The 55,324-nt window shown below is 56.0% G+C and carries 60 protein-coding genes and 2 pseudogenes (1 of these 62 only partly in view); 32 read left to right on the top strand and 30 right to left on the bottom strand.

Annotated elements, in window-relative coordinates:
- Window positions 1-2,065, top strand: the 3' portion of a protein-coding gene (locus TR2A62_RS04515; RefSeq protein WP_040820206.1) for a vitamin B12-dependent ribonucleotide reductase. 1,607 nt of this gene lie to the left of the window's left edge; 2,065 of the gene's 3,672 nt are visible here — the last part of the coding sequence; its start codon lies off the left edge, out of view; the stop codon is at window positions 2,063-2,065.
- Window positions 2,066-2,333: 268 nt separating this feature from the next.
- Here the strand turns inward: TR2A62_RS04515 and eno are convergent, their stop codons facing one another.
- From eno to TR2A62_RS04500, 3 genes are all read right to left on the bottom strand, one after another.
- On the bottom strand, window positions 2,334-3,608 hold the full coding sequence (gene eno, locus TR2A62_RS04510) for a phosphopyruvate hydratase (protein ID WP_009158928.1): 1,275 nt from the start codon (window positions 3,606-3,608) through the stop codon (window positions 2,334-2,336).
- A gap of 63 nt (window positions 3,609-3,671) precedes the next feature.
- The gene (locus TR2A62_RS04505; protein WP_223296073.1) at window positions 3,672-4,535 is read right to left on the bottom strand and encodes a DMT family transporter; all 864 of its coding nucleotides are present in this window, start codon (window positions 4,533-4,535) and stop codon (window positions 3,672-3,674) included.
- A 32-nt stretch (window positions 4,536-4,567) separates the two neighbouring features.
- Window positions 4,568-4,990: a Fur family transcriptional regulator gene (locus TR2A62_RS04500; protein ID WP_040821134.1), complete on the bottom strand. Its 423-nt coding sequence runs from the start codon at window positions 4,988-4,990 to the stop codon at window positions 4,568-4,570.
- Between the two features lie 324 nt (window positions 4,991-5,314).
- Here TR2A62_RS04500 and TR2A62_RS04495 point away from each other — a divergent pair, with 324 nt between their 5' ends.
- Window positions 5,315-6,655, top strand: coding sequence for a DEAD/DEAH box helicase (locus tag TR2A62_RS04495; protein WP_009157623.1), 1,341 nt, complete (start codon window positions 5,315-5,317; stop codon window positions 6,653-6,655).
- A gap of 54 nt (window positions 6,656-6,709) precedes the next feature.
- Here the strand turns inward: TR2A62_RS04495 and TR2A62_RS04490 are convergent, their stop codons facing one another.
- The 6 genes from TR2A62_RS04490 to mazG form a co-directional block, all read right to left on the bottom strand.
- Entirely contained in the window at window positions 6,710-7,957 is a 1,248-nt protein-coding gene (locus TR2A62_RS04490; RefSeq protein ID WP_009158283.1) for a sodium:proton antiporter, read from the bottom strand.
- 117 nt (window positions 7,958-8,074) lie between these two features.
- Window positions 8,075-9,490 (bottom strand): YdiU family protein, encoded by a 1,416-nt coding sequence (locus TR2A62_RS04485; RefSeq protein ID WP_009159558.1) that lies wholly within the window; start codon window positions 9,488-9,490, stop codon window positions 8,075-8,077.
- Window positions 9,490-9,939, bottom strand: coding sequence for an N-acetyltransferase (locus TR2A62_RS04480; RefSeq protein ID WP_009160352.1), 450 nt, complete (start codon window positions 9,937-9,939; stop codon window positions 9,490-9,492). The genes TR2A62_RS04485 and TR2A62_RS04480 overlap by 1 nt, the downstream gene beginning before the upstream one ends.
- A complete protein-coding gene (locus tag TR2A62_RS04475) occupies window positions 9,936-10,868 on the bottom strand; it encodes a nucleoside hydrolase (RefSeq protein WP_009159981.1) in 933 nt (310 codons plus the stop codon). Before TR2A62_RS04475 ends, TR2A62_RS04480 begins: the two co-directional genes overlap by 4 nt.
- A 123-nt stretch (window positions 10,869-10,991) precedes the next feature.
- Complete coding sequence (locus TR2A62_RS04470; RefSeq protein ID WP_009160785.1) at window positions 10,992-11,996, bottom strand: Fe(3+) ABC transporter substrate-binding protein; 1,005 nt, start codon at window positions 11,994-11,996, stop codon at window positions 10,992-10,994.
- Between the two features lie 79 nt (window positions 11,997-12,075).
- On the bottom strand, window positions 12,076-12,891 hold the full coding sequence (gene mazG, locus TR2A62_RS04465; RefSeq protein WP_040820204.1) for a nucleoside triphosphate pyrophosphohydrolase: 816 nt from the start codon (window positions 12,889-12,891) through the stop codon (window positions 12,076-12,078).
- A gap of 63 nt (window positions 12,892-12,954) precedes the next feature.
- Here mazG and TR2A62_RS04460 point away from each other — a divergent pair, with 63 nt between their 5' ends.
- The 5 genes from TR2A62_RS04460 (at window position 12,955) to TR2A62_RS04440 (ending at window position 18,013) form a co-directional block, all read left to right on the top strand.
- A complete protein-coding gene (locus TR2A62_RS04460; protein WP_009158295.1) occupies window positions 12,955-14,121 on the top strand; it encodes a M20 aminoacylase family protein in 1,167 nt (388 codons plus the stop codon).
- A 31-nt stretch (window positions 14,122-14,152) separates the two neighbouring features.
- On the top strand, window positions 14,153-15,526 hold the full coding sequence (locus TR2A62_RS04455) for an aminotransferase (RefSeq protein WP_009158554.1): 1,374 nt from the start codon (window positions 14,153-14,155) through the stop codon (window positions 15,524-15,526).
- A complete protein-coding gene (gene speB, locus TR2A62_RS04450) occupies window positions 15,526-16,500 on the top strand; it encodes an agmatinase (RefSeq protein ID WP_009159368.1) in 975 nt (324 codons plus the stop codon). Before TR2A62_RS04455 ends, speB (TR2A62_RS04450) begins: the two co-directional genes overlap by 1 nt.
- Entirely contained in the window at window positions 16,493-17,434 is a 942-nt protein-coding gene (speB, locus tag TR2A62_RS04445) for an agmatinase (protein WP_009157887.1), read from the top strand. Before speB (TR2A62_RS04450) ends, speB (TR2A62_RS04445) begins: the two co-directional genes overlap by 8 nt.
- A gap of 123 nt (window positions 17,435-17,557) precedes the next feature.
- Window positions 17,558-18,013 (top strand): DUF1499 domain-containing protein, encoded by a 456-nt coding sequence (locus TR2A62_RS04440; protein WP_223296072.1) that lies wholly within the window; start codon window positions 17,558-17,560, stop codon window positions 18,011-18,013.
- Here TR2A62_RS04440 and TR2A62_RS04435 read toward each other — a convergent pair.
- Entirely contained in the window at window positions 18,002-18,295 is a 294-nt protein-coding gene (locus TR2A62_RS04435; protein ID WP_150103561.1) for a hypothetical protein, read from the bottom strand. The genes TR2A62_RS04440 and TR2A62_RS04435 overlap by 12 nt on opposite strands.
- A gap of 76 nt (window positions 18,296-18,371) precedes the next feature.
- On the opposite strand from TR2A62_RS04435, the gene prfA reads away from it, so the two are divergent.
- From prfA to TR2A62_RS04420, 3 genes are all read left to right on the top strand, one after another.
- On the top strand, window positions 18,372-19,427 hold the full coding sequence (gene prfA, locus TR2A62_RS04430) for a peptide chain release factor 1 (protein WP_009158613.1): 1,056 nt from the start codon (window positions 18,372-18,374) through the stop codon (window positions 19,425-19,427).
- A complete protein-coding gene (gene prmC, locus TR2A62_RS04425) occupies window positions 19,424-20,257 on the top strand; it encodes a peptide chain release factor N(5)-glutamine methyltransferase (protein WP_009160861.1) in 834 nt (277 codons plus the stop codon). The genes prfA and prmC overlap by 4 nt, the downstream gene beginning before the upstream one ends.
- Before the next feature lie 207 nt (window positions 20,258-20,464).
- Window positions 20,465-20,995 (top strand): DUF4167 domain-containing protein, encoded by a 531-nt coding sequence (locus TR2A62_RS04420; RefSeq protein ID WP_040821131.1) that lies wholly within the window; start codon window positions 20,465-20,467, stop codon window positions 20,993-20,995.
- A 94-nt stretch (window positions 20,996-21,089) separates the two neighbouring features.
- Here TR2A62_RS04420 and rsmA read toward each other — a convergent pair whose 3' ends face one another.
- From rsmA to lptF, 6 genes are read right to left on the bottom strand one after another with little or no spacing between them, the layout of a single operon-like run.
- Entirely contained in the window at window positions 21,090-21,938 is an 849-nt protein-coding gene (gene rsmA, locus TR2A62_RS04415) for a 16S rRNA (adenine(1518)-N(6)/adenine(1519)-N(6))-dimethyltransferase RsmA (protein ID WP_009158862.1), read from the bottom strand.
- A complete protein-coding gene (pdxA, locus tag TR2A62_RS04410; RefSeq protein ID WP_050761065.1) occupies window positions 21,935-22,984 on the bottom strand; it encodes a 4-hydroxythreonine-4-phosphate dehydrogenase PdxA in 1,050 nt (349 codons plus the stop codon). The genes rsmA and pdxA overlap by 4 nt, the downstream gene beginning before the upstream one ends.
- Entirely contained in the window at window positions 22,929-24,143 is a 1,215-nt protein-coding gene (locus TR2A62_RS04405) for a peptidylprolyl isomerase (protein ID WP_009160434.1), read from the bottom strand. Before TR2A62_RS04405 ends, pdxA begins: the two co-directional genes overlap by 56 nt.
- A 20-nt stretch (window positions 24,144-24,163) precedes the next feature.
- Window positions 24,164-26,275 carry an LPS-assembly protein LptD gene (locus TR2A62_RS04400; RefSeq protein ID WP_009159151.1) on the bottom strand — a complete coding sequence of 704 codons (2,112 nt, stop codon included), beginning with the start codon at window positions 26,273-26,275 and terminating at the stop codon, window positions 24,164-24,166.
- Between the two features lies 1 nt (window position 26,276).
- The gene (lptG, locus tag TR2A62_RS04395) at window positions 26,277-27,368 is read right to left on the bottom strand and encodes an LPS export ABC transporter permease LptG (protein WP_009159733.1); all 1,092 of its coding nucleotides are present in this window, start codon (window positions 27,366-27,368) and stop codon (window positions 26,277-26,279) included.
- Window positions 27,365-28,489, bottom strand: a complete 1,125-nt coding sequence (gene lptF / locus TR2A62_RS04390) for an LPS export ABC transporter permease LptF (RefSeq protein ID WP_223296071.1) — start codon at window positions 28,487-28,489, stop codon at window positions 27,365-27,367. The genes lptG and lptF overlap by 4 nt, the downstream gene beginning before the upstream one ends.
- Before the next feature lie 156 nt (window positions 28,490-28,645).
- Between lptF and TR2A62_RS04385 the strand changes: the two genes are divergently transcribed.
- Together TR2A62_RS04385 and TR2A62_RS04380 are read left to right on the top strand one after the other, a co-directional pair.
- Entirely contained in the window at window positions 28,646-30,112 is a 1,467-nt protein-coding gene (locus TR2A62_RS04385) for a leucyl aminopeptidase (RefSeq protein ID WP_009157447.1), read from the top strand.
- Window positions 30,113-30,116: 4 nt separating this feature from the next.
- Window positions 30,117-30,575, top strand: a complete 459-nt coding sequence (locus TR2A62_RS04380) for a DNA polymerase III subunit chi (protein ID WP_009160227.1) — start codon at window positions 30,117-30,119, stop codon at window positions 30,573-30,575.
- On the opposite strand, the gene TR2A62_RS04375 is transcribed toward TR2A62_RS04380, so the two are convergent.
- Genes TR2A62_RS04375 through TR2A62_RS04365 form a run of 3 tightly spaced genes read right to left on the bottom strand, consistent with a single transcriptional unit; the run spans window position 30,572 to window position 33,629 of the window.
- Window positions 30,572-31,150 (bottom strand): TIGR02281 family clan AA aspartic protease, encoded by a 579-nt coding sequence (locus tag TR2A62_RS04375; protein WP_009158627.1) that lies wholly within the window; start codon window positions 31,148-31,150, stop codon window positions 30,572-30,574. The two genes, TR2A62_RS04380 and TR2A62_RS04375, sit on opposite strands and share 4 nt — an antisense overlap.
- A 13-nt stretch (window positions 31,151-31,163) precedes the next feature.
- Complete coding sequence (locus tag TR2A62_RS04370; protein ID WP_009160893.1) at window positions 31,164-31,784, bottom strand: MarC family protein; 621 nt, start codon at window positions 31,782-31,784, stop codon at window positions 31,164-31,166.
- The gene (locus TR2A62_RS04365; RefSeq protein ID WP_009157752.1) at window positions 31,785-33,629 is read right to left on the bottom strand and encodes an ABC-F family ATP-binding cassette domain-containing protein; all 1,845 of its coding nucleotides are present in this window, start codon (window positions 33,627-33,629) and stop codon (window positions 31,785-31,787) included.
- 108 nt (window positions 33,630-33,737) lie between these two features.
- Here TR2A62_RS04365 and ndk point away from each other — a divergent pair, with 108 nt between their 5' ends.
- The gene (ndk, locus tag TR2A62_RS04360; protein WP_009158770.1) at window positions 33,738-34,160 is read left to right on the top strand and encodes a nucleoside-diphosphate kinase; all 423 of its coding nucleotides are present in this window, start codon (window positions 33,738-33,740) and stop codon (window positions 34,158-34,160) included.
- A 21-nt stretch (window positions 34,161-34,181) separates the two neighbouring features.
- On the opposite strand, the gene TR2A62_RS04355 is transcribed toward ndk, so the two are convergent.
- Window positions 34,182-34,601, bottom strand: coding sequence for a DUF4112 domain-containing protein (locus TR2A62_RS04355; protein WP_009158699.1), 420 nt, complete (start codon window positions 34,599-34,601; stop codon window positions 34,182-34,184).
- Window positions 34,602-34,647: 46 nt separating this feature from the next.
- Entirely contained in the window at window positions 34,648-34,977 is a 330-nt protein-coding gene (locus TR2A62_RS04350; protein ID WP_009159955.1) for a TfoX/Sxy family protein, read from the bottom strand.
- An 893-nt stretch (window positions 34,978-35,870) separates the two neighbouring features.
- Here TR2A62_RS04350 and TR2A62_RS19340 point away from each other — a divergent pair.
- The 9 genes and pseudogenes from TR2A62_RS19340 to TR2A62_RS04315 all read left to right on the top strand — a co-directional run bounded on the left by TR2A62_RS19340 (window position 35,871) and on the right by TR2A62_RS04315 (window position 42,269).
- Window positions 35,871-36,983 carry a M10 family metallopeptidase C-terminal domain-containing protein gene (locus TR2A62_RS19340; protein ID WP_050761064.1) on the top strand — a complete coding sequence of 371 codons (1,113 nt, stop codon included), beginning with the start codon at window positions 35,871-35,873 and terminating at the stop codon, window positions 36,981-36,983.
- 15 nt (window positions 36,984-36,998) lie between these two features.
- Window positions 36,999-37,226, top strand: a pseudogene (locus tag TR2A62_RS19335) (calcium-binding protein); the annotation flags it as partial.
- Entirely contained in the window at window positions 37,209-37,529 is a 321-nt protein-coding gene (locus TR2A62_RS19330) for a hypothetical protein (RefSeq protein ID WP_255346168.1), read from the top strand. The pseudogene TR2A62_RS19335 and the gene TR2A62_RS19330, both read left to right, overlap by 18 nt.
- Before the next feature lie 547 nt (window positions 37,530-38,076).
- The gene (locus TR2A62_RS04335) at window positions 38,077-38,844 is read left to right on the top strand and encodes a TIM barrel protein (protein ID WP_009160882.1); all 768 of its coding nucleotides are present in this window, start codon (window positions 38,077-38,079) and stop codon (window positions 38,842-38,844) included.
- Between the two features lie 76 nt (window positions 38,845-38,920).
- Window positions 38,921-39,859, top strand: coding sequence for a substrate-binding domain-containing protein (locus tag TR2A62_RS04330; protein WP_009159871.1), 939 nt, complete (start codon window positions 38,921-38,923; stop codon window positions 39,857-39,859).
- A gap of 78 nt (window positions 39,860-39,937) precedes the next feature.
- Window positions 39,938-41,011, top strand: coding sequence for an ABC transporter permease (locus TR2A62_RS04325; protein ID WP_009158317.1), 1,074 nt, complete (start codon window positions 39,938-39,940; stop codon window positions 41,009-41,011).
- Window positions 41,012-41,024: 13 nt separating this feature from the next.
- Window positions 41,025-41,801 (top strand): ATP-binding cassette domain-containing protein, encoded by a 777-nt coding sequence (locus tag TR2A62_RS04320; RefSeq protein WP_009157350.1) that lies wholly within the window; start codon window positions 41,025-41,027, stop codon window positions 41,799-41,801.
- Window positions 41,802-41,866: 65 nt separating this feature from the next.
- Window positions 41,867-42,028, top strand: a complete 162-nt coding sequence (locus TR2A62_RS18700) for a hypothetical protein (protein WP_009160603.1) — start codon at window positions 41,867-41,869, stop codon at window positions 42,026-42,028.
- Between the two features lie 61 nt (window positions 42,029-42,089).
- The gene (locus TR2A62_RS04315) at window positions 42,090-42,269 is read left to right on the top strand and encodes an AlpA family transcriptional regulator (RefSeq protein ID WP_040820201.1); all 180 of its coding nucleotides are present in this window, start codon (window positions 42,090-42,092) and stop codon (window positions 42,267-42,269) included.
- Window positions 42,270-42,486: 217 nt separating this feature from the next.
- On the opposite strand, the pseudogene TR2A62_RS19490 reads toward TR2A62_RS04315, so the two are convergent.
- Window positions 42,487-42,600, bottom strand: a pseudogene (locus TR2A62_RS19490) (integrase core domain-containing protein); the annotation flags it as partial.
- Between the two features lie 339 nt (window positions 42,601-42,939).
- Here TR2A62_RS19490 and TR2A62_RS04310 point away from each other — a divergent pair.
- Together TR2A62_RS04310 and TR2A62_RS04300 are read left to right on the top strand one after the other, a co-directional pair.
- Window positions 42,940-43,440 (top strand): hypothetical protein, encoded by a 501-nt coding sequence (locus TR2A62_RS04310; protein WP_009158334.1) that lies wholly within the window; start codon window positions 42,940-42,942, stop codon window positions 43,438-43,440.
- A gap of 213 nt (window positions 43,441-43,653) precedes the next feature.
- A complete protein-coding gene (locus TR2A62_RS04300) occupies window positions 43,654-44,136 on the top strand; it encodes a hypothetical protein (RefSeq protein WP_009159304.1) in 483 nt (160 codons plus the stop codon).
- A 6-nt stretch (window positions 44,137-44,142) separates the two neighbouring features.
- Here the strand turns inward: TR2A62_RS04300 and TR2A62_RS04295 are convergent, their stop codons facing one another.
- Window positions 44,143-44,751 carry a sulfite exporter TauE/SafE family protein gene (locus TR2A62_RS04295; RefSeq protein ID WP_009158914.1) on the bottom strand — a complete coding sequence of 203 codons (609 nt, stop codon included), beginning with the start codon at window positions 44,749-44,751 and terminating at the stop codon, window positions 44,143-44,145.
- Here TR2A62_RS04295 and TR2A62_RS04290 point away from each other — a divergent pair.
- Genes TR2A62_RS04290 through tmpT form a run of 3 tightly spaced genes read left to right on the top strand, consistent with a single transcriptional unit; the run spans window position 44,751 to window position 46,736 of the window.
- Entirely contained in the window at window positions 44,751-45,287 is a 537-nt protein-coding gene (locus TR2A62_RS04290; protein ID WP_009158079.1) for a hypothetical protein, read from the top strand. The genes TR2A62_RS04295 and TR2A62_RS04290 overlap by 1 nt on opposite strands.
- A complete protein-coding gene (locus tag TR2A62_RS04285; protein ID WP_009158923.1) occupies window positions 45,284-46,069 on the top strand; it encodes a siderophore-interacting protein in 786 nt (261 codons plus the stop codon). Before TR2A62_RS04290 ends, TR2A62_RS04285 begins: the two co-directional genes overlap by 4 nt.
- A 19-nt stretch (window positions 46,070-46,088) precedes the next feature.
- Window positions 46,089-46,736 carry a thiopurine S-methyltransferase gene (tmpT, locus tag TR2A62_RS04280; RefSeq protein WP_009157800.1) on the top strand — a complete coding sequence of 216 codons (648 nt, stop codon included), beginning with the start codon at window positions 46,089-46,091 and terminating at the stop codon, window positions 46,734-46,736.
- A gap of 64 nt (window positions 46,737-46,800) precedes the next feature.
- Here tmpT and TR2A62_RS04275 read toward each other — a convergent pair whose 3' ends face one another.
- Entirely contained in the window at window positions 46,801-47,274 is a 474-nt protein-coding gene (locus TR2A62_RS04275) for a pseudoazurin (RefSeq protein WP_009160671.1), read from the bottom strand.
- A gap of 126 nt (window positions 47,275-47,400) precedes the next feature.
- On the opposite strand from TR2A62_RS04275, the gene TR2A62_RS04270 reads away from it, so the two are divergent.
- Complete coding sequence (locus TR2A62_RS04270) at window positions 47,401-48,015, top strand: tetratricopeptide repeat protein (protein WP_009159487.1); 615 nt, start codon at window positions 47,401-47,403, stop codon at window positions 48,013-48,015.
- Here the strand turns inward: TR2A62_RS04270 and TR2A62_RS04265 are convergent.
- Entirely contained in the window at window positions 48,012-48,749 is a 738-nt protein-coding gene (locus TR2A62_RS04265) for a hypothetical protein (RefSeq protein ID WP_009159680.1), read from the bottom strand. The genes TR2A62_RS04270 and TR2A62_RS04265 overlap by 4 nt on opposite strands.
- Before the next feature lie 121 nt (window positions 48,750-48,870).
- Between TR2A62_RS04265 and TR2A62_RS04260 the strand changes: the two genes are divergently transcribed.
- From TR2A62_RS04260 to TR2A62_RS04245, 4 genes are read left to right on the top strand one after another with little or no spacing between them, the layout of a single operon-like run.
- Window positions 48,871-49,803 (top strand): Fe(3+) dicitrate ABC transporter substrate-binding protein, encoded by a 933-nt coding sequence (locus TR2A62_RS04260; RefSeq protein WP_009158427.1) that lies wholly within the window; start codon window positions 48,871-48,873, stop codon window positions 49,801-49,803.
- Window positions 49,803-50,801, top strand: a complete 999-nt coding sequence (locus tag TR2A62_RS04255) for an iron ABC transporter permease (RefSeq protein WP_009158063.1) — start codon at window positions 49,803-49,805, stop codon at window positions 50,799-50,801. The genes TR2A62_RS04260 and TR2A62_RS04255 overlap by 1 nt, the downstream gene beginning before the upstream one ends.
- Window positions 50,798-51,790 (top strand): iron ABC transporter permease, encoded by a 993-nt coding sequence (locus TR2A62_RS04250; RefSeq protein WP_009159537.1) that lies wholly within the window; start codon window positions 50,798-50,800, stop codon window positions 51,788-51,790. Before TR2A62_RS04255 ends, TR2A62_RS04250 begins: the two co-directional genes overlap by 4 nt.
- A complete protein-coding gene (locus TR2A62_RS04245; protein WP_009158952.1) occupies window positions 51,787-52,554 on the top strand; it encodes an ABC transporter ATP-binding protein in 768 nt (255 codons plus the stop codon). The genes TR2A62_RS04250 and TR2A62_RS04245 overlap by 4 nt, the downstream gene beginning before the upstream one ends.
- Here TR2A62_RS04245 and TR2A62_RS04240 read toward each other — a convergent pair.
- The 5 genes from TR2A62_RS04240 to TR2A62_RS04220 all read right to left on the bottom strand — a co-directional run.
- A complete protein-coding gene (locus TR2A62_RS04240) occupies window positions 52,551-53,576 on the bottom strand; it encodes a TonB family protein (protein ID WP_009158183.1) in 1,026 nt (341 codons plus the stop codon). The two genes, TR2A62_RS04245 and TR2A62_RS04240, sit on opposite strands and share 4 nt — an antisense overlap.
- Window position 53,577: 1 nt before the next feature.
- Window positions 53,578-53,967: a biopolymer transporter ExbD gene (locus tag TR2A62_RS04235; RefSeq protein ID WP_009160036.1), complete on the bottom strand. Its 390-nt coding sequence runs from the start codon at window positions 53,965-53,967 to the stop codon at window positions 53,578-53,580.
- A gap of 2 nt (window positions 53,968-53,969) precedes the next feature.
- On the bottom strand, window positions 53,970-54,365 hold the full coding sequence (locus TR2A62_RS04230; RefSeq protein WP_040820193.1) for a biopolymer transporter ExbD: 396 nt from the start codon (window positions 54,363-54,365) through the stop codon (window positions 53,970-53,972).
- The gene (locus tag TR2A62_RS04225; protein ID WP_009160252.1) at window positions 54,355-54,987 is read right to left on the bottom strand and encodes a MotA/TolQ/ExbB proton channel family protein; all 633 of its coding nucleotides are present in this window, start codon (window positions 54,985-54,987) and stop codon (window positions 54,355-54,357) included. Before TR2A62_RS04225 ends, TR2A62_RS04230 begins: the two co-directional genes overlap by 11 nt.
- Window positions 54,984-55,324, bottom strand: a 341-nt coding sequence (locus TR2A62_RS04220) for a hypothetical protein (protein WP_040821119.1), incomplete at its 5' end; no start/stop codon positions are given. The genes TR2A62_RS04220 and TR2A62_RS04225, both read right to left, overlap by 4 nt.

The following is a 55,324-nucleotide window of genomic DNA, read 5'->3' as shown; positions in this document are numbered from 1 at the left end:
TCTGGGTTATGCCAACATCGGCGGCCTGCTGATGAACATGGGTCACGGCTATGATAGCAGCGAGGGCCGCGCGCTCTGTGGTGCTCTGACAGCGATCCTGACGGGTGTTTCTTACGCTACGTCGGCTGAAATCGCGGGCGAGCTTGGTGCCTTTGCTGGATACGGCAAAAACAAGGATCACATGCTGCGGGTCATCCGTAACCACCGCAATGCGGCGTATGGTGCAACCGGCGGCTATGAAAAGCTGGCGACGAAACCTGTGCCACTGGATCACGCTGGTTGCCCAGACAGCCGTTTGGTTGAGCTGGCGATGTCCTCATGGGACGAAGCGCTGAGCCTTGGCGAAAAGCACGGCTATCGCAACGCGCAGGTTTCGGTGATTGCCCCTACAGGCACCATCGGTCTGGTCATGGATTGCGATACAACCGGTATCGAGCCTGACTTTGCTCTGGTGAAGTTTAAAAAGCTCGCTGGCGGTGGTTACTTCAAAATCATCAACCAATCGGTCCCTGCATCTCTTGAAAAACTCGGTTACGGCTCTGCCCAGATCGAAGAGATCGTGTCCTACGCTGTCGGTCACGCCTCGATGGGCAACGCACCGGGCATCAACCACACCTCGTTGATCGGTCACGGCTTTGGCCAAAACGAGCTGAACAAGATCGAAGCAGCGCTCGCGTCTGCCTTTGACATCCGCTTTGTCTTTAACCAGTGGACACTGGGCGAAGAGTTTTGCACCGGCCCGCTGGGCATTCCGCAGGACAAGCTGAACGATCCGTCTTTTGATCTGCTGCGCCACCTCGGCTTTACCAGGGCAGATATCGACGCGGCAAACGACCACGTGTGCGGTACAATGACCCTCGAAGGTGCACCACACCTCAAGGAAGAGCACTACAACGTGTTCGACTGTGCCAACCCTTGTGGCAAAAAAGGTAAGCGTTTCCTGAGTGTTGACAGTCACATCTATATGATGGCCGCAGCTCAGTCGTTCATCTCTGGCGCGATTTCCAAGACGATCAACATGCCGAACGATGCAACGATCGAAGACTGCCAAAAGGCTTACGAACTGTCTTGGTCTCTCGCGATCAAAGCCAACGCGCTCTACCGTGATGGCTCGAAACTGTCTCAACCTCTGGCTGCAGCGTTGGTCGAGGATGACGACGAAGCGCTCGAGACACTCGAGAGCGGCAACCACCACGAAAAAGCAACTGTTCTCGCCGAGAAAATCGTCGAAAAGATCATCATCAAAGAGATCGAAAAGGAACAGGCCCGCACCAAGATGCCAGAGCGTCGCAAGGGCTATACGCAAAAGGCAATCGTCGGTGGTCACAAGGTCTACCTGCGCACTGGCGAATATGAGGATGGCGCGCTCGGCGAAATCTTTATCGATATGCACAAAGAGGGTGCGGGCTTCCGTGCGATGATGAATAACTTTGCTATCGCAGTCTCTGTTGGCCTTCAGTACGGCGTGCCGCTCGAAGAGTTCGTCGATGCCTTCACCTTCACCAAGTTCGAGCCAGCAGGCATGGTTCAGGGCAATGACAGCATTAAGAATGCGACGTCGATCCTTGACTATATCTTCCGCGAATTGGCTGTGTCCTACCTCGACCGGACCGATCTGGCGCATGTTAAGCCAACAGGCGAGACATTCGACGACCTTGGCCGTGGCGAAGAAGAGGGCAAGAGCAATGTAGGATCCGTATCGGAAACTGCAGCTTCGAAATCGCTCGAAGTGCTCAAGCAGATCAGCTCGACTGGCTATCTGCGCAAGCGTGTTCCTCAGGAACTGGTTGTGCTGCAGGGTGGCATGGGGGCGACGGTGCTGGATGAGTCAGCGGATCCAGTTGCGGCATTGCAGACATTGGTGCCAGAGGTTGGCAACGCCGCGGTTGCGGTAGCCGCTACAACGTCATTGTCTACCGGTTCGGTCAGCTTGACCGCGCGCGACAAGGCAAAAATGCAAGGCTACGAGGGCGATCCATGTGGCGAATGCGGCAACTACACGCTGGTGCGCAACGGCACTTGCATGAAGTGCAACACCTGCGGCGGAACATCCGGCTGTAGCTAAACTCTCGGGGCGGTCGTCGAACTTATCGGCGGCCGTCTCATCGCATCACACCCAAGTGGTGCACACAGACAAGGAAGCGGGTGCGCTTGCTTCTGACGACACTCAGGCCGCAGGCAAATAAACCGGGCGGTACACTAGAATGAGCCTGAGTGGCGAAACTCAAGGGAGGGCGATTGCCCTCCCTTTTTTCTTTTTTGATTTGCGATCAGACAAAAAGCCCCCGCCGTTGTGCATCACGGCGGGGGCTCTTGAATGTCAGAGGTCGCGCTTACTTGAGAATGCTGCGTCCTGCGTATTCAGCAGTCTCGGCCAGTGCTTCTTCGATGCGGATCAACTGGTTGTATTTCGCCAACCGGTCCGACCGTGCAAGGCTGCCTGTTTTGATTTGACCACAGTTTGTGGCAACTGCGAGGTCTGCAATTGTTGCGTCCTCGGTTTCGCCGGAACGGTGCGACATCACACAGGTGAATTGTGCACGGTGCGCCATGTCTACTGCTTTAAGTGTTTCGGTCAACGTCCCAATTTGATTAACTTTTACCAGCAGAGAGTTGGCCGAACCTTGCTCGATGCCCGTTGCCAGCCGCTCTGGGTTGGTTACAAACAGATCGTCGCCAACCAACTGAATGCGGCCGCCCAACGTGTCTGTCAGTGCCTTCCAGCCGCCCCAATCGTCTTCGTCACATCCATCTTCGATGCTGATGATCGGATAGTCATTCACGAGCGCCTCGAGGTAGGCGACGTTTTCATCAGACGACAGGGATTTACCTTCGCCCTTCATCTCATAGACGCCGTTGTGGCAATATTCAGTCGCTGCGCAATCCAGAGCGAGATAGATATCTTCGCCTGGTTTGTAGCCGGCTTTTTCGATCGACTTGAGAATGAAGTCCAGCGCGTCGCGGGACGATGACAAGTTTGGCGCAAAACCACCTTCGTCACCGATGCCAGTCGACAGGTCTGCAGCGGACAATTCGCCTTTGAGCGTGTGAAATACTTCCGAGCCCATACGCACGGCTTCGCGGATGTTGTCCGCAGCCACTGGCATGATCATGAATTCTTGGATGTCGATAGGGTTATCTGCGTGCTCGCCACCGTTGATGATGTTCATCATAGGGACGGGCAGAATGCGCGCTGATGTACCGCCGATGTAACGGTAGAGCGGTTGCGTTGTGAAATCAGCCGCCGCTTTGGCTACGGCCATGGAGACACCCAAGATCGCGTTTGCGCCGAGGCGTGCTTTGTTCGGTGTGCCGTCCAGTTCGATCATCGCGCCGTCGATGGCAACCTGCTCAGAGGCGTCAAATCCAACCAGCTCTTCTGCGATTTCACCGTTTACGGCGGCGACGGCTTCTAAGACGCCTTTGCCTTTGTAACGCGCTTTGTCGCCGTCACGTTTTTCAACGGCCTCATAGGCACCAGTGGACGCGCCCGATGGGACAGCGGCGCGGCCCATTGTTCCGTCTTCCAAAATCACGTCGACTTCGACGGTGGGGTTGCCACGGCTGTCGAGGATCTCGCGGGCGTGAATGTCGATGATTGTGCTCATTTTTGGCTCCGTATGTGCGGTTATGAGTAATGTTAGCGCTAGCTATCGCGCATCGTTGAAAAGTTAAAGCGGTTTGCGCCGTTCTCTTGCAAAGACATAGAGGCCGGACAAGATGACAATAGCAGCGCCGATCAGGGTCCAACTGTCAGGACGTTCGCCCAGAAACAAGATGCCAAGGATCAGTGCAAAGATAAGGCGTGTATAGCGAAACGGGCTGACCACGGACAGATCACCCGTCCGCATCGAGGCGGTGATTGCAAAATAGGCCAACATCGTCAGGGCAATGGTTGCTGCAACCAAGCCCGAAATCCGCAGATCCAAGGCAACGGGCGCTGAAGTTGTGAACAACAGCAATGCGCCAGCGGGGATCAACATTGAAAACCCCCACGTGGCCAGCTGCAATGTGTGCAGGTTGGGGGGCGCAATTCGTGTGGTCAGATCACGGACGCTAAGCATGACAACTGCGCTCACACCCAGCAGTGCGCCCGCGTTTAATTCGTCGGATGTCGGGCGCAGAATGATTAGGACACCAACCAGACCGATCAAAACGGCGGTCCAACGGCGAGGTCCCACATGTTCCTTGAGAAAGACCGCAGCGCCCAGCGTTACAATCAACGGGCCGGCCTGTTGGATCGACGACAGGGTGATCAAGGGGGCAGCAGCCAAGGCAGAAACAAAGAGAACCGTGCCCAACCCTTCGGCCATATTGCGGACCAAGACAGCGGGCGCAAAAAAATCGCGGGAAAAGATGCGCACCTTTTGCCTTAGGGCAAGGAGCGCAAAGATCGCTGTGCCACCGGTGCCGACCATCAAGATGATCTGACCCGTTGGGACATCACGGACCAAGACCTTGATCACGCTGTCGCTCAGCGCAAAGCCCAGCATAGAAAGGATCATCCATCCGATGTTGCGAATGTTCTGCCGCAAAGGGGCAGGGGCCACAGAGGCGGGCGACTGTGTCAGGAGCTTGTGCCTTTTTTCAAGGGTACACCATAGAGCTCGAGCCGATGCCCTCTGAGTTGGTAACCTAACTTTTCTGCGATCTTTTCCTGCAGCGCTTCGATCTCTGGGTCTACAAATTCGATCACTTTGCCAGAATTCATGTCAATCAGGTGATCGTGGTGGTCGCGGTCGGCGGCTTCGTACCGCGCGCGGCCGTCTCTGAACTCGTGTTTTTCCAGAATGCCGCTCTCTTCGAACAGTTTGACTGTTCGGTAGACCGTGGCGATGGAGATGCGTGGATCACGGGCAGAGGCGCGCGCAAACAGCTCTTCTACATCAGGGTGGTCGTCGGCCTCTTCGAGCACACTCGCAATGGTGCGTCTCTGGTCGGTCATACGCAAGCCACGGGCCGCGCTACGCGAAAGAATGGTGTCGGTCATCACGCCCTCGGGGTCATCTGGGTCCCGTTTAACGCCGGTCGCCACAGGTTTCCACCCCAAAGCAATCGTTGACAAAGGCAGCTCAAACCCTCATGTGGCTCTCATCCGTGTTCCTCTGCCGCGTGAGCAGACCGCCCCGATGGGCGACCGACACGGAAAACACCACTGGTTCCCACAGTCACGCAGGGGGTCCGACGCAGGTTCGGCCCACATGCAATTCGGCATGTCTGTCAGAGCGTTCGCGTAACCCAATTGCGATCCCGTTGTCATGTTGGCATCGGGTGAACCTCATTTATGGGGCTGCGGCCCCGCACAAGGATATACATGGATTTCGATATGCTGGGGCTGATGCCCCGCCTCGTTAAGAAGCTTGCCGACCAAGGCATCACAGACCCAACCCCTATTCAGGCACAGGCGATCCCGCACGCTATGAACGGGCGCGATGTGATGGGTCTGGCACAAACTGGTACAGGTAAAACAGCGGCGTTTGGTTTGCCTATGATTGACGCGCTGATGCGCGCTGGCGTCAAACCCGAACCCAAAACAGTGCGCGGACTGATCCTCGCTCCAACGCGCGAGCTGGCCAAGCAGATCAGCGACAATCTGCGGGACTACACACAGGGATCGCACCTCAAGGTCGCTCTGGTTGTTGGCGGTGCTGGCATCGTGGCTCAGATGAAACGCCTCGAGCGTGGTGTTGATCTGTTGGTCGCGACCCCGGGTCGTTTGATCGACTTGTTGGACCGCAAAGCACTAAGCCTGTCCGAGACGCACTATCTGGTGCTGGACGAAGCGGACCAGATGCTGGATCTCGGGTTCATTCACGCGCTGCGCAAAATCGCGCCTTTGCTGGCGGATGACCGTCAGACAATGCTGTTTTCGGCGACGATGCCCAAGCAGATGAACGAACTGGCAGCAGCTTACCTCAGAAGCCCAGTTCGCGTCGAAGTGAACCCTCCGGGCAAAGCCGCTGATAAGATCGAACAGTCGCTGCACTATATCGCCAAGTCGGAAAAGCCCAAGCTGCTGATCGAGCTGTTGGGCAAACACAAAGGCGAGCGTGCGATTGTTTTTGGCCGCACAAAGCATGGCTGTGAAAAGCTCTACAAGACGTTGGAAAAGGCGGGCTTTGATGCGGTGTCTATCCACGGCAACAAATCCCAAGGTCAACGCGAGCGCGCAATCGTTGCGTTCCGCGAGGGCAAGGTTACCGTACTTGTTGCGACTGATGTTGCAGCGCGTGGTCTGGATATTCCAGACGTCAAACACGTCTATAACTTTGACCTGCCCAATGTTCCCGAAAACTATGTCCACCGTATTGGCCGGACAGCACGTGCTGGGGCCGAGGGCATGGCGATTGCATTCTGCGCACCTGATGAGATGAGCGAACTGCGTTCAATTCAAAAGGTGATGAAGATGGATATTCCCGTCGCGTCCGGTCGTGTGTGGGAGCATGAAGAGCCCAAGCCAAAACGCGGTGGCGGTGGTGGACGTCGGTTCGGTGCCGGACGTCCCGGCGGTGGTGGCGGCGGCGGTGGCCGTGGCAAGCCCGGCGGCAAACCTGGTGGTGGGAGCTCAAAACCCAACGCTGGTGGGGCCAAGCCCGGTGGCGGTAACCGCAGACGTCGTTCCGGCGGCGGCAACAAGACCCGCAGCGCAGCATAAAATAGAAAAGGGGCCGATTGTTCGGCCTCTTTTTTTCCATTTGGATGGGTCTGATCACATCAGATCTGGTTCACGGTTAAGCCGTTTGGCCAATGGAGCGATCGTTAGGCCCTGAATGATGATCGAGAAGATCACGATCACATAGGTCACTGTCAGGATCAGCGGCTTCCATTCACCTTCGGGCAGCGACAGCGCCAGAGCGACCGAGATACCACCTTTGAGCCCGCCCCATGTCATGATGGGGGTCACGCCGCGGCTAAACTCGCGGAAGGGGCGTAGGATCAGGATTGGAACAGCAACAGCCGCCAAACGTGCCAGCAGCGCCAGCCCGATCGACAAGACACCCGTTGTAACAAAGCTTATGTCAAAGGCGATGGCAAAGACCTCAAAGCCAATCATCAGGAACAGAACCGCGTTCAGAATCTCGTCGATGAGTTTCCAGAAGCCGTCGACGTACTGTCGCGTCTCTTCCGACATGCCGTTCTTCATTCCGATATCGCCGATCAGCAGGCCAGCACAAACCGCCATAATAGGTGCAGACACATGCAAATAGACGGCCAGTTCGTAGCCTCCGAAGGCGAGGCCAAGGGTGATCAGCACTTCGAGTGAATAGTCATCAATGCGGCGCATGACACGAAATGTCAGCCATCCCAGCACGAGGCCTAGAACAGCACCGCCAACCGCTTCTTGGACAAAGAGGGTCGCTGCATCCGCGAGACCCGATCCATGATGGTCGCCGCTGGGAAAGGCGAGGCCCACAAGGACAAGAAACACAACATAGCCAACACCGTCGTTAAACAAGCTTTCGCCTGCGATCTTGGTCTCTAGCGATTTTTGAAGGTCTGCCTCGCGCAAAACACTCAGAACGGCCACCGGATCGGTCGGCGAAATCAAGGATCCAAAGACCAACGCGATCAACAGTGGCATGCCTGTCAGCCAGCTAAACCCGACGCCAAAAATGACGGTGGATAGACCCACGCCAATCGTGGCCATCAATAGGACAACCAACCATTCCTGTTTAAGGTCCGACAGTTTGACATGCAGGGCGCCTGCAAACAGCAACAACCCCAACATGCCTTCGAGCAGGGCCTCAGAAAACTCAATGCCAAGGACAGTGTCGCGGACTTGATCAGCCATGCCCAATGACGGGACCAATAGATCGACCCCCATAACAGCCAGCGATGCCAAAAGTGCGACAACCAAGATGCCAATCGACGAAGGAAGGCGCAAAAACAGATAGTTGATTGCGCCGAAAGCGCCTGCCAAAACAATCAACAGCGAGGCAATTTGCAACAGGGTCATAAGATGTCCTTTGAATAGAGTTGCATCGCCCTAGCACGGCAGGTCCAATTTAATCCAGCGGCGTGCCAATCGCGCTGGATATTCTTAGAGCCTGTTGCGGTCCAATCGTTACCGGACTTAGGTCCCGCAAAACGTCGCTGGGACAATTTCCTCTGGGGTGGGTGGACGTGTCCATTTGGGATCATCCGGCATCTCAAATGGGGTCCCGAGGATGCTGTGCATATCATGGAACATATCGTCATCACCGGCTGCGGCACGCACGATCGCCTCTTCGATCAGGTGGGTACGGGGGATGACGATGGGATTGGTCCGGCGCATCAATGCGTCGGCACCATCTTCTCCGACCAGCCGCGCGTGCCGCAGTTCTGCCCAGGCGTCAAACTGCGCAGGATCGGTGATGTGATCACGTGCGGTGCCATTGGGCAGAGCCGCAAATAGATTGGTAAAATCCGCCTGACCCTCGGTCATCAAGGCAAGCAGCTCCTCGATCAACTGCAAATCATCATCTTCTTGGCGGGTAAGGCCCAGTTTGGCGCGGAACCGTGCAATCCATTCCTCTTGGTAGATGGCAGGGAACCCGTTGACGATCTCTGTAAACTCTTCGATCGCCGCCTCTCGGTCTGTCATCAATGGGATCAGCGAGGTCGCAAATTGCGCAACATTCCAAATCGCGATGTTTGGCTGGTTGCCGTAGGCATAGCGGCCACTGCGGTCAATAGAACTGAACACGCGTTGGGGGTGATAGATGTCCATAAACGCGCAGGGTCCATAGTCGATGGTTTCCCCCGCGATCTGCACGTTGTCAGTGTTCATGACGCCGTGGATGAACCCCAGCGACATCCAATGAGCGATCAGTTTGGCCTGACGCCGCATCACAGCCTTTAACAATTGGGCTGGGCCCATAGCCTCTGGGTAGTGCCGCGCAATCACATGGTCGAGCAACGCCTGTAGGGCGACCGTATCACCGCGCGCTGCGAAATACTGGAACGTGCCCACACGAATATGGCTGGCAGCAACGCGGGTCAAAACCGCACCCGGCAACATCGTGTCGCGGAACACTTGATCACCCGTGCGTACGGCAGCCAAGGCTCGTGTCGTGGGCACACCCAGCGCATGCATCGCTTCGCTCATCAGGTATTCGCGCACAACAGGGCCCAATCCGGCCCGCCCGTCGCCAGCCCGTGAATAGGGTGTCGGACCCGATCCCTTTAGCTGGATATCGCGGCGCTGACCGTCGGTTCCAATCGTTTCTCCTAGCAGCAGGGCACGCCCGTCGCCCAATTGTGCGGACCAGCCGCCAAATTGATGGCCGGCATAGACTTGGGCCAGCGGGTCAGCCCCGTCTGGGATCACATTGCCGCCAAACACCTGCGCGGCCTCGGCCAGATCGTCAGCTTTTATTCCCATAAGGTCCGCCAGATCTGCATTCCACGCCATCATGCTGGGGGCGCTGACGTGACCTGCGTTTTGGCGTGTGTAGAAGCCGTCCGGCAGACGGCCATAACTGTTGTCAAAGGGGATGCTGATTGCCACTAGAGATACCTCGACATCAATGAATACCGTTCTCGTGGCTCAAAGCCCGCCCGTTTATAAAGCCGCTGCGCATTGTCCGCCTCGGCGTCAACCTCGAGATGCAGCGCTTTCACCCCAGCGGCGCCCAATGCATGGCTGAGTTCGTGTAGGACTTCGGTGGCGATGCCGCGGCCGCGCACGCTGGGCCGAACAAAGAATTCGTCGACAAACCCGTCTAGGCCGCCCAATTCAATCGACCACCCTAACGACACAACGATGTAGCCAACCGGCGCTCGTGGCAGGCCCAGCAGATAGATCATTCCGTGAGGCACCCCATCCAGAAGCGGTTGGATCGCTCCGGCGCGGTGACTGTCAGAGATGTCCAATCCGAATTCTTGGTGGAATTGAGAGACTAATGCGTCGACGCGCTCAAAATCTGTTGGTTTTGCCAGATGCAATGCCGTGCTCATAGTCGTGCCAACCGTTCTGTCAAAAGATCAAAGAAGCCGTTTGCATCCACGTCGCCACAAAAGAAGGCGTTTCGCGGATGGTCTGTTATGTGCCACCAATCGGCGACTGTCATGCCCAGAGTTAAAGGCGAGCTGACCTCGACCTGAACATTGCATTGCCGTCCTGAAAACAGATCTGGTTTCAGCAAATAGGCAATGACACAGGGGTCGTGCAGCGGTGCGCCTGCGCTGCCGTATTTTTCGGTGTCAAAGCGCTCAAAGAATTCAGTCCAAGCTGCAACTGTTTCTGCGACAGGGCCACCAATCGCGCGGATCGCTGCTGTACGCTCTGCCGTGGCGAGAACCTTGTGCGTTGTGTCCAACGGAAGAACGGTCAGTTTGATCCCGGACCGAAAGACGATATCTGCGGCTTCGGGATCAACATAGATGTTGAATTCGGCAGCAGGGGTGATGTTGCCTACTTCGAAATAGGCGCCACCCATCAAAATGATTTCATCAATCTTGTCGGCAATCTCGGGCGCGCGTTCCAACGCCGTTGCGATATTTGTCAGCGGTCCCAGCGGGCAAAGGGTGATGCCGTCCTGCTCGCGAGCGGTTTCGATAATGAAATCCACAGCGTGTTGATCTGACAGTGGCATTGTCGGGGCGATCATCTCTGGCCCGTCTAGCCCAGTGGTGCCATGGACGTGCTCTGCAGTCACAAGCGGCCGCTGCATGGGTGCATCGCACCCAGCACAAACGGTCATATCAGGGCGTCCGGCCAATTCGCAAACCACACGTACATTGCGTTGGGTCAATGGCAGCGGCACATTGCCCGCAACTGCCGTGATACCCAAAACATCAATGTCGTTTGGCGAGGCGAGCGCCAACAGGATTGCAATCGCGTCGTCCTGTCCGGGGTCCGTGTCGATGATAATCTTGCGTGTCATAGCCGTCCCTTTGTGTCCCGCTACATCTGACACGCAGGCTAGGGTGGCTCAAGGGTAGGACCAAACAAAAAGACCCCGTGCGGGCGCGCACGGGGTCGATCGTCTTGTTTCGTGACGCAAAGCTTAGCCGTCGAAATCGACTTCTTGCATCAGGCGCAATGCGTCTGCACGCAAGCCGCCCAAGGTTGCTAGGCTCACGTCGTCTGCCGTGAATGTGCCCCAGCTTGCAACCAGTTCAGTAGGCTCTGTGCCTGGTGCGATCGGGTACTCATAGTTTGCCTCGGCGTAGATTTCCTGTGCCGCTGGCGACGCGAGGAATTCCATCAGCTTCAATGCGTTCTCTTTGTTTGGCGAACCTTTGACCATCGCAATGCCCGATACGTTGACGTGTGTGCCGCCATCTTCGAACTCGGGGAAGGTGATGCGGACGGCATTGGCCCAGTCCTGCTGCTCTGGATCTTCAAGCATTTTGCCCATGTAGTATGTGTTGCCAAGGCTGATGTCGCATTCGCCAGCCCAGATCGCTTTGACCTGTGCACGATCGTTGCCTTGCGGCTTGCGGGAAAGGTTGCTCTTGACGCCTTCGAGCCATGTGCGGGTTTCTTCTTCACCGTGGTGGTGCAGCATGCCTGCGACCAACGCCAATGTGTATGCGTGTGTGCCCGAGCGTGTACAGATGCGGCCCTCCCACTTGGGATCGGCGAGATCTTCGTAGGTTGTGATTTCGCCGTCAGCTACGTTTTCCTTGCTTGCGTATACGATGCGAGCACGTGTCGTGACGCCGAACCACTGACCCTCGGGATCGCGCAGCTCTGCAGGTACGTTTGCAGTCAAAACGTCAGATGTAACGGGCTGTGTCACGCCTGCATTTACAGCGTCCGTCAAGCGAGAGATGTCGACAGTCAGGATCACGTCGGCAGGAGAGCGGTCGCCCTCAGCTTGGAGACGTTCGATCATACCTTTGGCGAGATAGGCTACGTTCACGTCGATGCCTGTCTCGGCTGTGAATGCGTCAGTCAGTGGCGCCAAGAGCTCTGGCTGGCGGTAGGAATAGATGTTCACCTCGTCTGCGATGACCGGCATGGCAAGCGCGGAAAGTGTCAGAGAGAAAATGGATGAGCGTAGCATAACGACGTCCTTAGTGGTTTGTTGCGGTGCCACGGGTAAACCTGACTTTTTTAGTCAGGTCAATACCTGATTAAAAAAATCAGATATTCTTCTGGGCAACTTTTACGGCATCCCAAAGGGCGTCCATTTCAGCGAGATTGCTATCGTTTGGCGTCTTCCCCATCGCAGCAAGGCGTTCTTCAACACCTTCAAACCGTTTGGTAAATTTAGCGTTGGCGGCACGCAAGGCGGCCTCGGGGTCCAATCCCAGATGCCGCCCGAGGTTCGCCATGACAAACATCAGATCACCAAATTCTTCTTCGACGTCAGCTTGGGTCAGCGTGTCTTTGGCCTCGATCAGCTCGCGTGATTCCTCAATTATCTTGTCCAAGACTTGTTCTGTCTCGGGCCAATCAAATCCCACTCGCGCGGCCCGCTTTTGCAATTTGGTTGCACGCAGCAATGCAGGCAGGCCAAGGGCGACACCCTCTAGTGCGCCACCTTGTGATTTGCCCGCACGTTCGGCCGCTTTGATCTTTTCCCAATCCACAACCTGTTGCTCTGCGCTCTTGTCGCGGTTCTCGTCACCAAAGACATGGGGATGTCGCGCAACCATCTTGTCAGAAATCGCATCTGCAATGCTGGCAAAGTCAAAATGGCCGACCTCGCGCCCCATTTGCGCGAAATAGACGACCTGCAACAACAGATCGCCCAGCTCACCTTCAAGCTCGTCCCAATCTTGGCGTTCGATTACGTCCGCGACTTCATAGGCTTCTTCAATCGTATAGGGCGCGATGCTGGCGAAATCCTGTTCAATGTCCCAAGGACAGCCTGTATCAGGGTCGCGCAACCGCTCCATGATCATCAACAATCGCGGCATCCCACCCTTTGGATCAAAGATCAGCAGTTCATTCATTGCATGCACCCTCGCTTTGCGGTTTTGTGACATCGTAATCGCCCCAATCACAGAGAGCCAGCCATGCCGATCCTCAATCGTATCGCAGAATTTCAGAACGACATGACAACTTGGCGCAGACATCTGCACGAGATGCCGGAATTGGGAATGGAATGTTATGAGACGGCCAAGTTTGTCGCGGCCCGCCTGCGCGACTTTGGTGTTGATGAAATACATGAGGGGATCGCGTCTTCTGGGCTGGTGGCGATCATCAACGGGCAGGGGGACGGCCCGACCATCGGCCTGCGTGCGGATATGGACGCGCTACCTATGCAAGAGGAAACTGGGTTGCCCTATGCCTCTAAGATTGACGGGCGCATGCACGCCTGCGGGCATGACGGGCACACGACTATGCTTTTGGGGGCTGCGCGCTATCTGGCTGAGACCCGTAATTTCGCAGGCCGCGTTGCGTTGATTTTCCAACCGGCTGAGGAAAATGGCGGCGGTGCGCAGGTGATGGTGAACGAGGGGATCCTCGACACCTACGACATCGGTTCTGTCTATGCGCTACACAATGCGCCCGGCACACCTGTTGGTCATTTCTACACGACACCGGGCCCGATCATGGCGGCCGTTGATACGTTTTCGATTACTGTCACTGGTGTCGGTGGCCACGGTGCCTATCCCCAAGACACGATCGATCCGATCATAGCGGCGGCCAGTATGATCCAAGCCGTCCAGACCATCGTCAGCCGCAATCACCGCACCTTTGACGATCTGGTGGTCTCGGTGACGCAGATTCATTCTGGTTCGGCAGACAACATCATTCCGGCAACGGCATGGATCAACGGAACCGTGCGTACGTTTGATAAAGACGTCCAAGCGATGGTGCGCAAGCGTCTTCCTGAAATCATCCAAGGCCAAGCGGCCAGTTTTGGTGTCACGGTCGAGATCGACTATGAAATTGGATATCCCGCGACGATCAACAGCCCAGACGAGGCGGGCTTTGCAGCAAATGTCGCAGTCGAAATTGCGGGCGAGGCCAACGTCGAACCTGATGGTGGGCGTGAAATGGGGGCCGAAGACTTCGCCTATATGCTAGAGCACCGACCTGGGGCATATTTGTTCGTTGGGAACGGCGATACCGCTGGTGTGCACCATCCAGCCTACGATTTTGACGACAAAACTGCGACCAGTGGCGCGTCATTCTTTGCGCGACTAGTAGAACGGGCACAGCCGATCGCCTCTTGACCTGTTTGAACCCGCAGGATCAAGTGATGTCATGACAGAGCTAATCAATGATCTTGGAGCGCTGGACGCAGCACATGTGTTGCATCCGTGGGACGAACTCGGGAACACCGATCATCCGCTTGTGATTGCACGGGGCGAGCGGTGTCACCTGTGGGACGATAGCGGCAACCGGTACTTTGATGCCGTTGGTGGCCTGTGGTGCACGAACATTGGCTTGGGCCGCCGTGAAATGGCGGATGCAATTGCCGAGCAGGCGATGAACCTCGCGTTCTCGTCGACGTTTGTGGACATGACAAATGCCCCCATGACGTTGTTGGCTGCAAAGCTGGCTGCATTGGCGCCGCCCTCATTGGACCACGTCCATTTCACGACGGGCGGTTCAACCGCAATAGATAGTGCGTATCGCATGGCGCATTTCACCCAAGCGGCACTGGGTCATCCAGAACGTACCCATATGATTGCCCGCCATCACAGCTATCATGGCTCAACCCATGCTGCGATGTCGCTGGGGCTGCGCGATGGTGATCGAGCGCCCGGTTTCACCCATGTGACAGACACGATCCATCATATTGGCGCGCCCTATATGTACCGCCGACCTGACGGGATGGACGCCGCCGCCTTTACCGATCATCTGATTGCCGAGTTTGAGGCGAAAATCGAAGAAATTGGCGCAGACCGGATCGCCGCGTTTTTTGCAGAACCGATCCAAGCGTCTGGCGGCGTTTTGGTTCCTGAGGACGACTATCTAAAACGGATGTGGCAGGTCTGTCAGGACAATGGCATTCTCTTTGTCGCGGACGAAGTGGTGACGGCCTATGGACGGCTCGGCCATTGGTTTGCGAGCTATGGTGAATACGGCGTCACACCTGATTTGATCTGTTGTGCCAAAGGTTTGAGCTCGGGTTACCAACCCATTGGTGCGGTGCTGCTCTCGGACGCGGTGCACAAGGCGATCACCAGCCAGCCCTGGTATACGTCGGGGTATACCTATTCCGGCCATCCTGTCGCGTGTGCGGCGGCGCTCAAGAACATCGAGATTCTCGAGCGAGAGGAGATTCTGCCTCATGTGCGTGATGTTGGGCCTTATTTCCAAGAACAACTCGCGGGCCTGAACGATCTCGCCATTGTTGGTGACACACGCGGTCGGGGTCTGATCGGATGTGTTGAGAACGTCGCCGACAAAGTGACCAAACGCCCCTTGGGTGATGATCTGGATATTGGTCGCAGGATTTCGGACGCTGCTGAAAAGCGTGGGCTTTTGGTGCGGCCCATTGGGGCATTGAATGTGATGTCTCCACCGCTCATTTTGAAACGCCAAGATGTTGATTTCATTTCTGAAAACCTGCGGGGTGCCATTGTCGATGTGATGGATGGCCTTGTGCGCGAACATGTAAAGATCGGCTAATGTCACTCGAAGACGCAAAAACTCAGGTCGATGCGGCCTTTACCCGTACAGAGCGGCGTGGGTTAACCTATGAAAACACCTTTGCAGGGGCGACATCGTTTTTGCGTCGGCAATACACCAAAGATCTGACAGGCGTGGATCTCGCGGTGACTGGCGTGCCGTTTGACCAAGCGGTGACCAATCGGCCCGGCACACGGCTGGGACCAAGGGCGATCCGCGAGGCGTCGACATTGCAGCCTTATGATCCCCCGTATGGATGGGATATCGATCCACTGTCCGAGTTTGATATCGTTGACTACGGGGATCTCGCGTTTGATTACGCCCGCGTTTCGGACTTTCCTACGGCTTTGACGGAACATATTCGCACAATCCTAGCTTCGGGTGCGGGCAGTCTCGTTCTCGGAGGGGACCATTATATTTCGTTCCCGATATTGCGTGCATATGCAGAGAAATTTGGGCCGCTCTCGCTGCTTCATTTCGACGCCCATTCAGACACGTGGCCGGACGATGACATGGACCGGATCGATCATGGCACGATGTTCTACAAGGCCGTCAAAGAGGGGCTGATTGATGTGGACCGATCAGTGCAGGTTGGCATTCGGACGACCAACGCTGACAACCTAGGGGTTCCAACGATTGATGCGCGTGAAATTCATGAGTACGGGACAACGGCTGCGGTTGCAAAAATACGTTATATTATAGGGGATTACCCGACATACCTCACGTTTGATATCGACTGCCTAGACCCTGCTTATGCGCCGGGAACAGGGACGCCGGTTTGGGGTGGATTGAGTTCCGCTCAGGCGGCGATGATGCTGCGTGATTTGGCGGGGATCAAAATGGTGGGTGGGGACGTGGTTGAGGTGTCTCCACCCTATGACACGACGGGCGCCACTGCCATCGCTGGCGCGCACGTTGCGACTGAATTGATGTGCCTGTACTGCTGGAACAAAAGAGAGAAAAAAAATGCCTAATCAACCGATTAGCGGAAATGACCTGGCCCGTTTTGCAGGTCCACAAACGTTTATGCGACTGCCTGAGGCCGAAACACCCGAAGGGCTGGACGTTGGTTTTATCGGCATTCCGATGGACATTGGTACCAGCTGGCGGTCAGGCACGCGGATGGGCCCCAAGCAAGTGCGCGAGCAGTCGGCGATGATCCGGCCATACAATATCCAAACGGGGGCTGCGCCGTTCGATGCGTTGCAGTGTGCAGACCTTGGGGACGTTGCAATCAATACGTTCTCATTGTCTGATAGCTTGCGCATTATTACAGAGACTTACGACAAACACCTAAAGCATAATTTTATCCCGATGACCTTGGGCGGTGATCATTCGTTGACCTTGCCGATCCTGCGGTCGATCGCGAAAAAACATGGGCCGGTTGCCTTGGTCCATGTTGATGCACATGCCGATGTGAACGACGAGATGTTCGGTGAGCGCGAGACTCATGGCACCGTTTTCCGTCGCGCATACGAAGAAAACCTCATAACGCCTTCTAAAGTGTACCAAATCGGGCTGCGAGGCACAGGCTATACGTCCGAAGATTTTACCGAGGCCGAGGGATGGGGATTCAATACCGTTCTGGCCAAAGATCTATGGCATAAGTCTCTGACCCCATTGGCGAAAACGATCAAGGACGCGATTGGTGACCAGCCATGCTACATCACCTATGACATCGACAGCCTTGACCCAGCTTATGCACCGGGCACGGGGACGCCGGAAATCGGCGGACTTACGACGCCCCAGGCGATGGAATTAATACGTGGTATCAATGGGTTAAACATCGTGGGCTGTGATTTGGTTGAAGTGTCGCCGCCCTATGACCCATCGGGTAACACCGCATTGACGGGTGCCAATCTGATGTTCGAGCTCTTGAGCATCCTTCCGGGCGTTCCATATCGTTAGTTTCATGTAATTTGTGAATTTTTGGTCCAAAAATATGTAATTTGCGTACTTCGTTATGTTGTCTGAATTTGGGCTGGCCCAGCGTTCAGGATTGCGGTGGGATTTGAGTAGGTGAAATTGGCTGTGATCCTGGTCGTTGTCGTCATCCTGATGGCGTCGCTCTACGTGCGTTTGGCGCCGATCGACCCCGCTAGGTGGCACCAAATGCCCAACCGCACCGAGGCAGGGGTGTTTCCTGACATTGGGGGCCATGAAATCGTTTTTGCTTTTCCAGATCGGGACGCGGCACTGACGGCAGTGCAGACCCTGGATCAGGTGATCCGTCGTGCGCCGCGAACAAACGTGCTGGCCGGAGAAGTCGGCGATGGACTGGTCAGCTATGTGAGCCGAAGCGCGGTTTGGCATTTTCCGGACCTGACGACTGTGTCTGTAGTCGAGAAAGGCGAGGCTGGTCTATCCCAAGACACGGAATCGTGGCTGGTTTCTATTCGTGGACGATTACGGTTTGGAAAGGCAGATTTAGGCTTAAACCGTCAGCGCATAGAGGCGTGGGTGGCCGATGCCGGATTATCCGAGTGACGGGATATCTGCCGGAAACGGGGACATTTGCGGGGCGTTGTAGGACCCCGTCAGGCACCCTTGTTGGGTTTCACGCCACATAGGGACGTTCAGCGACATTTGGCATTGAGCGGTGAACATCCGGCCGTCGACCTGTAGGCAAATGCTTTCGCCCAATTCGATCCGGCCCCCTGAACTGTCAGTGCAAAAGCACTCGATCGTGCGTCCGCCACTGGTGACGTCAGCCGAGATCGGCGCCGCAAGGGCGACCATGATCAAAGAGAGTAGGACAGTGGTGCGCATGATCAGACGGTAGCACGATTTGCCTGAAACACCAAATCCACTTGACCCCCAACAGCCAATGGGGGATGCCAAGGTCATGATACCTCAGGACAAACTTGAACAAATTCTGGGCCGGTTCCAGTTTCTCGAAGCGAAGATGGCCAGCGGTGATGCTGCTGATGACATCGCAGCGCTGGCCAAAGAGTATTCTGATCTGCGGCCTGTGATTGATGTGATCACCGAGTATCAAACGCTCGAGGCAGATTTGGCCGAAGCCGAGCTGATGATGTCGGATCCCGATATGAAAGAGCTGGCAGAAGAAGAGCTGCCGATGTTGCGCGCGCGGCTGCCCGAGATCGAGCAGAATTTGCAGATCGCCTTGTTGCCCAAGGACGCCGCCGATGCGCGTCCTGCGATGATCGAAATTCGCCCCGGAACAGGCGGGGACGAAGCTGCGCTGTTTGCAGGCGATTTGTTGCGGATGTACCAACGCTATGCCGAGGCACGCGGTTGGACGTTTGAGATTATCGAAGAGCAATCGACCGAGCTGGGCGGGATCAAAGAGGTCACCGCGCATGTCAAAGGCGAGGGCGTCTTTGCGCGGATGAAATATGAAAGTGGCGTGCACCGTGTCCAACGGGTCCCCACGACCGAAAGTGGCGGACGCATTCACACATCAGCAGCGACAGTTGCGGTTCTGCCCGAAGCCGAAGACGTGGATATCCAGATTGATCCTGGTGACCTGCGGATCGATACAATGCGCGCGAGCGGATCGGGTGGCCAGCACGTCAACACCACGGATTCGGCGGTGCGGATCACACATATCCCATCAGGGATTGTGGTGGTGAGTTCGGAAAAATCCCAGCACCGGAACCGCGAGATTGCGATGCTTACGTTGAAAACGCGGCTCTATGATGCCGAGCGTCAGCGTGTTGATGGCGAACGGTCGGCGGACCGCGCGGCCCAAATCGGCTCGGGGGATCGATCAGAACGGATCAGGACCTATAATTTCCCACAAGGGCGCATGACAGATCACCGGATCAACCTGACGCTGTACAAGCTGGATCAGGTGATGCAGGGCGACTTGGACGAGACGATCGAGGCGTTGACGGCGGATGCCCAAGCGACGCTGATGGCGGAGATGGGCGGATGACCCTGCAAGATTTGATGCCCGCGTTGGTGCGTCAAATGGCGGCGTTTCCTAGGGCAGATGCTGTGCGCGATATCAGGCGGTTGGCGGCACATGTTCTACAGGTCTCGCCGGACCGGATGACGTTGCACATGGGCGATGATGTAACAGCTGGTCAAAAAGCGCAGTTACATGTGTTGATTGCCCGTCGTGCTGCGCATGAACCCGTCTCCAAACTGATCGGTCAGCGTGCGTTCTGGGGACGCGACTTTGCTGTTACGCCGGATGTTCTAGATCCGCGTCCTGAAACGGAATGTCTGATCGAGGCATGTTTGGGGGCAGGGCCTGCGGCGCGCGTTTTGGATTTGGGAACCGGCAGTGGTGCGATCGCTGTAACGCTGGCCGCTGAATGGGATGCGGCGGCGGTCACCGCAACGGACCTGAGCCATGCAGCTTTGGATGTCGCGCGTCAGAATGCGGTGCGCCACGATGTTGGCGCACGGATCGAGTTTGTTGGCTCTGATTGGTTTGATGCGGTCGACGGATGCTATGATCTGATCGTATCTAACCCGCCTTATATTGCGTTGGCGGAAATGACGGGTCTCGCGCCAGAGGTCCGAGGGCATGACCCGCGCATGGCCCTGACAGACGAGGCGGATGGCCTGACATGTTACCGGATCATTTGTGATGGGGCGCTTGCTAAAATGGTATCTGGTGGTCGCCTTGCGGTTGAAATTGGGCCGACCCAAGGGGACGCTGTGGCACTGATGATGCAAGAGGCTGGGTTGGTCGAAATAGAGATTCGCCCCGATCTGGATGGACGCAATCGTGTCGTATTGGGGCGAAACCGGTAATAATCGGCGAAAAACAGCGGGTTGAAAGCTGAATCACGCAGTTTTCCCTTGCGAGGTCGGTGGAACAGTGCTTTGAGTAAGGCATCGGTTGGGACTGGGCATTTGCTCTCCCCCGATAACCCGCCAGAACATTGCATGACCGCTATTTTCCACGCAACACGCGCGGAACGGGATGCCAAAGAAAACTTAGGCCGGACGACACATCATATGAGATCATCTAAGTCACGTTCGCGGGGCAATAAGAACCGCAATCGCCCTTCAGGCGCCAATATCGTAAACCGCGTTTTCGATAGCTCTGGCCCCGAAGGCAAAGTGCGCGGTACGCCGCAACAAATCATCGACAAGTACAACCAGTTGCACCGCGATGCGCAGCTTGCTGGTGATCGGGTGCTGGTCGAAGCCTATGCGCAGCACGCCGAGCATTACACACGTATGTTGGCCGAAGCCCTGCGCGAGCAAGAGGCGAAGCGCGAAGAAGCGGACCGTCAAAACCGCGAACGCCAAGCCGAGCGCGACCGCGAGCGGGCTGGGCGTCAGCAAGCCCATGAATCGCAACACCAGTCAAATGTGGAAGAGGCTAAAGAGCAGCCTGTCGCAGACGAGGGTGACAGTGGATTGGTCGAGACGCCAGAGGCACAGCCTAAACCCCGCAAGCCGCGCAAACCGCGCACGCGGACGTCTCCGACGCCCAAGCCGAGTGATGATGCGCAAGGCGACACTCCAGAGGCCGCAGAATAAAAGAAACCCCGGATCAAATTGGTCCGGGGTTTCTCTTTTGTGCGTGACCTGACGGGGGTGCTATGCCGCGACCGTCGACAATCAGGGAAATATGCTAGGTCGTTACAGGTTTGATCTGTCGCGCCAATGCGCAAAACCCTTCGAGCGAGATTTGCTCGGCCCGATCGGTGGGCCTGAGACCCGCCGCTTCAATATAACCCTGAATATTTGGTGCCACCCCTTTGAGCGAGGCGCGTAGCATTTTGCGGCGTTGGTTGAACCCTGCGGCGACGATACGGTTGAGCGTTGCGGCATCAGCCGGATAGCGCGGCTCTGCCAATGCAGTCAGATGCACAACAGCAGATGACACTTTGGGAGGGGGCGAGAATGCCTCGGGTGGCAGGTTGATCACGATCCGAGCATCCGCGCGCCATTGAGCAAGGATTGCGAGGCGGCCGTAAGCCTTGCTGCCGGGTTCTGCGACGATCCGTTGTGCAACCTCGCGCTGGAACATCAGGGTCAGGCTCTCCCAAAAAGGGGGCCAATCCCGTGGGGTAAGCCAGCGCACCAAAAGCTCGGTCCCGACATTGTAGGGCAGATTGGCGGACACGCGGATGGGGGGCGTCAAATGGGCGAGAGGATCAATGTCCAATGCGTCGCCTTCGATCACGTGCAATCTGTTTGGGTAGGCTTGGGAAATTTCATCAAGGGCGGGTAAACAGCGCGGGTCTTTTTCAATGGCCAGCACGCGGCGTGCGCCTTCGGCCAACAGGCCACGGGTCAGACCACCGGGCCCCGGGCCAATCTCGAGCACATCACAATCCGACAGATCACCCGCTTGTCGCGCGATTTTAGCCGTGAGGTTTAGATCGAGCAAAAAGTTCTGCCCCAATGATTTCTTTGCCGCCAATCCATGCGTTTGGATCACCTCGCTGAGGGGCGGCAGGCCGTCGATCTGGCTCATGTCTGGGGTCCTGACGGTGCTGCAATCGTGTTTCGTGCGGCTGCCATCTCATTGGCTTGGCGCAGGGCAGCGATCAGGCTGGTTGCATCTGCCGAACCAGTGCCTGCGATATCAAAGGCGGTGCCGTGATCCGGTGATGTCCGAACGAACGGCAGACCTAGCGTGACATTCACGCCGCCCGAAAAATCCAAGGTCTTGATCGGGATGAGGGCCTGATCATGATACATGCAGACGGCAACGTCATAGCGTGCGCGTGCGGCTGCGTGAAACATCGTATCAGCGGACAGCGGCCCAGTGATATCAATGCCATTGGCACGCAGCGCTTCCAGTGTCGGGGTGATCATGTCGATTTCATCCATCCCCATGGAACCACCTTCGCCCGCATGCGGGTTCAGGCCCGCCACAGCGATGCGCGGGGACGTGATGCCAAAGTCGCGGCGCAATGCGGCGTGGGTGATCAGGATCGTATCCGTGAGTAGACTGGCGGTCAGTTGATCAGGGACCTGATCAATTGCGATGTGAATGGTCGTGGGCACCACGCGCAGCTGATCGCAGGCAAGCATCATGACGACGCGGTCAATACCAGCCAAAGCGGCGAGGTATTCCGTGTGACCGGGATAGGCGAAATTTGCGCCGTCCTTTAACGCCTTTTTGTGGATCGGCAGAGTGCAAACAGCAGAGCATTCGCCTGATTGGGTCAGATCAACAGCGCGGGCGATGACGTCGACGACACCTGCCGCGTTGGCGGGATCTGGTGTGCCGGGGGTATAGGCACCGGCAAAGTCATGGCGCAGCACTGGCAAGGCTGACTTGGCAACCTCGGCCGCGGTTGTGGGATCTGAGAGTTCGGCCCAAGGCGTGTTTTCGGGCAGGTGTGCTGGATCACCGATCCAGACGAAAGGCAGGTCACCGCGCAGGGTATCCCACGCGGTGACCGCAATTTCGGGGCCGATGCCTGCGGGTTCACCGCAGGTCAGCGCAATTGGAGGCTTACTCAAAACGGATGTTCGCGTCAGCGCGCAGTTCTGAAAGCAATGCGTCGGCATAGCCGTTCAAGCGGCGCGAACGAAGTTGATCGCGCACACCTTCGCGGTTGACCTCGGCACCACCCAATTCTGGGGTACGGCCACAGAGCATCAAGAACACCAGTGTTTCACCGTTCGAGCGGGTCAAGACGGTCGAAATCTCACCGGGATCAAGCTTGGCCAATTCGAAAGCGACGTCTTGTGGAATGTCAGCCGGCGGCAGGGTGTCACGTTGCAGAACCTCGGCTGGCTGGCCTTTGGCCAAACCATAGAGGTCATCGCAGGTGTCCACGCGGTCGCGCAGGCGTGCGGCCTGTTGCAGCGTGCTCTCGGAACGGCCACCCGCCATGTAGTAGGCGGCGTATTCGATCGCGGAATAGGTTGGCGGCGTCACGCTGGTCTCTTCGATAGCGCGCAACTGGAACAAGGCCAGTGCATTCGGGATCGGCAGCGGCGGTGTGATTTCACCAGGGGAGAGGTTCAGGATGATTGGCTGCACGGTCGGCGGCAGATCAGACAATGGCAGCCAGTCGAGGCGTCCACCATTTTCACGCGATGGCAAGAGCGACACGCGGCGGGCCTCGGCGGAGAATGCGGCCGTCGATGTCAGCTTTGAAATCCGTTCTGCCCGTGCTTGGGCCGAGGTGGCGACTTGGGGGCGTGCGTCCATGATGATTTCTGAGATCAAGACGCGAATGCCTGCACGTCCGCCGGTGCTCGACAAAGCGCGGTCAATTTCGTTGTCAGTGATTTGCGCGCGGTTGCCGTAACGGGTGCGGATGTATTCACGCCAGCTGACGCCAGTGGCGACCAGATCACGCAGCGTCTCCTGCTCGACGCCGTTTTGGTTCAGCACTTGGGTAAAGGTCGCAAGGTCCAGATTGGCGCGACCTGCAAAATCCGACAAGGCCTGCTGCAAGCCGTCGCCGGTCAGTTGCAGACCTGCATTGCGAATGAGACGCGCCTTGAGGCGATCTTCGATCAGCTGCTCTTGGGCGAGTTCGGACAAATTGCCGGGTGTTCGAAGAACGCCCAACAGCTTGGCGCGTTGGTCCAATTCGTAGCGGGTGATCACCTCGTCATTGACGATGATGGCGGGGGAAAACAGACCTTGGGCCATGGCGGGTGCCGTGGTGAGCGAGGTCAGGATCAGGGCAAGGCCAAGAAGGATGCGTCTCATAGGGGTTTTTCCTATTGATCTTAGTGTTTACAGCTGCGCGATGATCCACCCGCCGCACGTCCAGCGGAGAACCCGCGCAGTGCGACCGATAGGCCAAAGTCAGTGGTTGGGTCTACACTAGTAGAAGAGGTGTAGCGGCGCGAGACCGAAAAATCGACCTCTGCACATTCGATGCGGTAGCCGATGCCGATGCCCGCGCGGGCAGGGCGATCTTCGGTTAAATCATAGCGTACATCGCCCGAAACGGACCAGATGTCATTCGCGCGGTAGTCAAAATCGAGACTAAACTCGGAAACGGCATCGGGGCGGTCTTCGGCGGTGTCGGCTGTAAGCCATGTATAGGAGGCGCCCAATTTCAGGTCAGAGGCCGCCCATGCCAAGCGGGTTTCGGATTTAGCAAAGTCAAAACTGCTGTCTAACAAAGAGCGGCTTACCAAAGCCAATCCATTTGGCATGTTCAATTGCCCTGCCAGCAACCAGTCGGAATTGACACCATCAAGGCCGGATGTGGTCGTGAATTCATTCTCGTTTTCGTCGCGGATGACACGACCCAAGGTCAGCGTCGATGACCAACCTGACGGTGCAAAGCGGCTATAGGTCAAACCGATGTTGCCACGCAGCCCATGCTCGCGACGGTCCAGACCGGGGTAGCGCGACAGGCTAAAGAGGTTCGCCTCGTCCAGCTTGGCGATTGTGCTGTCTTCGTTCGGGGCGTCGATGTTGCTGCTGTCTGACCATACGACTTGCATCGTTGGTTCGATCACATGACGAACGCCGCGCGCGGTGGTTTTTGCCACAGGGTAGCGCAGTGTCAGTGCGGCTGACGGGGTCACGTGGGTCGCGCGGTCAGGAAAGTTGGTGTCTTGGGATACTTCAAAGTGATCAACGGCAAGGTTGCCCTGCGCTGTGATTTGTAGGCCGTTGTTGAGGGTCCATTGCCGCTGCCAATCAGCTGAGGCGCCGAAACGACCCACGTCGCGGCCATCGTCCCCAATGGTGTCCGAATACCGATAGAGCGTTTGCGCATTGATCCCCAATGACAGCTCGCCACCTAATGCCCGAGGGAACAGGCGTCGATCATAATTCAATTGGGTGATGACGCTGGGCAGGATCGCGTTGTTGTCACCAGAGCGGAGCGATTCAAAGTGGATCAAGGCCATTTCGAAGAATTCATCGCGGCGGACACGGTCAACTTGGATCCGGCTGTCGATGCGGTCACGGTCCGAGTAGTCATAATCGAGCAAATACCCGTCATCCGAGACGGCGGTGACATCAAAGCTGAGCCGGAAATCGCGGTTCAATGCAAAGACACCGTTGGCCCGAATGTATCCGCGGTTGGTATCGGGGCGAATAGAGTCGCGACTGATCGCGCCATTAATTTCGATGTTGCCGCGCACAAAGGCCTGACGATAGCGCGCCTCGAGCGTGCGGGTCTCACGGCTGAAATACGGGGTGAGGGTCAGGTCGCGGTGTTTGCCCAGCGTAATGAAATACGGCAACTTTAGTCCGATACCCAGACCGGTTGTTGTCCGTAGTTTCGGGATCAGCAAACCGGTCGCACGTTCTAGCGTGGGGTCGGGCAGACGCATCCGCGGCACCCAAAGCACGGGCACGTCATAGATTCGGAATTGCGCGTTCTCGAAATATAACTGTCTTTCGGCCTCGTCGTGGATCACGCGGCTGGCGCGGATCGACCAAAGCGGCGGTTTGTTCTGGCAAACATTGCAAGAGGTCGCCGCGACTTGGTAGAGCTGGGTATAGCGCCCCTCGACACGGTTCATCTGGCTGGCCGCGAGTTGCAGCTGTTGATCCAGAACCAGCCGCGCGCCCCGCAGCAGGCCGTTTTGCAAAGTTGGATCGATTTGCGCCGCATTGGCGAGGATGATCGTGTCGTTGTCGCCTGTCACAATAGCGATTGGACCCTCGATCGTCATGGCGTCGGTGTCTTGTTTATAGGTCACGCGACTGGCTGTCAGGCGGGTGTCGTCATAGAGAACTTCAACGTTGCCTTCGGCCACAAGTGTCGAGCTACCACCAGCGATGAACACTGTGTCAGCCACAAGCGTTGCCACCCCTTGGGCCGATGCAAGCACCGGAAGCAGCGTCAGAAAGAAGGCGAGTAGGGCGCGCATATCAGCCGTCCTCCAAGTGCAAGAGCATACCAAGGGCGAGGCAGATCGCGGCGGCTGGGGTGGCCCATGCAGCGAGGGTCGCGCTGATCTGGCCATTCTCGCCAAGGATCTGCGCAAAGTTCCGCAAAAAGTAGAACGCAAAGCCCAGCATGATCGCGGCCAGTACCGACAGGCCAACACGACCGCCGCGCTGGTGACGCATTGTCAGGCCCGCGGCCACCATCACCATCGACACCATGAAGGCTGGCAATGCCAGTTCCATGTTGAACCATACCGCATGGCGTCGCGCAGAAAATCCAGCGGTCTCTAGCTGTTTGATAAAGGCGGGCAACTCCCAGATTGGGATTGCGCTTGGGGTGCCAAAGCCGTCGCGGATCTGGTCGCGGGTCAGTGTCGATGGCACGCGCAAAACGTCATGCTTGGTCGAGCTGGCCTCGGGGTTGGGGGCATCAAGCGGCCATGATTTGGCGTTGGTCAATTCCCATGCGCCGGGGGTTAGTCGTGCGCTGTCCGCCTCAATCCGAGTGATTGGGCCTGCGTCGGTAAAGCTAAGGAAGGTGACACGGCTAAGTTCGGTTCCCTCAAGGGTGGCGGCCTCGGCACGGATCACGGTCTGTTGGGTGTTGTCGCCTTGGCGCAGCCATAGGCCTTCGGCGCTGACCGACAGCACTTGGGCGTCGTCACTGCGGTAATCGCTGGCGCGTTTTTCGTATTCTTGGCTAGTGGCGGCGACGATTGGGTTGAGAACGGCCACGGCAAAGAGCCCAATCAGGACTGCAACAAAGATCGGCGCCGACAAAGCGCGGATCGCTGAACGACCAGCAGCGCGGGTCACAACCATTTCGGATGACCGCGCCAAAGAAAGGAACAGTGCTATGGTCGACAGGATCATCACGAGCGGCAAAATCCGGTAGAGTGCTTGGGGGGTGTTAAGCAGCGTCAAACCTACAGTCTGGGTGAAACTGACGTCGTCGCCGGAAAACTTGCCCAGTTGTTCGACCATGTCCAAAAAGCCCAAGATCGCAAAGAAGATCACGAACACACCAAGGAAGGCGAGGAAAAAGCGGCGTGCAAAGTAGCGGTGCAGAATCATGCAAACCCCCGCACACGTCGTTTGAACAGGCTAGGGTGGTCGGCCCAATAAAGCTGGGCCGCTGAAATCACCAACCCGACTGCGATTGGCGTGTAGATGATCGGCCAGAGATGTGCCTGACCTCTGATCGCACCGACAGCCACGCTTTCGACTGTTTTGATCGCGATGAGCAGAAAAATCGCGATGACGATTTGCTTCGAAATACCAAAGCGGGAAAAGCCACCGATCAGAAGGGTCGAGAACCCGACAAGGGCCGCGACAACTGCCAAAAGTGCCTGAAGAAATCGGCCGTGACCCTCGTGGATCAATGTCGCGTCATCGCGTCGGGTGAGATCACGAATTTCTTGGGTGGGGTAGAGCAGGTCCATGGTGGCGACTTCGCGGATGTTCACACGACCGCGACTGCCGCTGTCGATCAGACCACCAATATCAAACGTACTGTCAGCAAATGTCGTCGTCGTCAGGCGCTGGGTTTCCAGCGTTAATGTTTGTGTAAGGCCGTTGATCATCACAAGCTGGGGGCCATCGTCCGAGCGCACAAGAAACGACTGTTCAGCGGTGTAGGTGATTTGTCGTTTAGGATTACGTGTGTCCGTCAGGAAGATGTCCAGCAATTCGCCTGACGCAGAAATCTCGCGGACATAGAACGTAATGCCGCTGGCGGGATTGAGGAATGTCCCTTCGGTCAGCAGGCGGGCGGTTACGTTTTCTGCGATCTCGGCCTCGCGATCATTCAGGCGGCTTAGCGAGGTTGGCACCAGAACATGGGTCAGGACCATCATCAATGCGGTGACGAGCAGGCCAAAGACGATCACGGGGCGGGCGAGCCGCACGGCGGAATGACCTGTTGCCTGCATGACGGTCAGCTCGGAGTCAGTGCTAAGCCTATTGGTGACGTAGACCGAGGCGGCAAAGGCAGAAAGTGGCAGAACCAGTCGGATCACGTTTGGCAACGAAAGCGCTGTGAATTCTAAAAACACACCGGCGGATTGGCCGTCTGCGATCAATTGGTCGAACAAGATTACGGCGCGATTGACCCAATAAACCATAATCAGGACTAGGCTAAAAAAGCCAAACAGCATCATCAGCTGTGACAGCATATATCTGTCTAGTCGTGCCACGTGCCTGCAACCCCCCAAGGTTGTTCATCCGTCTTGCAGCGGAATACATCATGAATAGCGGATTCTGTGGCGCGGGCAAACTGCTATCTGGTCATCGGCGAGGAGCCGCGCTAGCTGTTGGGGAATATATGAAATTTGACCCCAAGAGGCCCCTAAATGACCAACCCGATTGCCCCGACCTTTGCCGCAGTGGATTTGGACGCGATTGACGCCCATGAAGGCCGCGTTGCCGTCTGTATTGGTGCAGATGGCAAGCTGGGGCGCGGGGCTCGTCGGGCCAATAGCCGGATGAAGGGCGCGATTGCGCGTTTGGTCGAAAGCGATGCGTGGGCCAAGCTCAAAGAAGGCGACACCCGTGTGTTGGGGTATCCCGTTGGTATGGCCGCCGAGGCCGTGATCGTTTTGCGGTTGGACAAAAAGTCGAGCATCGAAGATGCCCGCAAAGGCGGTGCAGGATTGGCCAAAGTTATGGGCAAAGGTGATTTGATAGTTCTGGATGCCAGCGATCAACGCGCTGCGGATGTCGGTTTTGGCATTGCAATGCGGGCCTATAGCTTTGGCGCTCACAAAACGGCAGAGGCTGATCCGGTGGGCGGGGTCTCGTTCATGGTTGGCGAACCCGAGGACGTGACCGAGCGCGCAGCGCCTATGCAAGCCGTCGCACAAGGCGCGTTTTTCACGCGCGATCTAACAAACGAGCCAGCGAATGTGCTGACAACAACCGAATTTGCCGAACGGTTGGTCGCGCTCAAAGAATTGGGGCTGGAGGTTGAAGTGTTGGAAGACGACCAGTTGGAAGAGCTGGGCATGGGATCACTGCTGTGCGTTGGCTTGGGATCTGCAAGCCCGTCCAAGGTCGTGGTGATGCAGTGGAACGGCGGCGGCGATGAGGCGCCGTTTGCGTTGATCGGCAAGGGCGTCGTGTTCGATACAGGTGGCATTTCGCTGAAACCGGCGGGCGGCATGGAAGATATGACCATGGACATGGGCGGCGCTGGCGTCGTGTCAGGTGTTATGAAAACGCTCGCAATGCGCGGGGCCAAGGCGAATGTTGTCGGTCTGGTTGGTCTGGTCGAGAACATGCCGAGCGACCGCGCGACGCGACCGGGTGATGTGGTGACCTCGATGAAGGGTGACACGATCGAAGTCATCAACACTGATGCTGAGGGCCGTTTGGTTCTGGCGGATGTCATGTGGTACGCGCAAGAGCGCTTCAAGCCGACAGGTATGATCGATCTTGCGACGTTGACAGGTGCGGTCATTGTCGGTCTGGGTCACGAGAATGCAGGTGTTTTCTCTAATGATGACAGTCTTGTAGGGCAGTTTTTTAAGGCCGCTGGAAATGAAAGCGAAGGCGCATGGCGCCTGCCGTTGTCACCGGCTTATGACAAGCTGCTGAACTCGCGGATCGCAGATATCAAGAATGTTGGTGGGCGGACAGCTGGTTCGATCACTGCGGCGCAATTCTTGCAACGGTTTGTGCAGGATGGCACGCCATGGATCCATCTGGACATCGCGGGTGTCGCAAGCGTTAAGGCCGAGACTGCATTGGCGCCCGCAGGTGCCACGGGTTGGGGCGTGATGAGCCTAGACCGGATGATCCGCGACGTGTTCGAGGGCTAAGCCAATGGGCGCCGCATATTTCTATCATCTGACGGCGGCACCGCTTGAGCAGACGTTGCCGATGTTGATTGGCAAGGCGCAGGGCGCCGGTTGGCGCGTTGTTGTGCGCGGTCGCGATGCGGCGCGGATCGTGTGGCTGGATGAAAAACTTTGGGCCGGCGATCCAACCAGTTTTCTACCCCATGGCATTGCGGGTGGGGATCATGATGCGGATCAGCCCGTATTGTTGCGCGCGGACACGCAAACCGTGATCGATGGGTGTTTGATGGCCGTAGACGGCGCCGAGGTCACCGCGGGAGAAGTCGCCGCTTGCGAGCGGGTTTGTATTCTTTTTGACGGGCTGGACGGCAATGCGTTGGCACGTGCACGCGAGCAATGGAAGGCGCTGACCGATGCAGGTGCGCCAGCGCAATATTGGTCACAAGAAGGTGGGCGTTGGGAAATGAAGGCCGAAAAAGCCTAGGGCGTCAGTAGCATTTTGTTGCCAGCAATCTCGATCCGGCTAAAGCGACTGAGATAGGACATGCCCAGCAGGGATTTGTCGAGTTCACCTTCATTCACAGTCGCGCGGACATTGCGGTCGACGAGGTGGCCCAACGTGACGCTGTCGAGAACAATAGGTGCGGTGCGCACGATGCCGTTGGCGGTACTGGCCGAGCCAAAGAACGATCTGTCGTTCAATTCGATCCCAGCAGCGGCCGCATCATCCAATGTTAGAACCATCATCGTCGCACCCGTATCGACGACGAAATCTGCCTCAACACCGTTGATGCCAACAGTAAGATTGTAGTGGCCGTCAAAGCTGCGAGGGATTTCAATGATGCCGTTTTCATGGGTGGTGTGACGAGGCGAGACCGTGCCTTGGATGTCGGTCCAGAGCCCGACAGCCGCGATCACACCAAGAAAAATCATGCCCCAAATGATCGCCTGTTGCAGGGATTTGCCCAAACCTTGGCGGCTTTGCGCAAAAAACCAACCGGCAACAGCGGTACCCATTAGGGCGAGATAGGCGAAATTGGCAATCTGATCTGACGTCATAGCGTTGATATAGTTACGCGCCGCCCAGACCGAAAGAGGCAAGGCCGTCGAGAATGAACTGCACCGATAGTGCGGCGAGCAACATGCCCAAGAGGCGCGTGACCACGTTGATGCCTGTTTTGCCCAGGAGCCGTTCAAGCGGACCTGCCATCAGGAACAGAAGGAAGCCGAGGAACACAACGGCGATCATGATCGCGATTGACACTGCGAGACCTGTGGCCCCTTCTGCTTCGCCTGCGAGCAGGATCATTGTGGCGATAGAGCCGGGGCCTGCAATCAGTGGAATGGCGAGTGGAAAGACCGACGGGTCATCCACTTGGGGCTCATCTGCCTGATCCTCACGCCTTTCTTGGCGGCGGTTGAACAGCATGTCGAGCGCTGTGAGGAATAACAAAACACCACCCGCAATGCGGAACGCAGGGAAGGAGATGCCGACAAAGCCGAGAACGGCCTCGCCAAAGAAGGTAAAGACCAACAGGATGCCAATGGCAGTTAGGCACGACCGGATCGCGATGGAGCGGCGTTGCGCATCTGTCATGCCTTGGGTCAGCGCCGCAAAGAGCGGTGCCAGGCCGATGGGATCAATGACCACAAAGAGGGTCACAAAAGCGGGGATGATGGTAGTGGGGTCCATTTAAGTCTCTGCTTTCTCTAGTTTTTCCAAGGATGCCATCCAGATGGATTCGGCCCGTTCAAGTGCGCCCATAACCTCGGCATATTTCTTTTGCCAAACTTCAACTTCGCCTTTGCGGGCATCCTCGTAGAGGGCAGGGTCGGCCAGTTTTTTGGCCAGTTTGTCACGCATGTCGTTGATTTTGGCCACGCGTTCTTCACCTTTGCGGACTTCGGAACGTAAGGCGAGAACTTGATCGCGGCTGGCCTTTTTGGGCTTTTCTTTAGGCTTGTCTGCCTTGGGCTTGTCTGGGGCCAGCAACAGTTTGCGGTATTCCTGTAGATCCTCGTCATAGGGCGTGACCGAACCGTTGCGGACCAGCCAAAGACGATCGGCCACCATAGACAAAAGGTGCATGTCGTGGCTGACAAGGATGACCGCGCCGGTATAGGCGGTCAGCGCCTCTACCAGAGCCTCGCGGCTTTCGATGTCGAGGTGGTTGGTCGGTTCGTCGAGGATCAAGAGGTGCGGCGCGTGGATTGTCGCAAGCAGCAGCGAGAGACGCGCCTTTTGCCCACCAGAGAGGCGTCTGACCTCTGTATCGGCCTGATCTGCGCCCAGACCAAAGCCCGCGAGACGTGCGCGCAGGCGCGGCTGACCTTCTTCAGATTTAACTCGAATAAGGTGCTGGAGCGGTGTTTCGTCGATGTGCAATTCTTCGACTTGGTGCTGTGCGAAAAAGCCAATGCGCAGCTTGTTCGAGGTACTCATCTTGCCTGTCATAACTTCAAGTTGGCCGAATAAAAGTTTGGAAAGAGTAGACTTTCCTTCACCGTTGCGCCCCAAGAGAGCGATGCGGTCGTCTTGGTCAATGCGCAGGTTCAGCCCCTTGAGGATCACGGTTTCGCCGTAACCAGTCGAGCCGTTTTCAAGTGCGATGATCGGTGGCGAGAGTTCCTCTGGGGATGGAAATGTGAACACGGTGCGCGCAGCGTCTTCGGGTGCGCGGATGGTTTCCATTTTCTCTAGCATTTTGACGCGGGACTGGGCCTGCTTTGCTTTGGAAGCCTTGGCCTTGAACCGGTCGACGAAGGACTGAAGGTGGGCGCGTTGCAGATCCTGCTTTTTCGCAGCGGCGGTCAAAAGCGCGCGTTTCTCGGCGCGTTGTTTGACGAAAGTATCGTAGTTGCCGGTGTAGTAGGTGAGGTCTTTGTCTTCGAGATGCAGAATGCCACCAACCGCACGGTTCAGCAGCTCGCGGTCGTGACTGACAATCAAAACCGTATGCGGGTATTTGGCGAGATAGGCCTCGAGCCACAGCGCACCTTCGAGATCGAGGTAGTTGGTCGGTTCGTCCAAGAGCAGTAGGTCAGGTTCGGAAAACAGCACGGCGGCCAGAGCCACGCGCATCCGCCAGCCGCCAGAAAAGGCAGAACATGGCATCTTTTGTTCGGATTCAGTGAAGCCCAGCCCCTTGAGAATTGCCGAGCCGCGAGCCTCGGCTGACCATGCATCAATATCTGCAAGGCGGGTTTGAATTTCTGCAATGCGGTTGGGGTCAGTGGCGGTTTCGGCCTCGGCCAACAGGTCGGTCCGTTCGACATCGGCCTTGAGCACCGTATCGATTAGCGAGACCTCGTTGCCGGGCACCTCTTGGGACACACCGCCAATGCGGCTGCCGCGGGGCAAAGAGATTGCACCGGTGTCCAGCACGATATGGCCGCGGATCACGTTAAAGAGGGTGGTCTTACCCGTACCATTGCGACCCACAAGGCCAACTTTGTGACCCGTGGGGATAACGGCGGTTGCGTTCTCGACCAAGGTGCGGCCCGCGACGGAATAGGTGATGTCGTTGATTTTAAGCATGGGCGTGCTTTGCCCTAGCTTCGGGGGCGCGTCAATCACCGCTTTTCAAGGGGGGATACCCATGTTAGGGCAGCGGCGAAATTCAAACCCAGTAAGACGAGGCCCATCATGGCAATTCAACGTACTTTTTCGATCATCAAACCCGACGCAACCAAGCGTAACCTGACAGGCCAGATCGCGGCCAAGTTCGAGGAAGCTGGTCTGCGTATCGTCGCATCCAAGCGCATCCAGTTGACACTGGCCCAAGCACAGCAGTTCTACGGCGTTCACTCTGAGCGTCCGTTCTTTGGCGAACTTTGTGAGTTCATGATCTCTGAGCCGATCGTTGTTCAGGTTCTCGAAGGCGAAGACGCAATCGCTAAAAACCGTGAAGTCATGGGTGCTACAAACCCAGCAGACGCTGCTGACGGCACAATCCGTAAAGAGTTCGCTATGTCGATCGGTGAAAACTCGGTACACGGCTCGGATGCACCTGAGACAGCTGCAGAAGAGATCGCGTTCTTCTTCTCCGGTCTCGAGCTGGTTGGATAAGCGCCATCGGGGTAGGGCGGTTTAGGCCGTCGACCCGTTTAAAACATAGGCCGTTCGCACCAATTTGGCGCGAGCGGCTTTTTTATTGAGATTGTTTTCAAGCAGTCGGTAATTACGCAGGTTGGCGTTACAGAGCACGTCAAAAATGTCGCCCGCAATTGGGATCGAGCCAATCAGCAGGTCAGCGACGAGATTGAGAGACATCAATGTCACCGTGCCCGGTGAGGCGCCAATCTTGTGAGCGCGGTAGACGATATAGGCAGCGGGTAAGAACGCCGCCGTGTCTCCGATCACGGGTATCAATCCAAAAATGTTGTCGAGACCAATCGTCACGCGGGTCCGAGGGATGGTAAAAATAGCATCCATGCGCCGCGCCAATTTGGCGAGACGTGCGAGTTCAAAATCTATGTTCGCTTCAATGTTTACGTCGTTAATATACACGTCTCCAACGTGGATGTGAAGGATGTTTACATTAAGCCGTATTATTTCATTTTTTGGACGGAACGACGCCAATAATATCTAGCATCTTTTCGAACTCTGATTGGCCAGTATCAAAGTTGCTTGATTTGATCGCTTCAAACCGTTTGCGCAGGGCTTTCTTTTCGTCGCCCTTGCAGTCGTTCCATGGGCGCCCCCGAAGCGCCATGACCAGAACGTAGTAGCCTATAAAGTGCGGTTTCGTGCCATTTCCCAACAGGCGGGCATAGGCGGCATCCGCACCGGTTTCGCGCAGCTGATCGGCTGTTTTGATGCCAGCGGCAATGAGCTCTCGTTCAAAGGCAGGGCCGATGTTGCGGATGGTGGTGAGGTCAGACATGCAAACAGCCTAGCTACGGTGGCCAAAGTTTCCAAGGATTTGACAAAAAAGAACCAGACGGGCGGCGCGGTAGGCAGAGTTAAATCCCGCGCGCCAAAGCCCAGTCTGGTTGTGTGTCAACGGCCCAGTGAGGAGGAGGCCATTGAAGCCGATCAAATGCTTGCGTAATCCGTGAATACAGGCGCCGGTGCAGGCCGTAGAACGGGTCGTCGTGTCTGTGTTGGAGCCTTTGCGGTTGCCATCGCTGCTCTGCTCTAAGGTCGCCTCTGGGGTGACTCTGTCCGCGGGCGTGGCCAGTTTTCTGGTCCTTGGGGGCAGGCTGCAACGTGGATGTGCCGGTAGAAGGGCGCAAATAAGGCAATTTTGTGGCAGCTGGTGTAGCGTGGCTTGCGAGCCTTGCGCGACAATAGGGCCAGAGCCTTGTCAGCCTTCAAATTGGGTGGTTGGTGAGGGGCTTTGGGGGCATTCAGGTGACAGTGCCAACCCGAATTTTAGCCAAATGACATATAGGTGGCAGGGCTTTGAGCGGCGTTTTGACTGGTCACCAATCTCGCTTGAGCGCAAACCCACCTGCGACACTCTTCGCGCTTTTTTCACGTTACTTTTTCCCAAGCTCTATTACACGGAACGATGGGAGGCCTTGTGTTGAGTGGGGCCGGTGTAAAATACAAAGATCCATTCGATTAGAGATCTGAGTAATGACAGAGAAATTGATGTTTTTGAATCTGGAAGCTGAAAGCGCCTCTGGTCACGGTGCAGGCTGCGGGCCAGCTTGCCTACGAATTCTGGGTCGAACAAATGGGTTACGCTTGGGGTGTGACGGCAGGTGATGCGAGTTCCACAATCAGCTACAACATCGATGCTTTGGACGTTGGGGGGGGCAGGCTTTTACGATGGAAGCGTGGACCATGGCCACGGGTATCCACTTTGTTCAGTCCGTCACCGCGGATTTGGTCTTTGACGATGAAGATCTGGGCAATGCGTATGCGTCGTTCAATTTGGATAACATGGGCGGCACAAATGCAAATGGCACAGGCTTGATTGTTGATGCATCAATCAACATCGGCAAGGACTGGATCGAAGACGATTGGACTCTGAATGATGGTGTCGATCTGGATAGCTATTCGTTCCAGACATACATACACGAGATTGGCCACGCATTGGGTCTAGGACATGCGGGCCCATACAATGGTTCCGCAGATTACACCCAGTTTGAGGGCGGGGACGCCGCATTTATCAACGACAGCTGGCAGATGAGTGTCATGTCGTATTTCTCGCAGACCGAGAATACGTTCATCGATGCGACGTTTGCCTATGTTGTCACGCCGATGTTGGCTGACATTCAGGCGATTCATCAGTTGTACAACACATCAGGCAACATTCGCGATACGGATACGATCTATGGTGTCGGCTCAACCGCGGGTGGCTACTATGACACCGTGCTGGGGCTCGCCAATCCCGTGACCTTTACCGTTGTGGATGATGGCGGCGTGGACACGATTGATGTGTCGGTCTTTGGCAGCGATCAAATGATCAACCTGAACGGCAATTCGATTTCCAGTATTGCTGGCAATGTCGGCAATATGTCGATCATGGATGGGACTGAGATCGAGAACGTTGTGATGGGCAGTGGTGATGACGTGGTTTATGCCAACGACGTTGGCAACGACAACTATGGCGGGGCTGGTACGGATATCGTGTCTTATATCGCGTCAGACGCTGCGGTGACTGTGAATCTTGGAGCTGGCAACGCGAACAGCGGCTATGCTCAGGGCGACACACTGACCGGCATCCAGGGCGTTCAGGGTTCGGAATACGGTGACATTCTGATCGGTGCGTCTGTGGTAAACCTGATGGACGGCGGCGACGGCGATGACAGTATCAGTGTTGGCGGCGGCGACGACATCGTCGAGGCCGGAGACGGCAATGACAGCGTGATCGCCAGTGCAGGCAACGACGAAGTCAACGCGGGCGAAGGCAATGATGACGTCTATGGCGGCGTTTGAACCGACACTCTTAATGGCGACGATGGCGATGACTTTATCTCGGGTCAGGGCCAAGACGACATTTTGGATGGTGGCGCTGGCGAAGACGAATTGCTTGGCGGTTCTGGTAATAATGAACTGTCTGGCGGTGCGGATGACGACACACTGCGTGGTGGCGGCAACAACGACACTCTGAATGGTGGCGACGGCGCTGACTTTATGCAGGGTCAGGCTGGTTCGGACATTATGAATGGTGGCGACGGTGACGATGAGCTGTATGGCGGCAACGGCGCTGACACATTGGATGGCGGCGCAGGCAGTGACCGTCTGAGCGGTGGCAACGATGCGGCTCGTGACACATTCGTCTTCGGTGTTGACTACGACTCGGACCGGATCATTGGTTTTGGTCAGGTAGGCACCGACCGGATCGAGCTGGACGATGCGTTGTGGCTGAACACACACGGTGTGCTGACCGAGCGAGAAGTTGTCGACACGTTTGGCACCATGAATGCAGGTGGCACCGCATTGTCCCTTGATTTTGGCAATGGTGACATTCTCGAAGTTTAGAACGGTGCGGGTATTGATGAGACGACCTTGGGCCTGGATATCGTCATCACCTAACCAGTGAATTCATGTAGGGCGGCTGCAGCTGCCCATTCAAAAGGCGGCCATGAAACTGGTCGCCTTTTTGTATTTTCGAGGTGCTGAATCGTGGTGCTACACCGTCTGTCGGCGGCGTGTTGCGGGATGCGTTTTGAGTTGGAAAGGCGTCAGTAACAACGAGGTAAAATCTGGGTTGGCGGCAGGATGGTCGTGATCAAAGAGAATCTGGTGAGCTGTCTGTCAAAAGCAAGTTGGGTGGGTCAGTCACAAAACTTGTAGTGATTGGGCGGCTGAAAGGGTCGGATTTTGGTGTTCGTTTTCACCGGAATTGAGGGTGTGAGAGATGTAGTTTATATCTATAAGTTGTTGTTATAAAATGATTAAAAATCACCTCAAGCGCGCTCGATGAGCCGGATTTCTGCCAAAACACATATTTTTCTGCAACCGGTTGCAATTTTTTTAGGGCGCGTTAACCTGAGAGGGCGAACACATTGGGAGGTGTCGTCAAATCATGCTGTCATTTGCGCTAAATCATGCGACCGCCCCGGCGCTGTCAGTTCCACAGATGGTGGACCTGTCAGAGCAGTTGGGTATGGTTGGTGTTGAGTTGCGCATCGAACGGGGTGTGGCAGGCACAGATACGACTGTTCTGGCCTTGGCTGAGGTTGCTGCATTCAACGCAGCAGAGGCGAGCGTTTTGGACCGCGCCGTTAAGCTGATGGATATGGCCGTTGCCCATGACATTGGATCGATCGTTCTGATCCCACAGGTGGGCATGCGCGAGACGGAGACGAGCGAGCTGACTGACTTGCTTGATCTGTTGGGGCCTGAATTGGCCGCGCGTGGATTGACTGGGCTGATCGAGCCGATTGGGTTTGCGACGAGCACCATCCGCACCAAAGCAGAAGTGGTCCGCGCGATTGAGACCTGTGGCTATGCGGACCAGTTCGGTTTGGTCCATGACACGTTCCATCACACGCTCGCAGGCGAAACCGAGTTTTATCCGGCTCTGACGAATATTGTTCATATCTCGGGCGTGACCCGCTCTGGACGGCCGGCTGACTATGCCGACGCCGATCGCGGCTTGGTCTGTTCGGGCGACCAACTCGGCACCGTTGCGCAGATTGCTGCCCTGTTGCGCGCAGGCTACCGCGGCGCCTTTTCATTCGAGGCGTTTTCGCCCGACCTGCATTCCGCACCTGACATCAAAGGTGCTCTCGAGACGTCTATTCGCTTCATCGACCAGTCCATCACCATGCTCAAAGCAGAGTGGACCTGAGGTGAATGTAACGCCCCAACAGGGGACCCGGTATAATTTTTGGCGTGCGCCGGGCACGTTTCCTAGGGAGGAAAACATGAAAAAGTATCTACTCGCGACAGGCCTGACAGCCATGATGGCAACATCTGCGATGTCACAAGAAATCGGCGCAACGTTCTCGCGTTTCGACGACAACTGGCTGACAGTTCTGCGGACCGGCATGGTTGAGTATGCAGGCACAATCGACGGTTTGTCTTACCAGCAGGAAGACGCATCTGACGACCTTGCAAAGCAGATCGACCAAGTGAAAAACTTTGTTGCTCAGGGCGTTGACGCGATCATCGTAAACATCGTTGACACATCTGCCGGTGCAGCTGTTTCTGCGGCGGCTGGCGACACTCCACTTGTCTACGTTAACCGTGAGCCTGACAACGTGAACGAACTGCCAGCAACTCAGGCTTTCGTTGCTTCTAACGAAATCGAATCCGGCACATTGTCCGCGTTCGAAGTTTGTAAGAACCTGCGCGCAGCCGGTCTTGGCAACAACGCACGTGGCTACCTGATGAACGGTCAGCTGTCTAACCAAGCTGCTGTTCAGCGTTCCAAGGACGTTCACGACGTGATCGGCATGGACATGTGTAACTTCATGACAATCATCGACGAAGCACCAGCAAACTGGTCGCGCGACGAAGCGCAAGACTTGATGACAAACTGGATGTCTTCCGGCGAGCCGTTCGACTTCGTTCTTGCGAACAACGACGAAATGGCAATCGGCGCGATCCAGGCGATGAAAGCTGCAGGCATGGATATGGATGCCGTACAGGTCGGCGGTGTTGACGCATCTCAGGACGCGTTGCTTGTTATGGCTTCTGGCGACTACGACGTCACAGTGTTTCAAGACTCTGTTGGCCAAGGTACAGGTTCCATCGACGCAGCGTTGAAGCTGATCGCTGGCGAAGACGTTGACTCGAAAGTCTACATCCCATTCGTTCTGGTTACTCCAGACAACATGGGCGACTTCCTCGACAAGAACTAAGTTCTATTGTCTTGAAAACATCGGGCGGCGCGATCGTGCGCCGCCCATTCTATTACCGCCAATACCGAGGAGGCGAGCATGGCTGACACAAGCCAAGGCACCGGTGGTCTGACCTTTGACAAATCAAAACGGTCGTGGCCAAACGAGCTGAATATTCTTCTAGCACTGTTCATCATCATCATCGTCTTCGAGGCGATCGGTCAAATCGCGCCTTATATGAATGGCCAAAGCTTCTTGTTTGATACCAAGGGTCGCTTTGACAGTATCTTTAACGAAGCCCGGCTGCAGATTATCATTTTGCAGGTTGCCATCATTGGCATCATTGCGCTGGGTGTGACGCAAGTCATCATTACAGCAGGTATCGACCTGTCATCCGGACCGCTGGTTGCGGCGACGGCGATGATTGCGATGAGTTTTGGTCAAACAGAGCTGGTCAACGGCTTTGCAAACCCCAAGGCACTGTTTGGCTCATGGGCCATGGACTTGCCCGTCATCATACCGGTGGTCGTGGGCCTTGCGTTTGGTGCGATGATTGGCCTGATCAACGGGACATTCATTGCGTATTTCCGCATCCCACCCTTTATTGCGACGTTGGGCATGTTCCTGTTCTGCCGCGGTATTGCGCTGTGGTGGTCCGGTGGTAACCCGATTTCATTCCCGACAGATTCATATGCTTGGATCGGGTCCGGCATGATGCCAGTTGTCTGGTTTGTTATTCTGGCAATCGTGTTCCAGCTGATCATGAGCTACACGGTCTACGGCAAGCATACCTACGCAATCGGATCAAACGAAGAAGCCGCACGGATGTCCGGCATCAACGTCAAGCGTCACAAGCTGATGGTTTATATGATCGCGTCAATGCTGGCAGCCTTTGCTGGTATCGTACTGAGTTCTAAGGCTGTGACAGCGCAGGCTGGCATGGGCGAATTCTACGAACTCTTTGCGATTGCGATGGCCGTTATCGGTGGGATCAGTCTGCAGGGTGGTCGTGGCTCGATCATCGGTACGGTGTTGGGGGCTATGGTGCTCGGTGTGATCCGGTCCGGCTTTACCTATATCAAGCTCGACGGCTCGTATCAGCTGATGGCCATGGGCTCGATCATTGTCGCAGCCGTGATCCTCGATCAATACAGACAACGAAACCGCGCATAAGGAGGGCATTGATATGAGCGATGATATCGTACTTGAAACCAAAGGCCTGACAAAACACTACGGTGGTGTGCAGGCGCTCAATGACGCGAATTTTGTCCTACACAAGGGCGAACACGTGGCAATCATGGGCGACAACGGTGCGGGCAAGTCTACCTTTGTCCGTCAGATTACCGGGGTTGAGCAGCGCACGAGCGGCACAGTGGTCTTTGACGGCAACGAGGTGAACTTTTCCGGTCCCCTTGATGCGCGAGAAGCAGGCATCGAGACCGTGTTCCAAACGCTTGCGTTGGCGGACGATCTGAACGTGCCAGACAACCTGTTCTTGGGACGTGAAAAGACCAAGTTCGACTGGTTAGGGCCGTTTCGTTTGCTGGACTACAAAGGCATGCGCGACGACACGATGGCTGGATTGGTGAAAACGGGCGTGAAAATTCCCAACATCAAAAACGCCATTGCCAATATGTCGGGCGGACAACGTCAATGTGTTGCCATTGCTCGGACTGCGACGTTTGCGTCCAAGCTGACGATCATGGACGAGCCAACGGCTGCCTTGGGTGTGCAAGAAACCGCACAGGTAGAAAACATCGTGCGTACGCTGAAAGAGCAGGGCGAAAGCCTGATCCTTGTTAGCCACAACATGCGGCAGGTGTTTGATCTGGTTGACCGGATCATCGTTTTCCGGCGGGGACGCATTTGTGCGAACCTGCGCAAGGAAGACACCGATGGCAATGATGTGGTGGCCTATATCACAGGGGCCAAGACAGGTGCCGAATACGAGGGTGCTGCATAAGTGGCACGCCGTGGGTTTCTCGACCTAGACGTCCCGTTTTCCTTCCAGCATAGCGGCGTATCGCAGTGATCGTCGTCATGGTGGGCTGGGGCGCATTCGAGATTGCCAAAGGCGAAGCGTTTTGGGGCGTTCTGTTTATCGCCGGCGCCTGCATCGTCCAATGGAAGTTCAGTACGACCGATTGGGCCGAAGTGGCCGCGCGCGAGGAAGATAACTCTACGGGATGAATTTTCACGAGGCTCAACCCTTGGGGCATCGCGATGCTCCTTAATTCAGGGAGATATCGTTATGAAAATACTCTCAAAGAAAGCGCTCAAAGAGTTGGTCTCGTACTCACTTCAACACATCGCTCGATTAGAGAAGGCAGGCACATTTCCCAAGCGGGTAATGCTGGGCCCTAACCGTGTCGGATGGGTGGAACAGGAAGTCTTGGACTGGCTTGAAGAGCGACTACTCGCTCGAGAGTAAACACATGCTTCTTTGGAGCATGGGCGGCCCGGAGGTGCACACTTCGGGTCGTCTTCTAAGGGCGGGATTGGTTTCGTTGATGGTGCGGGACTTTGGCCTGCATGTTGCGGAAACTCAAATCCGTATCGCTGCCCTCAATCCCTAAAATTGTCCTTGGCATCCCCATCAGTGAGACCGTAGCCTTGGGCGGCCCCACTTGAGTGGTCCATGTTGAAAGTTAGTGCATGATCGTCCTTTGGTCCATCGTTACGATGGCCTCCGGCGCAGGTGGGCGATAGCCCAGAGCACTATGTGGTCGTTTGGTGTTGTAATGGTTCCTCCATCTTTCAATACAGCGTATCTTGTTCAAGCACCTGCAAGTCAAAGAACCGCCGCACAGAGTAAGCCCTGAACCAAGCTGACTGAATGAATGTCTGACGCCAGCACCTAATAGGCAACACAGGCTGGCGTAAGGCTATCACTCGCTAGTACCGTGCGTCATTCAATGCCCAGTAAGCATCTGTACCTGCTAGTGCTTTATTCTTTTTGGCTAGGTCGCGTTCATAACTTCGCACTTGCTTTTCCGATAGAAATACTCAGGATTAAAGTATCATTCGGTTCAAACTTTTGTCCAGCCCATTGCAAGACCCGCCAGATAGGTGAACCCCAAACTGCAATTAGAGGCCCGACTATGACAAAAAGTAGTACCAACCTGCACTGTAACCGCGTGCTGCAGTCGAAAGAAATTATGCTCAGTGATGCTGATCTAGACGCTGTAGAAGCCCATATTCTGACGATCGCACGCTTTTATTTTCAATCGTTTGCTGTGCCTGAGTCCCATTCATGGATTGGGGCACTACAGGAATCAGAAGCGGCGTTTGGAGACATCAAAGGGCCGCTTGTGGGGACCCGATTACTAGGTGCTTTGATGGCGGTGCGACAGGCGCGAAAATCAGTATATTGCTTCAACTCACCCACATGCCCCGATTGCGCAGCTATCGTTACAGAACATGAACGTCGGTTCACGACAGCGATACGGGCGATACGGACCGGCCGCAAAGGGCACGCGAAAACTGAATTGATGATGCTTTGTGAAGGGAACGACACCCGCCCATCCTTGGATGCATTGACGCGGCTTGTTTCTGTGTTGCCAAAGCGTGTCGCGGCAAGCGGCGAGGCCGCATATGTCTGATGCTGTTAACACGCCTCTCGCAATGGATCTGTTGGCGCAATTGACGAGGGCTGGGTTGAATCCTAAATTACACGCTGCGCTCGAAAATAAGGGTAGATTTGCATCGAAGTCGGCGGGACCCGCGCAATCGCTTTCAACCAATGTGGGCGCCGGCAATCTGCCCGATGGGGTGGTTTTATTTCCCAATGGCCACGTCGATCAAAGGCGTGACGGATGAGCGTGTCTAGATCACATATGCCCGTGCATCTAAACCAATTGGATGTCGTCAGCCGCGCTTTGCTGCCGGTGGTCCGCCATTTCCTCAACGCATTCATGCAGCCTGACAGCCAAGGATGGCGGCTTGCGTTTGCGTCTGCATCAGCGACTTGGGGCGAAGCGCGCGGACTGTCCATCGCCAACGGAACGCAGACGTTTTTGTCGACTGTTTTACGGGCGCGCCCCGTTCCTTTGGCGTATTGCGATCCCTTAGATATTGATGCGCGCCAACATCTGACACTGGATGAAGGCGATGTTTTGTCTTTGCTTGCGGCGATGCGCGCTGATGAAACGCCCAAAGCACGTGAAATTCTGGCGCGGTTGACGGGCGGGCATATTCCGTCGCGTATTGTATCACAAGGTCTTCTGCTGGCTGCACAACTTGATTCAGACGGCGAGGTTTTGAGGTCGTCCAAACGGCCACAACTTACGCTGGTGTAGTGCGCTTTATTCAATAAAAAAGCGCCAGAAGTAGACGGCGGACAGGATCAAGCCGAAGGCAATGAGAAGCCATCGCAGGATTTTTGGATTTACTCGTTTGGCAAAGCGCCCGCCAAAGTAGCCGCCGATTGTACTACCGACCATCATCACCCCAGCCTCAGGCCACGCGATTAGACCGCCAATTCCGAACACGATGATGCTGAGCACAGTGAAGCTGGTGGCAAGCAGATTTTTAATACTGTTGGCGACATGAAAATCGCTAAATCCCATGATCTGTGCGATTGCCAACAGAATGATGCCAAGACCTGCACCAAAGTACCCACCATAGATCGAACATATAAAAAGCGCGGCGAAGATCAGTATTTTGCCATTGTGTGCGCCTGCGGTCTTCAAAACCCATGCGCGCAACACATCGCCCAACGCAAACAAAAACGTCGCCAAGAGGATCAAAAACGGGATCAATCCGACGAAAAAATCCGGATCAGACACGAGCAGCAAAAGTGAACCTACGATCGCGCCTGCACCTGATACAAACAACAACGGCCAAAGGGTACGCCCAAGGCCGCGCAATTCTTCACGGTAAGCGGGGAGGGCGGCCGCGTTAGAAGGAAGCAATGCCAGATTTTATCTCCCTTGTGGCCCTGCCACGCAAACAACGGTGGAACGTCATGGCGCATACACAACATCCGTACGCCGCGCACATACCTACGGGGCACGATCAGTATCAAATGCAAAATCAACTGCCGTTTGATACTGATGAACGACATGTGCTGCATATCGCCAGATTGTTTTTTGTCAGCTTTCATTATCCAACATCACAGGCGTGGATGCCCGCCATTTTCACGGCCGAACAGTTGTTTGATTCTCCGGCAGGCGCGGTGATCGCGGCGCGGGTTTTACAGGTGGTGAATACCGTGCGCTTTGTGCGCAGTGCGGGGTTCAGTTATTGTGATCCGGGGTGTTCGGATTGTTCAAAATACATCACCAAGGAAGAACGATATCTGGTTGCGGCGTTGCATTCAGCGCGGCGCGGGCGGATGTCAGACGCGCGCACGCAAGCGTTGTTGTTGTGTCAGGGTGGGGATCACGCGCCATTTCTGGCGGCACTGGCACTGTTGGTGACGTGTTTAGAAACTGAGGTGCGCCAATGAATCCCCCAAAAAAATCGCCCTATCTGTTACAGGTTGTCGATGTATGGCATCTGACGCCAAATATGATCCGCGTGACATTGGCAGGGGATGCAATCGCCACCATGCAATCGGGCTGTGAAGGCGCCAATTGCAAAGTGTTTTTGCCAGAGGCGGGCCAATCACAGGCCGCGTTTGGCGCGCAATTGATGAACGGCCCGCGCCCGACGGTGCGCACGTATACAGTGCGCCATATGCGCGTTGAGGATCGTGAAATGGACATTGATTTTGTCGATCACGGGGACGCGGGGCCAGCATCCGCATGGGCGCGCGCGGCCAAGATCGGGTCGTTCTGCGGGTTTGCCGGACCGGGCCCCGTAAAGGTGCCAGAGTTTTACGCAGATCGGTATCTGGTGGTTGCTGATATGTCCGCGCTGCCAGTTGCGGCCGCCACCCTTGAGGCGATGCCGCGTGACGCACAGGGTGATGCCTTTTTTGAGGTCACGCACATTGATGACGCGCAAGACATGAACGCGCCGGACGGTGTGCGTCTGCATTGGCTTGTTCATCCAGACCCCCACGCGCCAAGCACCCAGTTGATTGACGCCGTTCATGCGTGGAACTGGCCCACCGGAACTGTTCAAACCTGCATCGCGGGTGAAAGTGGTGTCATCAAAGCGCTGCGCAGTTATGTGACCGGTGAAAAGGGATTGGCCAAGCAGGATTGCTACATTTCAGGGTATTGGAAAATGGGCCTTATTGAGGATGAGCACCAACAGATGAAACGCGCAGAAGCCGCTGCATAGCGCGCGCATCGGAGACGTTATGGACCCGCAGTTCTGGCACGATAAATGGCATCAAAACAACATCGGGTTTCACGACGCAAAGGTGAATTCGATGCTTGCAACATATTTCCCGACGGTGATTTCGAAATCACCCGTACGGGTTTTCGTGCCGCTGTGCGGGAAAACACGCGATATCAAATGGCTGCTTGATCAAGGTTACAGCGTCGTTGCATCCGAACTCAGCGAGGTTGCGGTGATGGCGTTGTTTTCTGATCTCGGCATCGACCCTGAAATCGTCGCTGATGGTTCTGTACGACGCTACAGCGCCCCATTGATCGATGTTTTTGTGGGGGACATTTTTGAATTGATACCTCATCAAATCGGTCCTATTGATGCCGTCTATGATCGCGCGGCTTTGGTTGCTTTGCCACGCAATCTGCGCAACCGGTTCGGGCCGCATGTTCACGACCTGACACGGGGTGCCACGCAATTGCTGTTGAGTTTTGAATATGACCAATCGCTTATGGCTGGTCCGCCATTTTCTGTTAAGGGGCACGAGATTTCGCGCATTTATGGCCAGTTTTATCGCATTGAACCGGTCTCGAGATCTATGCCAATTGATAGTTTCAATGGCCGACTTTCGCAATCCTCCGGGTCTGAACGCACTGTCTGGCATTTGCACAAATAGCTGGACATCACACCGCCCCGAACGTTTGCTTCGGGGCGGTTCACGTCAGGTATGTCGGCTCAACTTAGGCGAGGTCGAGCGCGTCGACTTCTTCCCAAATTTCGTCCCAGATTTGACGGGCTTTGCCGCGCTGACGCACGTCTTTGGCGGCCTCTAGATTGTCGGACATCCCATCGCCTTGCACGATGACCAGCCCAACCATTCCGACAGAATTGTGGGGCGTACACTTGTAGCCATAAAATCCGGGCGTTTCGACGACAAATTCAACATCGTCGTTGATGTCACCTTCCCAACCTTCAACGCCTTCGGGCATCATTTCTTCGATGCTCTCACTGTTGTGGCCGGGGTCGGTGGCGATAAATTTAATGGTGTCGCCGGGCTGTGCCACGACAACGCGTGGCAGGAAGACCATGCGGGTTCGTGGGTTTTCTGGATCTGCGTTGAGCATTTGTACTTCGTGAACGGTCGCGTCTTGTGCCAAAGCAGGGCGCGCTAAAAGGGCGGCGGTTCCCGTTGCGATTGCGGTTCTACGGGTCATTCTCAGTGTCATAAAGTTCTCCAGTGGTGTGACTTACGTCAGCGGGCGGCGGCTGGCAGAACGTATCTAACTGTAGAAAATAGGGCGGTGGTATGCTAAAGTCGAGTAAATTAGTTGGGATTAGATTTGCTCCGAAATATTGCCATATTTGTTTTCAGTGCCGCACATGTGGTTCCTGCCTTTGCGCAGGACGCGCTGTGCGAAGATGCGGGCAGCTATTTGGTTCAGCGCTACGCCCAAGCCGGGGATGCACAGGCACAATTCAATTTGTCGCAGCGTTTGGATCAGCCGCATTGTTCACTGGCTGAGCAGGCCAAAGCACTTGAATTATTGCATCATGCGGCCTTCCAAAATCACCCAGACGCGTCCTATCTTTTGGGGGTGCGCTATATCGTCGGGCTTGGCGTGTCAGAGGATCCTGCGCTGGGATTGTCATACTTGGTTAACGCAGCTGAGGCCGGCCATCTGAATGCGCAGTTTCAATTTGCGATGATCCGTTTGGAAACCGCCCACACATCTGATCATCGCGATCAGGCATTGTATTGGTTGGGTGCCGCCGCATCACAGGGCGATGCCAAAGCAGCGCTGGCGTTGGGCCATATTTATGCAGGTGGGTTACATGGTATCACACGCGAAACGTGTTGGGCGATGGATTGGTTTGATGCGGCTGAAATGATCGCCCAAGATGCGCGCGTCGATCTTTCGGATTTGCTCCCGACCGGTCTACGGTGTGATCTTTAATCGTCAAACAGGGGCGAGGTGAGACGTCTGTTTGATTGCTGCGCGATTGAGATGCCACAGACGCAAACGCATGCAATTAAGAGGCCCAGCATCAACGGGTGTATTACAGGTTTATAAACCGCGCCAAGTTGCAGTGTCCCGCCATCATCCAAGATGATCATATGGCTGGCAATCCTGTCGCCGTCCATAAATTCAATTACCTCAAATCGAATTTGATCACGCCCCGTTTCGGGAAACGTTATGTTCAAGAGGGCCGTCCCAACGACGGGATACATGCTGTACCCGAGGTAGGATTGCACATCGGCCAGCGTCGGAAATTCGTTGGAATATGACACCGAACACAGCGTCACAGCCATCAAGGCATCCCAAGGTGCGGCAAACGGAATATCATCGTCGTCCGTGTGCAGCATAAGCGCAATGGCCTGTGCGTCTACTGCGTTCACGCCCACGTTAAATGCAACAGGTGCAAAAACCCGATCCCCCAAAGGTGCGGTTTCCACCCTGAAATCGCGCAAATCCACGGTCCCGTCGTCTTGTGTCAGAAACGTCAAGTCGGTCCCCGTGAGAGGCGCGATCACATCCGCCGGCATTTTGAAAAATACATCAATGGACGTTGCCGTCCGGCTGATGATGACAGTTCCGTCAATAGGAGAGGCCATTCCAAGCGACGGCAATACGGCCAGCACAAGACGCAGAACGATTAGCTTTAAAAGGGTCATCGCCTTATATGTCATGATAATTTGTGAACCACCGCTCTATTGTTGATAAAAACACTAGGTCTTTTTAGAAGATGTATAGCCATTCTGCAATCCTGCATGAAAAGCCATTTTTTGACTTTAGAAATGGTGGTGCACAATGCAGATCAGACGAACTTTCCTTACGACTTTCGCAAGCCTCGCACTGGGTGCGGCAATGCCGTCTTGGGCGGATAGCATCACCCATGAAATGGGCGTTACGGACGTGCCGGATACCCCCGAGAGGATTGTGGTCCTGGAATTTAGCTACGTTGATGCACTGGCGTCACTTGGCGTGGCCCCCGTTGGGATTGCGGACGACAATAACCGTGATCGCATTATTCCTGCGTATACGGATGTGATCGGCGATGAATGGGTGTCCGTGGGCACGCGTAAAACCCCCAGCCTTGAGGTGATCGCATCGCTTCAGCCCGACCTAATTATCGTGGATTTGACCCGCCATGAGGCCGCCTATGACACGCTTAGCGAAATTGCCCCGACAATCGTTTTGGACAGTTTGGGCGGTGATTACTTTGCCGCTCTTGAGCAGATGGAAGTGATCGGTGCCGCCCTTGGTCGCGCGGATGAGGCCGCCGTCCGTGTCGCGACCCACAAGGCGGTGATGGATGATTACGCAGCTCAGATCGCTGAGGTTTCGGACGGTGTTGTCGCACAGTTCGGCGTAACCAATGCAACGGGTTTGTGGCTGCACAGCCCCATGTCCTATAACGGGTCCCTGCTTGAGATGTTCGGGTTTTCATCAACGATGACGCCAGGCGAGGGCGAGGTGTATGAGACAAATTATGTGCCTACCACGCTGGAACAGCTGTCCGTCGTTGACCCCGATATCCTAATCTTGGGCAAGTACGCGGACCCTGCATTTACTGATGGCTGGGTCGGTGAGCCGCTTTATGAGAACCTTAAATCCGTTAGCAATGGAGCGGTTCATACTGTGACGGCGCACAATTGGTCGCGTTTGCGTGGGCTGTTGGCCGCAGAGCTGATGGCGCAAGACCTGATCGCGATTATGTCACAGGCTGGCGCGACGAACTGATGATGCAATTTCGGGCAAGCGGGGGTGTGAGATGGCCCCGCCTGTCGCTTCTTATTTTAGCATGTTGTCTTTGTGCGTACGCCTCGATCACCACTGGAGGTCGGGGCGACGTAGGTTTTTGGGACCTGTTTGCGCGCGATACTTTAGCGGCAAGCGTGATGTGGGACATCCGGCTGCCACGCACGGTTGTTGCGATGTGTATCGGGGTTAATCTGGGGCTGGCGGGTTTGATATTGCAGGCCGTGACCCGTAATCCGTTGGCCTCACCCGCGATCCTTGGGGTGAATCAGGGGGCAGCGCTTGGGCTTGTTTTCGGCTTGGTGTTTGCGCCAGTTTCAAATGCTTTGGGTTTGCAAACCCTCGCCATTGTGGGTGCATTTACGGCGGGGTTCATCACCTTTGCAATTGCGGGTGGTTTGGGTGGCCGTTTGGATGGATTGCGTCTGGTTCTGGGCGGTGTCGCGGTGGGCGCGTTTGCCTATGCGATGGTGCGCTTCACCTTCACGCTTGAGGATGATCTGTCGCGTCAGGTGCTGCGCTGGACGGTCGGTAGTATCACGGACGTACGTTGGGATGACGTAAAACTGATCGTGGTCTGGGCGGGTGGGGGCCTGATCGCCACCGCATTCATCGCGCAACGTTTGAACCTGATGGCCTTGGGTGAGGCATCCAGTGCTGGCCTTGGGGCCGACCCGCGCATGACCTTGTTGATGGGTGCCTTCGTCGCTGCCGTTTTGACGGGAACCAGCGTTGCGGTTGCAGGCCCGATTGCGTTTGTCGGGTTGGTCGTGCCCCATGTGTGCCGTATGCTAATCGGCCCGGATCATCGCCGTTTGGTGTTTGTAGTGCCGATCATTGGGGCCACGTTGATGATGGCCGCTGATGGCGTGTCCAAGTGGTTGACGGCCCCGATTGAAATCCCCGTTGGTGTGGTCGTGGCTCTGATTGGCGCACCGTTCTTCTTATGCCAAGCCCTTTTTGCGGATGACATCGAATGACACGGGACGGGTTGGTGTTTGTCGCTTTGGTGGTTGGTGTTTTATTGGCCTCGATCTGGTCGCTGTCGGCGGGTGCTGTCGCGATTGAATGGTCCGTCATTGCGAACACATTGTTTGATCTTGATGGCCCGAAGCAGGATTACATCATCCTGAAATCACGCCTTCCACGCACAGTCTTGGCGCTGCTGACGGGCGCGTCTTTGGCGTTATCAGGAGCTATTGTGCAGGCATTGTTGCGCAACCCATTGGCCAGCCCGAAGATCATTGGCATCAATTCTGGCGCGGCATTGGGTGTGTGCCTCATGGTGCTTTTGCTGCCGTCAGTTTCATTGGCCTATTTGCCGATAGCCGCCATCGCGGGAGGGATACTGGCCGCTACAATTATTTATATTGGGGCTGACCTGCGCGGCGCTTCGCCTGCGCGTCTGGTTTTAGTCGGGATCGCGGTTGGGTTTTTATGCGATGCTGGCGTAGACTTCATTCTGGTCACATCATCGGATGCGCAGTTTTCCGCACCTCTGATCTGGTTGACTGGATCGCTTTGGGCGCGGGGATGGACACATTTAGGATTGGTCTGGCCTTGGTTATTGGTCTGTATCGCGATAGCGCTTTCGCTGTTTTACCGCCTTGATCTGCTGCGGCTGGGGCCTCAAACGGCGAGCGGTCTGGGCGAGAATGTGCGCGCCGCACGCCTATCTTTGATGATATTGGCCGTTTTGCTTGCGGCGTTATCGGTCAGCGTTGTTGGCGTACTTGGATTTGTCGGACTGATCGCCCCGCATATCGCGCGAACAGTGCTGGGCGGCGGGCACGCCCGTTTGTTGCCCTGTGCGATGTTGATCGGCATGGGATTGGTGGTGTGGGCGGACGCCATTGGGCGCGCCATTGCCCCACCGATTGAGGTTTCAGCGGGTATCGTGACAGCCCTGTTGGGTGCGCCGTTTTTTGTCATGATAATGATCACCACACAGCGAAAAATACGGGCATGAGCATTGATCTGAACGACGTGCAGGGCGGCCATGCATCGTTTCAACTGGGTCCGATCACGACGCAGATTGCAACGGGTCAACTGACCGCGTTGATTGGGCCGAACGGGTGTGGGAAATCGACATTGTTGAATATGATTGCAGGCGTATTGCCCCAAACCGGTCGCATCGCGATTGGTGGGTTGGATGTGGCGCAGACACCACGCCGTACATTGGCCAAACACGTGACGTTGCTGGCCCAGAACCCGGTGGTGCCGCCAGCCATATCTGTCGAACAACTGGTGCACTACGGTCGTGCGCCTCATCAAAATATGTTCGGGATGCGCAGTTCTGCGGACGTGCAAATCGTCGGGGATGCAATGGATGCTGCGGGAATTTCTGACCTGAAAGATCGCAAACTTTCGCAAATATCAGGCGGGCAGCGTCAGCGTGTGTTTATCGCAATGGGGATCGCGCAGGACACTCCATATTTGCTGTTTGACGAACCGACGTCGTTTCTGGATATCCGGTTTCAATATGAAACGCTTGATCTGCTTGCCGCATTGACCCGACGGGGGAAAACTTGTGTGGTGGTGTTGCATGACATCGCGCAGGCGGCTCGGTATGCGGATACGTTGATTGTGATGGGCGAGGGGCGGATGCTGGCCAAAGGCACACCGCGTGATGTGGTCACATCTGGGCTGATACGCGACGTCTATGGACTGAAGGTCAGAGTGTACGATGACCCTGAAACCGGAACGCCGGTGATGACGCCCTGCGTGATCTAACGCCCCTGAAATTCGAAAGAGAATGATGTTTGCGCGCCGCTTGGTGGAGCTGGAAACGGGGCTGCGCGGCGGATGTGGTTTATGGCAATCCGGTCGAGATCTGCATTCCCCGAACTCCGTGCGATACTGACAGCCACCAATTGACCAGATCCGCCGATCCGAAAGCTCACGACAGCAACGCCGCGCGCGCGGGTGCCTTCTCGGCGCACATTGCTGATACGGCGTACCACCTGATTTGGATAATTCGCGACGGCCTGACGTGCGGCGGCAATTGCGGCTTGATCTGCTTGCTGACCTTGGCCTTGCGTCGTTTGTTGGGCTGTTGGGGCCGCGGCGGGCGCCTGTGCGCCGCGTGTCGTGTCTTGTTGGGCGTTGCCGCTGGGGGCCGCGGGTGTTGCGCGCTGTGTCGTGCGCTGCGGTGTCGGAGGTGGCGGCGGTGGGGTTTGCCCTAGATTTGCTGGGCGATCCGGTGGGCGCACTGTATTTGCGGTGACGTTGTTCACCGTGACGTCTGGCAATGCTTCAAGGGTTTCGGGTTGCATTGGTGCCACTTGATCAGACGGGCGTGTGGGCGTTGTTTCTGACACGGCGGATGGTGTCGCGACTGGTGTGGCATCCGCTGGCGCGAGTGGTTGTGCCGCTGTTGGCGCAAGCGATGTTGCCGCGACATCTGCGGCCCCATCCGTAATTCTATCTGGGCTGATCTGGATGCTTGTTGTCGCTGTTGCAGTTTGGGTTGGCGCATTTGACGGTGTGGTCGATGGTGTCGGGGCAGGGGTGGCCTGTGCTTCGCTGCCCTCGACCACGGTCTCCTCAACCTCACGTGGTTCAATTGGCGTGGGCGGGGGCGTTGCGGTTGTGCCCATCACCATGTCTTCAAAACTGTTGCCGGCGCTGACCAAGGCCGGTGGCGGGCTGGCCGCCGCAAGCGTCGTGTCGGGCATGTCAAACTGGGTGACAGCAGCCGTATGCATCGCGGCTGAGGCGAAGACACACACAATCACCCCCCGTTTCAGACCCATGTTACAGACCCCTTTCGGTGATGATCCAAACGGATGTCGCACCTGCAGCGCGCAGGGTGGCGACGTGATCCATCAAAACATTGGCCGAGACGGCGCGGTCGGCCACGATGCGCACTTCGACGCTGCCACTGTTCGTCTGCGCGCGCGTGATGATCTGTTGTGTCGTTGTGGCCACGCCGCGATACATGAGCCGCCCATCAGACATCAGCACAGTCGCATCGGGCGGCGCACGCCCGTCAAGGTTTTCGGTGGACACCAGGGTCACCTGATCATCCAGTGGCGGCGCAAGTGTTCCCGCGATCATGAAGAATATCAGCATGAGGAATACGATATTGATCAACGCAATCGTCGGTTCCGGCCGTGCGCGCGGTGTTGTGTGTCGCAAGCCCATGTTTATTCCAGTACCACAACATTAAGGTTGGGAACCGTTGCTAGAATCATAAGCACATCGACCAGCCGTTGCGCGGTCACGTCGTCAGATGTAGCGGAAATCAACACCATCTGTTCGTCCAAGCCCCGCAATGCGGCAACGCCATCAGGCACGCGCGAGAGATCAAATCCCTGACCGTTCAACCGCACATCCTCGGGTGCCAGTTGCAAAAAGATTGGCGTGTTTTCGGATTGGGCCGCGGTGCTTTGCGTTCCAGCGCTCGCTCCGAACAATTGGATTTCTGAAAACCGTGTGAACGTTGAGCTGAGCATGAAAAACAGCAACAGTAAAAAGATCACGTCGATGAGGGAGGTCATCGACAACGCCTTGCGGCGCGGTCGGGAGGCGCTAAGCGGCATGGGCTGTGGCAGGCTTAAGCGGTGAAAAACGTGCCTCAATTGCAGTTTCTGCAAGTGTGCGTTCAGATGCAACGCGAGAGTCGAAATACGTGAGCGCAAGGGACGTGGGCATCGCAACCGCAAGACCCGCAGCCGTCGTGAGCAGCGCCACCCAAATGCCACCTGCCAACAGAGACGGATCAACTGAATTTCCGGCGTCCTGCAATGCTTGGAACGCGTCAATCATGCCCAAAACAGTACCGAACAGACCCAGCAGTGGCGCGATTTGCGCGATGCTGTCGAGGATGCGAAATCCCCCTTCCAAACGCGTTAGATGCGCGCTTGCCCCTGCTTCAACCCGAGACTTTTGGGTTGTGTCATCTCCGCGTACCAGTGCCGCCGCCATCGCGTTTTTGCTTTGAATCAGCGCGTGTTTGGCCTCTTCGGGTTGGGCGTGATCCCAGTTGGTCATGGCGCGCGTGATGTCGCGATGATGGCCGACACCAAGCGCCATGAATTGCCACAGCTTCCACAGGATCACAGCCAGCGACACGATGGACAATGCGATTAATATTGCGACAACTGGACCGCCAAGGTCAAAGATGGCCCAAAGCTGGGATTGAAGGTTTGTAACGAACGTCATCCCAAAACCTCAACATCGATGCGCGAGGACAATGTCATGGTGTCAGAACACATGGCCGGCGTCAGGCCGTCGCCGTCGCACGTGGCCACGCCATTGATCAAAACTTGCCCCAAGGCGTCACATTGCAGATCGGGGACATTGAATTGTCGCACACGCGGGCGGCCCGTCGGGACATCGCGCATGTCGAACAACGTCAGGCGATCCACGCCCCCATCTTTGGTCAACAACACCGTTTCCAATACAAAGGCGTTGATGTTGATGTCCGTTGTGTTCGACAAAAAGAACGTCAATTCGCAAGCATCTTCACGAGCATTGATGCTGTTAAGCTCGATCGAAA

This window comes from Thalassobium sp. R2A62 (genome assembly GCF_000161835.1).
GTDB lineage: Bacteria > Pseudomonadota > Alphaproteobacteria > Rhodobacterales > Rhodobacteraceae > Thalassobium.
The sequence above is the reverse complement of the archived record's forward strand: the minus strand, read 5'-3'. Positions and strand labels throughout refer to the sequence as shown.

What these genes read in the sequence shown, in the direction of transcription:
- TR2A62_RS04375 (WP_009158627.1), bottom strand. Translation starts at nt 31,150, where the DNA reads ATGACGTCAGATCAGATTGCCAATTTCGCCTATCTCGCCCTAATGGGT.
- TR2A62_RS04225 (WP_009160252.1), bottom strand. Translation starts at nt 54,987, where the DNA reads ATGACGTTCGTTACAAACCTTCAATCCCAGCTTTGGGCCATCTTTGAC.
- TR2A62_RS04490 (WP_009158283.1), bottom strand. Translation starts at nt 7,957, where the DNA reads ATGACCCTGTTGCAAATTGCCTCGCTGTTGATTGTTTTGGCAGGCGCT.
- prmC (WP_009160861.1), top strand. Translation starts at nt 19,424, where the DNA reads ATGACCCTGCAAGATTTGATGCCCGCGTTGGTGCGTCAAATGGCGGCG.
- ndk (WP_009158770.1), top strand. Translation starts at nt 33,738, where the DNA reads ATGGCAATTCAACGTACTTTTTCGATCATCAAACCCGACGCAACCAAG.
- TR2A62_RS04350 (WP_009159955.1), bottom strand. Translation starts at nt 34,977, where the DNA reads ATGTCTGACCTCACCACCATCCGCAACATCGGCCCTGCCTTTGAACGA.
- TR2A62_RS04500 (WP_040821134.1), bottom strand. Translation starts at nt 4,990, where the DNA reads ATGACCGACACCATTCTTTCGCGTAGCGCGGCCCGTGGCTTGCGTATG.
- TR2A62_RS04255 (WP_009158063.1), top strand. Translation starts at nt 49,803, where the DNA reads ATGATGCAATTTCGGGCAAGCGGGGGTGTGAGATGGCCCCGCCTGTCG.
- TR2A62_RS04475 (WP_009159981.1), bottom strand. Translation starts at nt 10,868, where the DNA reads ATGACACGCAAGATTATCATCGACACGGACCCCGGACAGGACGACGCG.
- TR2A62_RS04405 (WP_009160434.1), bottom strand. Translation starts at nt 24,143, where the DNA reads ATGAGACGCATCCTTCTTGGCCTTGCCCTGATCCTGACCTCGCTCACC.
- TR2A62_RS04380 (WP_009160227.1), top strand. Translation starts at nt 30,117, where the DNA reads ATGGGCGCCGCATATTTCTATCATCTGACGGCGGCACCGCTTGAGCAG.
- prfA (WP_009158613.1), top strand. Translation starts at nt 18,372, where the DNA reads ATGATACCTCAGGACAAACTTGAACAAATTCTGGGCCGGTTCCAGTTT.
- TR2A62_RS04285 (WP_009158923.1), top strand. Translation starts at nt 45,284, where the DNA reads ATGAATCCCCCAAAAAAATCGCCCTATCTGTTACAGGTTGTCGATGTA.
- speB (WP_009157887.1), top strand. Translation starts at nt 16,493, where the DNA reads ATGCCTAATCAACCGATTAGCGGAAATGACCTGGCCCGTTTTGCAGGT.
- eno (WP_009158928.1), bottom strand. Translation starts at nt 3,608, where the DNA reads ATGAGCACAATCATCGACATTCACGCCCGCGAGATCCTCGACAGCCGT.
- mazG (WP_040820204.1), bottom strand. Translation starts at nt 12,891, where the DNA reads ATGAATGAACTGCTGATCTTTGATCCAAAGGGTGGGATGCCGCGATTG.
- TR2A62_RS04315 (WP_040820201.1), top strand. Translation starts at nt 42,090, where the DNA reads ATGAAAATACTCTCAAAGAAAGCGCTCAAAGAGTTGGTCTCGTACTCA.
- TR2A62_RS04260 (WP_009158427.1), top strand. Translation starts at nt 48,871, where the DNA reads ATGCAGATCAGACGAACTTTCCTTACGACTTTCGCAAGCCTCGCACTG.
- TR2A62_RS04400 (WP_009159151.1), bottom strand. Translation starts at nt 26,275, where the DNA reads ATGCGCGCCCTACTCGCCTTCTTTCTGACGCTGCTTCCGGTGCTTGCA.
- TR2A62_RS04320 (WP_009157350.1), top strand. Translation starts at nt 41,025, where the DNA reads ATGAGCGATGATATCGTACTTGAAACCAAAGGCCTGACAAAACACTAC.
- TR2A62_RS04230 (WP_040820193.1), bottom strand. Translation starts at nt 54,365, where the DNA reads ATGCCGCTTAGCGCCTCCCGACCGCGCCGCAAGGCGTTGTCGATGACC.
- TR2A62_RS04420 (WP_040821131.1), top strand. Translation starts at nt 20,465, where the DNA reads ATGAGATCATCTAAGTCACGTTCGCGGGGCAATAAGAACCGCAATCGC.
- lptG (WP_009159733.1), bottom strand. Translation starts at nt 27,368, where the DNA reads ATGATTCTGCACCGCTACTTTGCACGCCGCTTTTTCCTCGCCTTCCTT.
- TR2A62_RS04275 (WP_009160671.1), bottom strand. Translation starts at nt 47,274, where the DNA reads ATGACCCGTAGAACCGCAATCGCAACGGGAACCGCCGCCCTTTTAGCG.
- tmpT (WP_009157800.1), top strand. Translation starts at nt 46,089, where the DNA reads ATGGACCCGCAGTTCTGGCACGATAAATGGCATCAAAACAACATCGGG.
- TR2A62_RS04455 (WP_009158554.1), top strand. Translation starts at nt 14,153, where the DNA reads ATGACAGAGCTAATCAATGATCTTGGAGCGCTGGACGCAGCACATGTG.
- TR2A62_RS04310 (WP_009158334.1), top strand. Translation starts at nt 42,940, where the DNA reads ATGACAAAAAGTAGTACCAACCTGCACTGTAACCGCGTGCTGCAGTCG.
- speB (WP_009159368.1), top strand. Translation starts at nt 15,526, where the DNA reads ATGTCACTCGAAGACGCAAAAACTCAGGTCGATGCGGCCTTTACCCGT.
- TR2A62_RS04370 (WP_009160893.1), bottom strand. Translation starts at nt 31,784, where the DNA reads ATGGACCCCACTACCATCATCCCCGCTTTTGTGACCCTCTTTGTGGTC.
- TR2A62_RS04290 (WP_009158079.1), top strand. Translation starts at nt 44,751, where the DNA reads ATGCCAGATTTTATCTCCCTTGTGGCCCTGCCACGCAAACAACGGTGG.
- TR2A62_RS04240 (WP_009158183.1), bottom strand. Translation starts at nt 53,576, where the DNA reads ATGGGTCTGAAACGGGGGGTGATTGTGTGTGTCTTCGCCTCAGCCGCG.
- TR2A62_RS04325 (WP_009158317.1), top strand. Translation starts at nt 39,938, where the DNA reads ATGGCTGACACAAGCCAAGGCACCGGTGGTCTGACCTTTGACAAATCA.
- TR2A62_RS04300 (WP_009159304.1), top strand. Translation starts at nt 43,654, where the DNA reads ATGAGCGTGTCTAGATCACATATGCCCGTGCATCTAAACCAATTGGAT.
- TR2A62_RS04495 (WP_009157623.1), top strand. Translation starts at nt 5,315, where the DNA reads ATGGATTTCGATATGCTGGGGCTGATGCCCCGCCTCGTTAAGAAGCTT.
- TR2A62_RS04245 (WP_009158952.1), top strand. Translation starts at nt 51,787, where the DNA reads ATGAGCATTGATCTGAACGACGTGCAGGGCGGCCATGCATCGTTTCAA.
- TR2A62_RS19340 (WP_050761064.1), top strand. Translation starts at nt 35,871, where the DNA reads ATGGAAGCGTGGACCATGGCCACGGGTATCCACTTTGTTCAGTCCGTC.
- TR2A62_RS04460 (WP_009158295.1), top strand. Translation starts at nt 12,955, where the DNA reads ATGCCGATCCTCAATCGTATCGCAGAATTTCAGAACGACATGACAACT.
- TR2A62_RS04265 (WP_009159680.1), bottom strand. Translation starts at nt 48,749, where the DNA reads ATGACATATAAGGCGATGACCCTTTTAAAGCTAATCGTTCTGCGTCTT.
- TR2A62_RS04250 (WP_009159537.1), top strand. Translation starts at nt 50,798, where the DNA reads ATGACACGGGACGGGTTGGTGTTTGTCGCTTTGGTGGTTGGTGTTTTA.
- TR2A62_RS04385 (WP_009157447.1), top strand. Translation starts at nt 28,646, where the DNA reads ATGACCAACCCGATTGCCCCGACCTTTGCCGCAGTGGATTTGGACGCG.
- TR2A62_RS04435 (WP_150103561.1), bottom strand. Translation starts at nt 18,295, where the DNA reads ATGCGCACCACTGTCCTACTCTCTTTGATCATGGTCGCCCTTGCGGCG.
- TR2A62_RS04330 (WP_009159871.1), top strand. Translation starts at nt 38,921, where the DNA reads ATGAAAAAGTATCTACTCGCGACAGGCCTGACAGCCATGATGGCAACA.
- TR2A62_RS04480 (WP_009160352.1), bottom strand. Translation starts at nt 9,939, where the DNA reads ATGAGCACGGCATTGCATCTGGCAAAACCAACAGATTTTGAGCGCGTC.
- rsmA (WP_009158862.1), bottom strand. Translation starts at nt 21,938, where the DNA reads ATGAGCCAGATCGACGGCCTGCCGCCCCTCAGCGAGGTGATCCAAACG.
- TR2A62_RS04335 (WP_009160882.1), top strand. Translation starts at nt 38,077, where the DNA reads ATGCTGTCATTTGCGCTAAATCATGCGACCGCCCCGGCGCTGTCAGTT.
- TR2A62_RS04235 (WP_009160036.1), bottom strand. Translation starts at nt 53,967, where the DNA reads ATGGGCTTGCGACACACAACACCGCGCGCACGGCCGGAACCGACGATT.
- TR2A62_RS19330 (WP_255346168.1), top strand. Translation starts at nt 37,209, where the DNA reads ATGAATGGTGGCGACGGTGACGATGAGCTGTATGGCGGCAACGGCGCT.
- TR2A62_RS04470 (WP_009160785.1), bottom strand. Translation starts at nt 11,996, where the DNA reads ATGCTACGCTCATCCATTTTCTCTCTGACACTTTCCGCGCTTGCCATG.
- TR2A62_RS04365 (WP_009157752.1), bottom strand. Translation starts at nt 33,629, where the DNA reads ATGCTTAAAATCAACGACATCACCTATTCCGTCGCGGGCCGCACCTTG.
- pdxA (WP_050761065.1), bottom strand. Translation starts at nt 22,984, where the DNA reads ATGCCGACGCATTGCTTTCAGAACTGCGCGCTGACGCGAACATCCGTT.